General features: G+C 54.0%; 42 protein-coding genes, 4 tRNA genes and 9 pseudogenes (1 of these 55 running past the window's edge). 30 read left to right on the top strand and 25 right to left on the bottom strand.

What is annotated here, in order from left to right; all coding sequences use genetic code 11:
* A protein-coding gene (locus tag BCA33_RS13135) for a response regulator (protein ID WP_071266508.1) crosses the window boundary here: on the bottom strand, positions 1 to 36 show its start. The gene continues 936 nt to the left of window position 1, outside the view; the window shows 36 of its 972 coding nt (coding positions 1-36); it begins with the start codon at positions 34 to 36; its stop codon lies off the left edge, out of view.
* Between the two features lie 116 nt (positions 37 to 152).
* Here BCA33_RS13135 and BCA33_RS13130 point away from each other — a divergent pair, with 116 nt between their 5' ends.
* The 3 genes and pseudogenes from BCA33_RS13130 to BCA33_RS13120 all read left to right on the top strand — a co-directional run bounded on the left by BCA33_RS13130 (position 153) and on the right by BCA33_RS13120 (position 2,381).
* Entirely contained in the window at positions 153 to 635 is a 483-nt protein-coding gene (locus BCA33_RS13130) for a YajQ family cyclic di-GMP-binding protein (RefSeq protein WP_071266500.1), read from the top strand.
* 78 nt (positions 636 to 713) lie between these two features.
* Positions 714 to 2,059 (top strand): annotated as a pseudogene (locus tag BCA33_RS13125) (MFS transporter).
* Between the two features lie 5 nt (positions 2,060 to 2,064).
* Positions 2,065 to 2,381, top strand: a pseudogene (locus tag BCA33_RS13120) (MGMT family protein).
* Here the strand turns inward: BCA33_RS13120 and BCA33_RS13115 are convergent.
* From BCA33_RS13115 to BCA33_RS13105, 3 genes and pseudogenes are all read right to left on the bottom strand, one after another.
* The gene (locus BCA33_RS13115) at positions 2,356 to 3,522 is read right to left on the bottom strand and encodes a type II toxin-antitoxin system HipA family toxin (protein WP_071266498.1); all 1,167 of its coding nucleotides are present in this window, start codon (positions 3,520 to 3,522) and stop codon (positions 2,356 to 2,358) included. The pseudogene BCA33_RS13120 and the gene BCA33_RS13115 sit on opposite strands and share 26 nt — an antisense overlap.
* Positions 3,512 to 3,754, bottom strand: a complete 243-nt coding sequence (locus BCA33_RS13110; RefSeq protein WP_071266496.1) for a helix-turn-helix transcriptional regulator — start codon at positions 3,752 to 3,754, stop codon at positions 3,512 to 3,514. The genes BCA33_RS13115 and BCA33_RS13110 overlap by 11 nt, the downstream gene beginning before the upstream one ends.
* Positions 3,755 to 3,825: 71 nt before the next feature.
* Positions 3,826 to 4,586 (bottom strand): annotated as a pseudogene (locus BCA33_RS13105) (SDR family oxidoreductase).
* Between the two features lie 90 nt (positions 4,587 to 4,676).
* On the opposite strand from BCA33_RS13105, the gene BCA33_RS13100 reads away from it, so the two are divergent.
* The 6 genes from BCA33_RS13100 to gspD all read left to right on the top strand — a co-directional run bounded on the left by BCA33_RS13100 (position 4,677) and on the right by gspD (position 11,244).
* Positions 4,677 to 5,219 (top strand): FxsA family protein, encoded by a 543-nt coding sequence (locus BCA33_RS13100; RefSeq protein WP_071266494.1) that lies wholly within the window; start codon positions 4,677 to 4,679, stop codon positions 5,217 to 5,219.
* 192 nt (positions 5,220 to 5,411) lie between these two features.
* On the top strand, positions 5,412 to 5,699 hold the full coding sequence (groES, locus tag BCA33_RS13095; RefSeq protein ID WP_071266492.1) for a co-chaperone GroES: 288 nt from the start codon (positions 5,412 to 5,414) through the stop codon (positions 5,697 to 5,699).
* Positions 5,700 to 5,778: 79 nt separating this feature from the next.
* Positions 5,779 to 7,431, top strand: coding sequence for a chaperonin GroEL (gene groL, locus BCA33_RS13090; RefSeq protein WP_071266490.1), 1,653 nt, complete (start codon positions 5,779 to 5,781; stop codon positions 7,429 to 7,431).
* Between the two features lie 176 nt (positions 7,432 to 7,607).
* On the top strand, positions 7,608 to 8,399 hold the full coding sequence (gene gspN, locus BCA33_RS13085) for a type II secretion system protein N (protein ID WP_071266506.1): 792 nt from the start codon (positions 7,608 to 7,610) through the stop codon (positions 8,397 to 8,399).
* Positions 8,400 to 8,407: 8 nt separating this feature from the next.
* Complete coding sequence (locus BCA33_RS13080; protein ID WP_368087250.1) at positions 8,408 to 9,256, top strand: type II secretion system protein N; 849 nt, start codon at positions 8,408 to 8,410, stop codon at positions 9,254 to 9,256.
* Positions 9,257 to 9,288: 32 nt separating this feature from the next.
* On the top strand, positions 9,289 to 11,244 hold the full coding sequence (gene gspD / locus BCA33_RS13075) for a type II secretion system secretin GspD (protein ID WP_071266486.1): 1,956 nt from the start codon (positions 9,289 to 9,291) through the stop codon (positions 11,242 to 11,244).
* 18 nt (positions 11,245 to 11,262) lie between these two features.
* On the opposite strand, the gene BCA33_RS21930 is transcribed toward gspD, so the two are convergent.
* The 10 genes and pseudogenes from BCA33_RS21930 to purE all read right to left on the bottom strand — a co-directional run bounded on the left by BCA33_RS21930 (position 11,263) and on the right by purE (position 18,483).
* Positions 11,263 to 12,264, bottom strand: coding sequence for a hypothetical protein (locus BCA33_RS21930; protein WP_254774390.1), 1,002 nt, complete (start codon positions 12,262 to 12,264; stop codon positions 11,263 to 11,265).
* A complete protein-coding gene (locus BCA33_RS21925) occupies positions 12,252 to 12,563 on the bottom strand; it encodes a M48 family metalloprotease (protein WP_254774389.1) in 312 nt (103 codons plus the stop codon). Before BCA33_RS21925 ends, BCA33_RS21930 begins: the two co-directional genes overlap by 13 nt.
* On the bottom strand, positions 12,515 to 13,264 hold the full coding sequence (locus BCA33_RS21920; RefSeq protein ID WP_254774388.1) for a M48 family metalloprotease: 750 nt from the start codon (positions 13,262 to 13,264) through the stop codon (positions 12,515 to 12,517). The genes BCA33_RS21925 and BCA33_RS21920 overlap by 49 nt, the downstream gene beginning before the upstream one ends.
* Positions 13,265 to 13,275: 11 nt before the next feature.
* Positions 13,276 to 13,863 (bottom strand): LemA family protein, encoded by a 588-nt coding sequence (locus BCA33_RS13065; RefSeq protein ID WP_071266484.1) that lies wholly within the window; start codon positions 13,861 to 13,863, stop codon positions 13,276 to 13,278.
* Between the two features lie 23 nt (positions 13,864 to 13,886).
* Complete coding sequence (locus BCA33_RS21915; protein WP_368087251.1) at positions 13,887 to 14,219, bottom strand: EAL domain-containing protein; 333 nt, start codon at positions 14,217 to 14,219, stop codon at positions 13,887 to 13,889.
* Positions 14,220 to 14,236: 17 nt separating this feature from the next.
* A complete protein-coding gene (locus BCA33_RS21910) occupies positions 14,237 to 14,542 on the bottom strand; it encodes an EAL domain-containing protein (protein ID WP_254774387.1) in 306 nt (101 codons plus the stop codon).
* Positions 14,543 to 14,772: 230 nt separating this feature from the next.
* Positions 14,773 to 15,147, bottom strand: a pseudogene (locus BCA33_RS21905) (diguanylate cyclase); the annotation flags it as partial.
* 1,043 nt (positions 15,148 to 16,190) lie between these two features.
* Positions 16,191 to 16,769 carry a superoxide dismutase [Fe] gene (gene sodB / locus BCA33_RS13055; RefSeq protein ID WP_071266482.1) on the bottom strand — a complete coding sequence of 193 codons (579 nt, stop codon included), beginning with the start codon at positions 16,767 to 16,769 and terminating at the stop codon, positions 16,191 to 16,193.
* 90 nt (positions 16,770 to 16,859) lie between these two features.
* A pseudogene (locus tag BCA33_RS13050) lies at positions 16,860 to 17,983 on the bottom strand (5-(carboxyamino)imidazole ribonucleotide synthase).
* The gene (gene purE / locus BCA33_RS13045) at positions 17,980 to 18,483 is read right to left on the bottom strand and encodes a 5-(carboxyamino)imidazole ribonucleotide mutase (RefSeq protein ID WP_071266480.1); all 504 of its coding nucleotides are present in this window, start codon (positions 18,481 to 18,483) and stop codon (positions 17,980 to 17,982) included. Before purE ends, BCA33_RS13050 begins: the two are co-directional and overlap by 4 nt.
* Before the next feature lie 157 nt (positions 18,484 to 18,640).
* Here purE and BCA33_RS13040 point away from each other — a divergent pair, with 157 nt between their 5' ends.
* From BCA33_RS13040 to BCA33_RS13020, 5 genes are all read left to right on the top strand, one after another.
* On the top strand, positions 18,641 to 19,597 hold the full coding sequence (locus tag BCA33_RS13040) for a hypothetical protein (protein WP_071266478.1): 957 nt from the start codon (positions 18,641 to 18,643) through the stop codon (positions 19,595 to 19,597).
* Between the two features lie 151 nt (positions 19,598 to 19,748).
* Positions 19,749 to 20,450, top strand: coding sequence for a DUF2846 domain-containing protein (locus BCA33_RS13035; protein ID WP_083394747.1), 702 nt, complete (start codon positions 19,749 to 19,751; stop codon positions 20,448 to 20,450).
* Between the two features lie 130 nt (positions 20,451 to 20,580).
* A tRNA-Val gene (locus BCA33_RS13030) sits at positions 20,581 to 20,656 on the top strand.
* Positions 20,657 to 20,725: 69 nt separating this feature from the next.
* Positions 20,726 to 20,802, top strand: a tRNA-Asp gene (locus BCA33_RS13025).
* A gap of 8 nt (positions 20,803 to 20,810) precedes the next feature.
* Positions 20,811 to 20,886 (top strand) — tRNA-Val (locus BCA33_RS13020).
* Between the two features lie 41 nt (positions 20,887 to 20,927).
* Here BCA33_RS13020 and BCA33_RS22565 read toward each other — a convergent pair.
* Positions 20,928 to 22,333, bottom strand: a pseudogene (locus BCA33_RS22565) (3-oxoacyl-ACP reductase).
* Positions 22,334 to 22,514: 181 nt separating this feature from the next.
* Between BCA33_RS22565 and BCA33_RS13010 the strand changes: the two are divergent.
* From BCA33_RS13010 to BCA33_RS13000, 3 genes are all read left to right on the top strand, one after another.
* Positions 22,515 to 23,852: an acetyl-CoA C-acetyltransferase gene (locus BCA33_RS13010; RefSeq protein WP_083394746.1), complete on the top strand. Its 1,338-nt coding sequence runs from the start codon at positions 22,515 to 22,517 to the stop codon at positions 23,850 to 23,852.
* Positions 23,853 to 23,943: 91 nt separating this feature from the next.
* Positions 23,944 to 24,020, top strand: a tRNA-Met gene (locus BCA33_RS13005).
* Positions 24,021 to 24,240: 220 nt separating this feature from the next.
* Positions 24,241 to 26,310 carry a TonB-dependent siderophore receptor gene (locus tag BCA33_RS13000; RefSeq protein ID WP_071266477.1) on the top strand — a complete coding sequence of 690 codons (2,070 nt, stop codon included), beginning with the start codon at positions 24,241 to 24,243 and terminating at the stop codon, positions 26,308 to 26,310.
* 77 nt (positions 26,311 to 26,387) lie between these two features.
* On the opposite strand, the gene BCA33_RS12995 is transcribed toward BCA33_RS13000, so the two are convergent.
* Positions 26,388 to 28,049, bottom strand: coding sequence for a multidrug ABC transporter permease/ATP-binding protein (locus tag BCA33_RS12995; protein WP_071266475.1), 1,662 nt, complete (start codon positions 28,047 to 28,049; stop codon positions 26,388 to 26,390).
* Positions 28,050 to 28,377: 328 nt separating this feature from the next.
* On the opposite strand from BCA33_RS12995, the gene BCA33_RS12990 reads away from it, so the two are divergent.
* Positions 28,378 to 29,178, top strand: a complete 801-nt coding sequence (locus tag BCA33_RS12990) for an iron-siderophore ABC transporter substrate-binding protein (protein ID WP_217632668.1) — start codon at positions 28,378 to 28,380, stop codon at positions 29,176 to 29,178.
* A pseudogene (fhuB, locus tag BCA33_RS12985) lies at positions 29,175 to 31,174 on the top strand (Fe(3+)-hydroxamate ABC transporter permease FhuB). Before BCA33_RS12990 ends, fhuB begins: the two are co-directional and overlap by 4 nt.
* On the opposite strand, the gene BCA33_RS12980 reads toward fhuB, so the two are convergent.
* Positions 31,171 to 33,306: a TonB-dependent siderophore receptor gene (locus tag BCA33_RS12980; RefSeq protein ID WP_071266473.1), complete on the bottom strand. Its 2,136-nt coding sequence runs from the start codon at positions 33,304 to 33,306 to the stop codon at positions 31,171 to 31,173. The pseudogene fhuB and the gene BCA33_RS12980 overlap by 4 nt on opposite strands.
* A 93-nt stretch (positions 33,307 to 33,399) precedes the next feature.
* Positions 33,400 to 34,230, bottom strand: coding sequence for an AraC family transcriptional regulator (locus BCA33_RS12975; RefSeq protein ID WP_175469786.1), 831 nt, complete (start codon positions 34,228 to 34,230; stop codon positions 33,400 to 33,402).
* A gap of 599 nt (positions 34,231 to 34,829) precedes the next feature.
* Here BCA33_RS12975 and BCA33_RS12970 point away from each other — a divergent pair.
* The 4 genes from BCA33_RS12970 to BCA33_RS20835 are packed head-to-tail and all read left to right on the top strand — an operon-like array spanning position 34,830 to position 39,353.
* Positions 34,830 to 35,981, top strand: a complete 1,152-nt coding sequence (locus BCA33_RS12970) for an efflux RND transporter periplasmic adaptor subunit (RefSeq protein WP_071266469.1) — start codon at positions 34,830 to 34,832, stop codon at positions 35,979 to 35,981.
* A gap of 2 nt (positions 35,982 to 35,983) precedes the next feature.
* On the top strand, positions 35,984 to 37,918 hold the full coding sequence (locus BCA33_RS12965; protein ID WP_071266467.1) for a MacB family efflux pump subunit: 1,935 nt from the start codon (positions 35,984 to 35,986) through the stop codon (positions 37,916 to 37,918).
* Positions 37,919 to 37,929: 11 nt separating this feature from the next.
* Positions 37,930 to 38,889, top strand: coding sequence for a TolC family protein (locus BCA33_RS12960; protein ID WP_217632665.1), 960 nt, complete (start codon positions 37,930 to 37,932; stop codon positions 38,887 to 38,889).
* Positions 38,841 to 39,353 carry a TolC family protein gene (locus tag BCA33_RS20835; protein ID WP_368087249.1) on the top strand — a complete coding sequence of 171 codons (513 nt, stop codon included), beginning with the start codon at positions 38,841 to 38,843 and terminating at the stop codon, positions 39,351 to 39,353. The genes BCA33_RS12960 and BCA33_RS20835 overlap by 49 nt, the downstream gene beginning before the upstream one ends.
* A gap of 39 nt (positions 39,354 to 39,392) precedes the next feature.
* On the opposite strand, the gene BCA33_RS12955 is transcribed toward BCA33_RS20835, so the two are convergent.
* On the bottom strand, positions 39,393 to 40,595 hold the full coding sequence (locus BCA33_RS12955; RefSeq protein WP_071266465.1) for a Xaa-Pro peptidase family protein: 1,203 nt from the start codon (positions 40,593 to 40,595) through the stop codon (positions 39,393 to 39,395).
* Between the two features lie 142 nt (positions 40,596 to 40,737).
* Positions 40,738 to 41,973 (bottom strand): FAD/NAD(P)-binding oxidoreductase, encoded by a 1,236-nt coding sequence (locus BCA33_RS12950; protein ID WP_071266461.1) that lies wholly within the window; start codon positions 41,971 to 41,973, stop codon positions 40,738 to 40,740.
* A gap of 314 nt (positions 41,974 to 42,287) precedes the next feature.
* Between BCA33_RS12950 and BCA33_RS12945 the strand changes: the two genes are divergently transcribed.
* The 3 genes from BCA33_RS12945 to BCA33_RS12935 are packed head-to-tail and all read left to right on the top strand — an operon-like array spanning position 42,288 to position 46,030.
* Positions 42,288 to 44,090, top strand: a complete 1,803-nt coding sequence (locus tag BCA33_RS12945; RefSeq protein WP_071266459.1) for an assimilatory sulfite reductase (NADPH) flavoprotein subunit — start codon at positions 42,288 to 42,290, stop codon at positions 44,088 to 44,090.
* On the top strand, positions 44,090 to 45,787 hold the full coding sequence (locus tag BCA33_RS12940; protein WP_071266457.1) for an NADPH-dependent assimilatory sulfite reductase hemoprotein subunit: 1,698 nt from the start codon (positions 44,090 to 44,092) through the stop codon (positions 45,785 to 45,787). The genes BCA33_RS12945 and BCA33_RS12940 overlap by 1 nt, the downstream gene beginning before the upstream one ends.
* A 24-nt stretch (positions 45,788 to 45,811) precedes the next feature.
* Positions 45,812 to 46,030: a hypothetical protein gene (locus tag BCA33_RS12935; RefSeq protein WP_071266455.1), complete on the top strand. Its 219-nt coding sequence runs from the start codon at positions 45,812 to 45,814 to the stop codon at positions 46,028 to 46,030.
* Positions 46,031 to 46,111: 81 nt separating this feature from the next.
* Here BCA33_RS12935 and BCA33_RS12930 read toward each other — a convergent pair whose 3' ends face one another.
* Both BCA33_RS12930 and BCA33_RS12925 read right to left on the bottom strand, forming a co-directional pair.
* On the bottom strand, positions 46,112 to 47,578 hold the full coding sequence (locus BCA33_RS12930; protein ID WP_071266453.1) for an amidase: 1,467 nt from the start codon (positions 47,576 to 47,578) through the stop codon (positions 46,112 to 46,114).
* A 61-nt stretch (positions 47,579 to 47,639) separates the two neighbouring features.
* Positions 47,640 to 48,647, bottom strand: coding sequence for a hypothetical protein (locus BCA33_RS12925; RefSeq protein ID WP_071266451.1), 1,008 nt, complete (start codon positions 48,645 to 48,647; stop codon positions 47,640 to 47,642).
* 173 nt (positions 48,648 to 48,820) lie between these two features.
* Here BCA33_RS12925 and BCA33_RS12920 point away from each other — a divergent pair.
* The 3 genes and pseudogenes from BCA33_RS12920 to BCA33_RS21885 all read left to right on the top strand — a co-directional run bounded on the left by BCA33_RS12920 (position 48,821) and on the right by BCA33_RS21885 (position 54,355).
* Positions 48,821 to 50,574: pseudogene (locus BCA33_RS12920) on the top strand (autotransporter assembly complex family protein).
* A complete protein-coding gene (locus BCA33_RS21890) occupies positions 50,571 to 52,184 on the top strand; it encodes a hypothetical protein (protein ID WP_254774384.1) in 1,614 nt (537 codons plus the stop codon). The pseudogene BCA33_RS12920 and the gene BCA33_RS21890 overlap by 4 nt, the downstream one beginning before the upstream one ends.
* Positions 52,172 to 54,355 (top strand): translocation/assembly module TamB domain-containing protein, encoded by a 2,184-nt coding sequence (locus BCA33_RS21885; RefSeq protein ID WP_254774383.1) that lies wholly within the window; start codon positions 52,172 to 52,174, stop codon positions 54,353 to 54,355. Before BCA33_RS21890 ends, BCA33_RS21885 begins: the two co-directional genes overlap by 13 nt.
* A gap of 2 nt (positions 54,356 to 54,357) precedes the next feature.
* Here BCA33_RS21885 and BCA33_RS12910 read toward each other — a convergent pair whose 3' ends face one another.
* The 3 genes and pseudogenes from BCA33_RS12910 to BCA33_RS12900 all read right to left on the bottom strand — a co-directional run bounded on the left by BCA33_RS12910 (position 54,358) and on the right by BCA33_RS12900 (position 56,799).
* On the bottom strand, positions 54,358 to 55,044 hold the full coding sequence (locus tag BCA33_RS12910) for an SIMPL domain-containing protein (protein WP_071266449.1): 687 nt from the start codon (positions 55,042 to 55,044) through the stop codon (positions 54,358 to 54,360).
* Between the two features lie 30 nt (positions 55,045 to 55,074).
* Complete coding sequence (locus BCA33_RS12905; RefSeq protein ID WP_071266447.1) at positions 55,075 to 55,806, bottom strand: gamma-glutamyl-gamma-aminobutyrate hydrolase family protein; 732 nt, start codon at positions 55,804 to 55,806, stop codon at positions 55,075 to 55,077.
* Positions 55,799 to 56,799 (bottom strand): annotated as a pseudogene (locus BCA33_RS12900) (amidoligase family protein). The gene BCA33_RS12905 and the pseudogene BCA33_RS12900 overlap by 8 nt, the downstream one beginning before the upstream one ends.
* 229 nt (positions 56,800 to 57,028) lie before the next feature.
* Here BCA33_RS12900 and lexA point away from each other — a divergent pair.
* Complete coding sequence (gene lexA / locus BCA33_RS12890; protein WP_071266443.1) at positions 57,029 to 57,637, top strand: transcriptional repressor LexA; 609 nt, start codon at positions 57,029 to 57,031, stop codon at positions 57,635 to 57,637.
* The last annotated feature ends 34 nt before the right edge of the window (positions 57,638 to 57,671 follow it).

Below are 57,671 nucleotides of genomic sequence, written 5' to 3'. Positions count from 1 at the left end.
GTCTACTACAAGGATAGGGAGATCTAGGTTTGGCATTGTTACCTGCTTGTACCAGTCCATTGTCAGATGCGGGGAGTTCCTGGGCTTGGTATGCTTGGCCCTTATTTTGAACCACAGAGTATACTCGCTACAGCTCCTGGAGAATAACGACCATGCCGTCTTTTGACATAGTTTCTGAAATTGATATGCACGAAGTGACCAACGCGGTGGATCAAACCAAGCGGGATCTTGGCAACCGTTGGGATTTTAAAAACGTGGATGCGGACGTTGAACTGGATGAAAAGGGCATTACGATCAGTGCCCCTCAGGAATTCCAGCTTGAGCAGCTTATGGATATGCTGCGGATGACCTTCGCCAAGCGCAACATCGATAGCCGTGCCCTGGAAGAGGATGGCGACAGCAAAGCCGGCAAGCTGGTAAAGCAGCATTTGAAACTGAGGCAGGGCATTGAAACCGACATGGCCAAAAAGGTTGTGAAGCTGATCAAGGATGCCAAGCTGAAGGTACAGGCCAGCATTCAGGGCGACAAGGTTAGGGTAACCGGTAAGAAGCGGGACGATCTGCAGACCGCGATGGCATTGTTACGTGAGACCGAGCTGGAAATACCGCTGCAGTTTAATAATTTCCGCGACTGAACCGGAGGCTCCACCATTTCAACCGGCACCCGCCTGGACCTGATTCGGGATACGCTCTACACCTACACTCGTTGGCAGGTGGTTGCTTTGCTGTTTCTCGGTTTTTCCGCCGGGTTGCCGTTTCTGTTGGTCTTTTCCACGCTGAACGCCCGCTTGGCGGATGTGGGTGTGGAAACGGCCACCATCGGGTTTTTCAGTTGGCTAGGAATAACCTATTCCATCAAGGTGTTCTGGGCCCCGGTGGTGGATCGCCTGAAGCTGCCAGTGCTGGACAGGCTGCTGGGTAAGCGCCGGAGCTGGATACTGCTAGCACAGGTGGGTATTGCCACTGGTTTGTACCTGATGGCCCATGTGGACGCCATCGCCGTGCCCGAAACCATGGCGCTGTGCGGCCTATTGGTGGCGTTTTCTTCTGCCACTCAGGATGTGGCCATTGATGCCTATCGTATCGAGATTGCTGAAGAGCGGCTGCAAGCTGCGCTGGCCGCAACCTATATTTTTGGCTATCGGTTGGCGTTGCTGGTTGCGGGCGCGGGCGCTTTGTACCTGGCAGAGTTTTGGTCCTGGCAGGTGTCCTACGAAGTGATGGCGGCTCTGGTTGGTGTGGGTGCGTTAACCGTGCTGGTGGTGAAAGAGCCTGAGGTGAACCATTTTTCTGCTGCTCAGGATATCGCACATAAAATTGAGCAGGAAGCTGCGAAGCGCACTCATCTCGGCCTCGGGTAGCTCGCTTTGCCGGTTGGTTCTATGCCGCTATAGCTGGGCCGTTTCTGGACTTTTTTCGGCGCTATAAAGAGCTGGCGTTTGTTATTCTGGTGATGGTGGCGGTGTATCGCATTTCAGACATCGCGATGGGTGTGATGGCCAATCCTTTCTATCTCGATTTTATGGGTTTCAGTAAAACCCAGGTTGCGGATGTCACCAAGATTTTCGGATTTTTCATGACCATTGCAGGTTCTCTGGCGGGCGGTGTTCTGGTTGTGCGTTATGGCACGAGAAAGATCCTGCTGGCGGGCGCCATTATGACGGCAGCTACCAACCTTTTGTTTGTGTTTCTGGCCCAGTATCCGCCGAATCTCGCAACTCTGGCATTGGTGGTGAGCGCCGATAACCTAAGTGGTGGTATTGCCAACGTGGCCTTGATTGCGTGGCTTTCCAGCATGACCAGCGCCTCTTTTACGGCCACCCAATATGCACTGTTCAGCTCCCTTATGACCTTGCCCGGAAAGTTCCTGGGTGGGTTCTCGGGCATGGTTGTCGCAGGCTTTGGTTATGCGGAGTTCTTCCTTGTGGCTGGCCTGATGGGAATCCCCGCCATTCTTCTGGCCTGGTTCCTGATTCGCCAAGGCAAGCGCTTGGATGCGCTGGCGCCTGACCATACGGGGAGTGGTGGCTCAGACGTTGGCCAAACAACAAGTGGGTGAGCGTTATGGAGCAACCAACGGAACCGAGTAAAGACCAGAAAATCTGGCAGGTGGTCATCGCTATCCCACCCGGGAAGGTTGCAAGCTACGGCCAAGTGGCCGAAATGGCGGGTCTCGGCCGACAGGCGCGCTACATAGGTCGCGCCCTAGGCAAGCTTCCGAAGGGCCACTCTGTGCCTGGTACCGGGTTATCCGTAGCAATGGCCAAATCGCGTTTCCGGAAGGCTCCGAGATTTATCGGAAGCAGGTTAGCCTGCTGGAAGCCGAAGGTGTGGAAGTGGTTAATGGCCGAGTGGCTATGGGGCGGTTTCGTTGGCAATAAGCGTTTGTAGGCGTTCAAGTACCATCAACTGATCGCAGCCTGGGCTCTGAGCAAGTCGTGTTGCGATGTAAGACGATAACTTTTCCATGGCTTGTCGGCACTCGTCGTACAGTTCGCCGGCTCTGGATGCTGTCAGCTCGCAGGCTTGCATGCCGAAGCGCTCAAGCTGATTGCGAGAGATCCACCTCTTGCTGCCCGCAAGTGTTAGCGCCGGTATGTCCTGATGAATGTATGCTGTGGTGCAGACAATGTCATAAGCTGGTGCAAGCCAAATGGACGCAGTGCTCTCGTAGATTAGGCCAAAGTTTTTTAGGTGCGCATCGCCATTTTGCAGCGCGTTGCTAATTACGAGTATTTTAAAGAACTGCTCCAAAGAAGATTTTTTGTTTTCAGGGCTTACAAAGGTCTTTATGGTTTTTGCGATCCGTTCATAGCTTCCCGAGTATTTGTCTTCTCGTTGTTTCGCCTGAAGCACGCACATATCTTCAAAACCGAGCGCGCTACCATCCTCCTTTAGATCGAACCTTTTCATAATAAACAACGATTCGTCGTCCGAAAGATAGAATTCTGGTACCGGAATCCCCGCATACTTACTGGCTAACATGCAGCAGTATTCATTAAGTGCAAGGGCTGGGTAGTCTGGGCCCCAAGCTTTAACAATGAAGTCATCCAGCTGCAGAGTCACTTTGTTCTCAAGCTGTGCCAGTACCTTAGGCTGCACGCCACTCAATGCCGAGCGCAGCGCAAACCGTGAAACCAATTCTTCGAACAGGCTCGGGTTATCGGAGTGCAGAAGTGTGTCCAAGTGCAGTGGTGACTTATCGAGCTGTTTATCACGGGCATATTCAACGCGCCCACGAATATTGGGGGCAAGCAATTTCAAAAGCCCAAAGTCGTCGGTGTCAGTAATTTTCGTAAACTGCTTCTTTATGATCGAAAGCAGGTAGCCTTCGGGCAGATGCATCTCGAATATGGGGTGCAGGCGAGGATGGTTATAATCCTTCTTGCGAACAGGCATGGTCAGCGAAACAAACTGATCGGGGAGGGCTGTCTCGTAATAACGGAATACGAATTCTTTGGTTTCCTGAAATACCTTACCTGCATTACGCGTGCCGACGTGTACGCCTAATTCATCGCTCATCCCTAAGCTCCTCAAGGGTCGGGAAAGGTGATTTGTCCCGAATGGCTAATTCCTTGCCCAGGTAGTCCAGTACTTTCATGACTTTCTTAATGCCAATATCACCCGAGCGGCCATTTTCAAGCGCATTGATGGTCGCGCGGGATATACCGAGGTGTTCAGCCATTCTTTGCTGAGACACCCCGTGTTGCTGGCGCAAGGTTGATATTGATTGCCCTAGGGCTTGGTAGTCCATATTACAAACGACTTGGCTAATTTACTTTACATATTAGTTTTATTTTTAGTTTTGTAAAGTATTTTGGTCAACTACAGACGCAAAGCCCCATCTACCTCAATCATCCGGCCGGATAAGTAGTCGTTTTCAAAGATGAAAGCGGCGGTTGAGGCGATTTCTTCTGGTTTGCCCATGCGTTTGAGGGGAATGCCTGCGGCCATTTTCTCCAAAGCCTCTGGCTTCATGGAGGCGGTCATTTCGGTTTCTATAAATCCGGGTGCTATGCCCATGCAGCGAATGCCATAACGGGCGAGCTCTTTTGCCCATACAGGCACCAGGGCAGATACTCCGGCTTTGGCAGCGGAGTAGTTGCTTTGGCCCATGTTGCCGGCTCGGGAAATAGAGGCGACGTTGATGATAACGCCTTTATTTTCATGTTTGATCATATGGGTGGCGGCTTCGCGGCCACACAGGAATACGCCCGTCAGGTTAACGTCGATAACGGCCTGCCACTGGGACAGTTCCATGCGTTTTTCTACTTGGCCTTCTTTCACTTTTACCATGAGGCCGTCGCGCAATATTCCAGCATTGTTCACCAGACCGTTCAGCTGGCCGAGGTCCTTCATAATGGCTGCAAAGGTTTTCTCTACATCGTCTTCTTTGGCGACATTACACACGTAGGTTTTCGCTTCGCTGCCCGCCGCTATGCAGGCTTGAGCTGCTTCTTCAAGTTTCTCTGGCATTAGGTCGATCAGGCCAGTCGGGCGCCTTTGGCAGCCAGGTACTCGGCCATAGCTCGGCCCAGACCTTGGCCGCCGCCGGTAATTGCAATTACGGAATCTTGAAGTTTCATGTTTTGCCCTAAGTTAGTTAGAAGGTGTTATCTGAAAGGCTGCGAGTGTACCAGACCTTGAAATGCCCAAACCCCAAATGTGAGAGCCTGATGTCCATATTATTTTTTGTTTTCATTATCATGCCGATCGCTGAAATGGCGGTACTTATTCAGGTTGGCGGCATGATTGGTGTGTTTAATACCATTGGCTTTGTTCTGCTAACGGCGGTACTTGGCGCCTGGCTGTTGCGCCAGCAAGGTATGGCAACCTTACTTAAGGCCAATCAGCGTTTGAACAGCGGCGAGCTGCCTGCAAAGGAGGTTGCTGAGGGGCTGATTCTGGCGGTTGGCGGTGTGCTTTTGATCACTCCAGGGTTTATTACCGATACCATCGGATTTCTTTGTCTCATTCCTTTTACTCGGTATTGGCTGTCTGCATTGGCGCTGAAGCGAATGGTGGCTTCTAGCAAGAGCGGTGGCTTTTATTTTCGTGCCGGTGGTGGCCAAAGCCCGTTTGGGCAAGACCCTTTTGGTGATCGAAGTAATCCCTTTGGCGATCAGCGCCCGTTCGACCGGGGTGGCAACGGCGATATTATCGAAGGGGAGTATCGGGATGAAACAAAAACCGACCACGAACGTCTTGATAAAAAGTGAAAAATTTATCGGGGCGGGTGTTGAAAACCCCTGCGCCAGCCCCACATAGGATTCACAAGTTCGCTGCGGGCTGATATCTACTGGAAAACAGTAGGTTACAAGCCGGGCAATTTTGTCAGATTGAAACAACAATCTGGCCATCAACAGCAAATGTCATTGCCACATTTATCTGACTATTGGAGACGCCGAGCAATGAAGATTCGTCCGTTACACGATCGTGTTGTAGTACGCCGTAAGGAAGAAGAAGAGAAAACTGCGGGTGGCATCGTGCTGCCGGGCAACGCTAAAGAGAAGCCGTCACAGGGTGAGGTTGTTGCCGTTGGTAACGGTCGCGTTCTGGACAACGGTGAAACTCGTGCGTTGGCAGTTAAAGCGGGTGATACCGTGGTATTTGGCCAGTATGCCGGCAACACTGTAAAGGTTGACGGTGAAGAGCTGCTTATCATGAGCGAAAGCGATATTTACGGCGTGCTTGAGTGATCGCTGAAGCAATTCGCACGAACAGTCATTAACTCGATTGATTCCACGAATTCGGTTTTAACGAACAGGAATAGAAGACATGTCAGCAAAAGAAGTCAAATTCGGTGATAGCGCCCGTAAACGTATGGTTGCAGGCGTCAACATTCTAGCGGACGCCGTTAGAGTAACGCTTGGCCCCAAAGGTCGTAACGTGGTTTTGGAGAAGTCTTTCGGCTCTCCATCGATCACTAAAGACGGTGTGTCGGTTGCCAAAGAAATCGAACTGAAAGACAAGTTCGAGAATATGGGCGCCCAGATGGTGAAGGAAGTTGCTTCCCAGGCCAACGATACAGCGGGTGACGGCACAACAACTGCGACCGTTCTTGCTCAGTCCATCGTTAACGAGGGCGTAAAGGCAGTCACTGCCGGCATGAACCCGATGGATCTGAAGCGCGGCATCGACAAGGCAACTGCAGAAGCAGTCAAAGCCATTCGCGAAATGGCCAAGCCTTGCGACGATAACCGCAACATCGCTCAGGTTGGCACCATCTCCGCCAACGGCGACGAGACCATCGGCAAGCTGATTGCAGATGCGATGGAAAAAGTTGGTAAAGAAGGCGTAATCACGGTTGAAGAAGGCCGTGGCCTGGAAGACGAGCTAGACGTTGTGGAAGGCATGCAGTTTGATCGCGGCTTCTTGTCTCCGTACTTCATCAACAATCAAGACAACATGTCTGTTGAACTTGATGACCCGTACATACTTCTGGTTGACAAGAAAATTTCCAACATCCGTGAACTGCTTCCGGTGCTGGAAGCTGTTGCCAAAGCTGGCAAGCCGCTGATGATCATCGCCGAAGATATCGAAGGCGAAGCTCTGGCGACTCTGGTTGTGAACAACATGCGTGGCATTGTGAAAGCTGCCGCCGTTAAGGCGCCTGGTTTTGGTGATCGCCGCAAAGAAATGCTGCAGGACATCGCCATTTTGACTGGCGGTACTGTGATTTCTGAAGAAGTAGGTCTGAGCCTTGAGAACACCACTCTGGACGACCTGGGTACGGCTAAGCGTGTGAACCTGACCAAGGAAAACACCACCATCATTGATGGCGCCGGCGCACAGGCCGACATCGAAGCCCGCGTTGAGCAGGTTCGTAAGCAGATTGAAGACAGCACTTCAGATTACGACAAAGAGAAGCTTCAAGAGCGTGTGGCCAAGCTGGCTGGCGGCGTTGCCGTCATCAAGGTAGGCGCTGGCTCTGAAGTGGAAATGAAAGAGAAGAAGGCCCGCGTTGAAGACGCGCTTCACTCTACCCGTGCTGCGGTTGAAGAAGGCATTGTGCCTGGTGGCGGTGTAACCCTGATCCGTGCTATTGCTGCGCTGGACAACGTTGATGCTATCAACGAAGAGCAAAAAGCGGGCGTGAACATTCTACGCCGCGCTATGGAAGCGCCTCTGCGCCAGATCGTTGCCAACGCAGGTGGTGAGTCGTCTGTGGTTGTTGCCAAGGTTCGGGAAGGCAAAGGCTCCTTCGGTTATAACGCTGCTACCGAAGAGTACGGCGATATGCTGGAGATGGGCATCCTCGATCCGGCCAAGGTAACTCGCTCTGCGCTGCAGGCTGCGGCTTCTGTGGCCTCTTTGATCATCACCACTGAGGCGATGATTGCGGATGAGCCAGACGATGGCGCATCGGGTGGCGGCATGCCAGATATGGGCGGAATGGGTGGAATGGGAGGCATGGGCGGCATGATGTAATGCTGGCCATAGCTTGCTGATCCCGACCACGTCTCAAAATACCGGGCGTGGCCTGATCTGCTTTTAAAAACCCCGTGCTGGTTCACACTGGCGCGGGGTTTTTTGTTTTTTTGTCATGAACTTGGCCGGAGCGTTTGCTAGACTCGGCAACCGGTCAACTGTCTGTGTGCAACCGAATGAGTGACACTGAATCAAAACCTTTTCTTCGCCCCGGCAAGTTGTTTTTGCTTGTGTTGCTTGGGCTGTTTGTTTATCTGGGTGCACTCATTGTTTTTGTTCCTGCTGGCTGGGTTTGGCATCACGCCTCTCCCCATGTTGCCTTGCCGCCTCAAGTGCAGGTGCAGCAGGTGTCTGGCAGGGTTTGGAATGGCGCAGCAGGTGTGGTTGTTGCCGGCTTTCCGGTGCGGGTTGAGTGGCAGTTAGGTTGGCCATCTGTTACTGCACTGGAGCAGCCTGTGCGAATTTCTGTGGAATCCCTGCAGTCGTCGGTTTCGGGTGATTTAGCTTTTGGTTGGCCAGCGAACGCGCGAGTGAATGCTCGCGGCCATGTTGCCGTTTCAGAGTTTGAAGAGATAATCCGCCGCAGTGGTGGTGCCATGATTGAAGGCGACGTGAGCATAGATCGCTTGGCGCTGGAGTGGGCAGACGACCGTGTTGTGCGCGCGGACGGCCTTGGCCGGTGGGCCGGTGGCAATGTGAGCTGGCCCATGGGTAACCAGACTGGGCAGGCAGAGTTCCCACCCATGCAGGCTAACCTAGATACCACAGACGGTGGCGTGGTGCTGGTGGTTGCCGAGCAGGCCGGTACCGGTCCTGCTGCAGATGCCAATATCCTTTGGAACGGTATGATGGAGTTGCGGATTTATAAGCGCATGATCGATCTCGCCGGCCAGCCTTGGCCAGATTCTGCAAGCCCCGATGACGTTGTGTTTCGTGTAAGGCAGCCATTGTTGCCGGGGGCGCGTTGATGGTTTCCATGCCAGCACCAGAAACCCAGCACAGGATTGCAAAAGCGATCGCCAATGTACTGCTCGTGTGGTTGGTGCTCTATTTGAGCGTGGCCCTTGCGAACATTACTTGGCTTTTCGCCTGGCAGGATAAGCCGGTTGCGGTTGCTCCTGCCGTCGGCTCGTTCGGAGCTCGAGCGTTGGAAAACTCCGGCAGTTATCCCATGGCTAACTACGAGTTTTTTGGCCGGGCGGAAGTCTCGGGTGAGGTAGCCGCAGCTGTTAAGCGCTCTGCTCCTGAAACCGGTTTAAGGCTCAGGCTTGAAGGCGTTTCGGTGGCGCAGCGCCCGGAAGACTCAGGTGCTATAGTGGCCGGCAGCAACGGTGAAACCGAGTGGTATCGTGTGGGTGATTTGCTGCCAGGCAATGCCGAGTTGGCAGAGGTAGAGGTCGGGCGCATACTGATTCGCCGTGGTGGTCGTTACGAATCCTTGACGTTTGAAGAGGATGGGGAGACCACAATGGTTGCAGAAGTGACCCAAGAGTCGGCAGAATCATCACCGGAAGCGTTTCTGGATAATGCCCGACAACAACTGGATAGCGAAGGTGCAGCTGCTCTGACGCCTTATGGCCTTAGCCCAGTGGACGACAGTGGTGGTTCAGGTTATGTGTACAACGGCTCTAATGCCATGTTAAACGCTGTAAATCTCAAAGCCGGAGACGTAATTACCGCCATCAACGGGCAGCGCCTGGGTGATGTGCAGCAGGATAGGTCGCTGCTGGAAAGCTGGCGCGGCCAAGCCAGTCTGGATATAGAAATCGAACGTGACGGATCTTTCCTCACAATAAGTTATGCCATACCTGAGCAGTGGCGCTGACAGGGTTCATCGATACAGGACGAAATCGCCAGATGTATAACCACAAAACAAATTTTCTGCGGGCCCTCGCTCTGCTTATTCTTCTTCCTTTGATGTCTGTAGCCCACGGCCAGGATGAAACCTGGCGATTGAACCTTAAAGATGCAGACATACGCGCCTTCGTAACTCAGGTGGCGGACATTACCGGTTACAGTTTTGTGGTGGACCCTCGGGTAAAAGGGAAGGTTACAGTGCTTTCCAGTGCCCCGATGAACAAACACGAGATTTACGACTTGTTCCTTGCGGTGCTCAACGTGCATGGTTTTACCGCCATTCCCGGCGAGGAAGTCATTAAGGTGGTGCAGCAGGTGGATGCGAAGCAGTCCGCCGAAGTCTTAGGCCGGTTCCCCAGCATTCCTTCCGAGCAGCTTATAACCCGGGTGATTCAGGTTAATAACGCCAATGCGCTGGAGTTGGTGCCTATTCTTCGGCCCTTGGTGGCAAAGTACGGTCACCTTGCGGGTGTCGCTGCAGCCAATGCCCTGATTATTAGTGACCACGCCTCAAATATAAAGCGCATGGAGCAGATTGTTCGGGAGCTGGATAGCCCCTCCAAGTATGAAGTGGAAGTGATCAAGCTTAAGGAGGCATGGGTCGGCGATATGGTAACCCTGTTACAAGAGCTTGCGCCGGATGAGCTAGGCCGTGGGGGTAACGATAACTCTGTCAGAAAATACAGCGTCACCGCGGATGAGCGTAGCAATCGCCTTATCCTTCGGGGCGATGAAACCTTCCGTGGCAAGATACGCGGCCTGATCTCTCAACTGGATCAGCCTTCTGCCAGTGGCGGTGCAACCAAGGTTATCCGTCTTAAGCATGCCGATGCGAAGAACCTCACTGAGATCCTGAATGGTGTCATGGGCGAGCGAACTAAGGAGGGTTCCGGTGGTGCTGCAAGTGGTGGCGCCAGCACGAGGCCCCAAGGTAGGTTTACGGTGTTTGCTGATGAGGGCCTGAACGCACTGGTAGTTCGCGGCGAGCCTTCGCTGATGCAGGAAGCCGAGGAAATTGTGGCTGCGCTGGATGTGCGTCGTGCTCAGGTAATGATTGAGGCAGCCATTGTAGAAATTAGCGATGAGTTGGGTCAGGATCTTGGCGTTCAAGTAGCCCTGGGTGATGAGTCGGGCTCCTCGACGCCTGTGATGGGAACAAACTTTGGCAATGTAGGTAAGAGCTTAGGTGATGTGCTTAGCGCAATACTGACGGAATCTGCCATAGCACCAGCGGTTGGGGGCATCACGGTAGGAGCCGGCCAGAGAAACGAAAATGGCATAAGCTGGGGCATTCTTCTGCAGGCGCTTTCTACCTCTGCTGCCGCTAATCTGCTTTCGACGCCTAGCCTCATCACTCTGGACAACCAAGAATCGGAAATTATTGTCGGCCAGAATGTTCCGTTCCGTACGGGGCAGTCCACCGTAACGGGTGATGGCACCACCAACCCGTTTACCACTATTGAGCGCCGGGATATTGGTCTTACCCTGAAGGTGACCCCAACAATCAGTGCAGATGGCTTGGTGAGGCTGGTGGTGGAGCAAACCACCGAGAGTGTGGCCGACAGTATTGAAGATGCTTCTGATATTGTGACCAATAAGCGGGAGATAAAAACAACCGTGTTGGCGGATGATGGTGAAACCATTGTGCTGGGCGGTCTCACCCGCGATGACTACATGGTCAACAAGAGCAAGGTTCCCCTGCTGGGCGATATTCCCTATCTCGGCCGCCTGTTTTCATCTGAATCTGAGCGCCGTGTAAAACGCAACTTGCTGGTTTTTTTGCGGCCGAAGATCATGCTGGGTAAGGCAGATGCAGTTGCTGCCACGTCGGAGAAGTTTAATAAACTCTGGAAGGTGAACCTGGATGTTCGCGATAAGCTTGGCTTGCCGGAAAGAAGAAGTAATCCGAACGTTGATGTACTGTTTAGCCCGGGGGAGGGTGCGCTGGCTCAGTAAGCCAGCTACCACCCTTATTCACACCACCATCGGCGGCATTGGGCAGTCCATCTGATCCGCCACTAATCTCATGAGTTCGTATTCGCGCGGCTCGATCACACCATCATAGGTGATGCAGTGCCCACAGGCGTCGATGACGGCGGGCTTTAGCAGTGGTGATAGCCCGTTTAGCGTCTTCAGGGCTTCCTGTAGCTGCCGCATCGTAACTTTTGTCAGCATTGAGTTATCGGCATGGCCCTTGCTGGCAAAGCCTGCGATGGCTTCATGGTAAAGGCTCTTTGCGTCTGCCTCTTCACCCGAGCCGGCTCGTGCCAGCAGGCTCAACAGCCTCTGTAGTGCCGGCATCACCGTTTTGTAACTACGGTGGCGAACAGGTATTGCTCTTTCTGAATCTGCGCCTAAATGGCGTGAGAGAAAGCTGGTAAGCGCCAACTCAAACAGCGTAACCCGGTTATCTGCACTCACCAGTTTTCTTACGTTTCGAATCAGTTCAGCGCGTTCATCCGGGTCTAGCTTGCGCAGTGCAGGCATGGCGAGCTCCAGCGCAGGGAAGCGCACAGCCTCGCCAAGGCTCTGAAGGGCCGGGGTCAGTTTTGCCAGCAGGTCGGACTGTGCGCCAAGCAACGAATGGTCGGGAAGCAGTTTGAGGCGCTCAGACTTCTGGTGCTCGCTCAGATCGCTAATGAGCAGGGCGTAACAGAGCTGAATAGCGCCAGCCCGGGTATACAGTAAACCGCGAAACGTTGATGGCAGGTGTTGCAGCAGTTTTATAGCAAAGTCTTCACCTTCTGGGCTGATCGTACCGACTCTTTCTGAAAGCTTTTGTGCAATCTCCGGGGCTGCCACAGATGTGGCGATGGCCGAGCCGGAATGTGATGTGCGCCGGCCTGAGATGGAACCAAACCGGTCTGTGGCTGCTCCTGCGAAGCCGGAAGCCTCTGCTGGGCTTTGCCCGGAGGTTGCCGCGCGCAGATCGTCGCCAGTCTCTGTATCCCGAAGGCGGCTTTTCAGACGCGCCATAAGCCCGGCTGGATCGCGTTGATACGTTGTTCAATAGGGGGGTGGGAGGCAAGCAGCGACGAGAACTTCATGCGGGCGCTTTCGCCGAAGCACATGTGGTTCATGTCACTGGCGTGGCCGGTGGTATCCAGATAGCTGCCTCGAAGCCCGATTTTGAAAAGGGCACCGCCAATACCGTCGGGGTTTCGGGTAAATTGCACCGACGAGGCATCGGCCAGCGTTTCCCTCTGGCGCGATACAGCAGCCTGAATCAAGCGTCCGAAAAATACACCCACGTAGCCGATAACAAACAGAGCCACGCCAAGAATTCCCATGGCTGCCTGGCGCGACCATCACGATTGCGTGCCGATGATCGCCCGCCGCTGTAGAACGACGCATGAAGCAGAAAGCTTCCTATCTGACCGATCATTAATATGCCCGAAAGCAGGGCGATAAGGCGCACGTTAAGGCGCATGTCACCGTTAAATATGTGGCTGAACTCGTGACCCACAACGCCCTGTAGTTCATCCCGGTTTAGCTGCGTGATGGAACCATGGGTGACCACCATAACGGCGGAGCCGGGCGTATACCCGGCAACGAAAGCGTTGATCCCCGTTTCGTTGTCCATGATGTAGAGTTCCGGCACGGCCACGCCGCTGGCAATGGCCATTTCCTCTACAATATTGCGCAGTTTGCGCTCATCGCTGTCACGGGTATCCGGATCAATAGGCCGCGCGCCCACCATTTTCGCAACGCGACTGCCTCCACCGGCAAGATCTACCCAGCGTATGAGTGAGCCCATGCATATGAGCAGCACCACAGCTGAGGCGGTAATCAACCCGTGGCTGGTGAGTAGCCAGTAATGGAAGGGTAAGCCCGAGGTTTCGCTGCGGGTTACCAAGTAACCCACGAGGCATACGGCCAGGGTGATCAGCGCCACGGCGGTGAGGAACAGAAATACGAGAAGGCTGGTGTTGCGCCGGGCACTGGCCTGGCGCTGGAAAAAACCGGGATGAGCCATGGGTCAGGGCCTCAGAAGGCCACTTTGGGTGCCTGGCGGGCCTCGGGAGACTCAAGTTCCAGTTGGGAGGTTTCCTTGAATGCAAGCATGCCGGCGATCACGTTGTTGGGGAATTGCTCGCGGAAGATGTTATAGCTCATTACGCCATCGTTGTAGGCTTGGCGCGCAAAGGAGACCCGGTTTTCCGTGCTTGAAAGTTCTTCCATCAGTTGCTGGATGGTTTCGTTGGCTTTCAGATCCGGGTAGTTTTCGGCTACGGCATAGAAGTTGGCGAGGGCTTTGGTGAGCAGGTTCTCGGCGCCACCCAGGCGTTGAATTTTGGTGCCGTCTCCAGGATCTTTGGCGGCATCTTTCTGGGCGCTTACGGCGCTGTTTCGGGCTTCCATAACCTGGGTCAGCGTTGATTTCTCGTGCACAAGGTAGGCCTTGGCGGCTTCGACCAGGTTGGGAATAAGATCGTGCCTGCGCTGGAGCTGGACATCAATTTGGGCAAAGCCATTTTTGAACTGGTTGCGCAGAGAAACCAAGCGGTTGTAGATAAATACCAGATAGATTACAGCAACAGCGATAACGATCAGGCCAATAATGGTAGTGCCCATGGCAACTCCTCACAGGTAATGAATCAGGCGTTATTTTCTACAAGTTTCTGGTGAAATCCTTGAACGAATTTCTCAAAATCGGCGGGGCGCAGGGGTTTGCTAAAGAAGTACCCCTGCGCCAGCTTACAACCCCGCTGGCTAAGGTAATATTCCTGTTCTGCGGTTTCTACACCTTCTGCAACGACCGTCAGGTTAAGGCTTTTGCCTAGATCGATGATGGTGTTGGCGATGCGGGTGTCTTCCTCGTTAACCAGCAAGTCTCGAATGAACTGCTTGTCGATCTTCAGGTGTTTTACCGGCATTTTCTTAAGATAAGTCAGGGACGAATAGCCGGTACCGAAGTCGTCTACCGCTATGCTGATGCCTGCACGATTCAGGCATGTAGTTTGGCCACGGCATCGGAGAGGTTGGTCATAAAGCTTGTTTCTGTTACTTCCAGTTCCAGCCGGCCGGCGGGGATATTGTGACGCTTCAGCGTATCCAGGATGTCATCCACAATGCGGTCCTGGCGCAGCTGTACCGCAGACAGGTTGACGGCAATGCGCAGAGGAAGCCCTTTTTCGGCCCACAACCTGGCTTGCAGGCAGGCCCGTTCCAAAACCCACTGGCCAATCTCAACAATGGAGCCATTATTCTCGGCAAAGGGGATGAAATAATCCGGTGGTACCAACCCGCGCACAGGGTGCTCCCAGCGCAGCAGGCTTCTGCGCCAATGACCCTTTTGGTCTGGAGATCGACTTGGGGCTGGTAAACCAAGTGCAGCTGATCTAGTGACAAAGCCTCGGAAAGATCCTTCTCGAGCTGTTTGCGATCGCGGATTTCCTGATCAATGCTTGCCACGTAAAACTGGAAGTGATCCCGGCCTTTTTGCTTGGCCAGCATCATGGTCTGTTCCGCACTTTGTAGAAGTCGATCTGGCTGGATGGCGTCGGAGGGGTATAGTGCGATGCCCAAGGTTGCTGTCATCGAAATGTTTTGGCCTTCCACTCCTATGGTTTCACTGATGCCGGCCAGAATGGCTTCTGCGGTATCGGCTGCCTGAAAACCGTCTTTAAGCCCTTTCTCGACAACCACAAACTGATCGCCGCCAAGGCGAGCAATGATAAAGCGCGAGCCGCTCAAGCATTCAAGGAGTCGATCCGCCACGGCTTGCAAAGTGAGGTCCCCGGTTCGAAAGCCGCATTGATCATTGATGGATTTAAAGTCATCAATGCCACAGACGATCACAGATAACAGGGTGTGGTTGCGTTTGGATTCTTCTATGTCGGCCTGCAACAGTTCCATAAAACTGTCCCGGCTCAGCAGCCCGGTAAGCTGGTCATAGCGGGCGAGCCTGCTTACCCTGTCTTCAGCTTCGCGATGGCGTTTCTGGCTTTTGCCAATGGCCATAAGCAGAGTGTTAGTGGTGTTCACCCAGTGTCCAAGCTCATCTTTTTCATGGCCGGCTGGAGTCGCAATCAGGCGATCGTCTGGATTTTCAGGGTCCACCTGTTTTACTGAGTGCACAATTCGCAGCAGTGGACGGGTAAGCAGCATGTAAAAAACGAAGTACAACACCATGCCCAAAATTACGGCGGTAGCCACGACGGAGGTGAGGGTAATCATGGCGCGGCCCAGCCACATATGGCCAGTCGGCGAGGTATCATAGTGAACTATAAAGTACCCGTATACGGTATCTAAATCGCCGTTACGCTTAAGTTCTGTGCGAAACTGGCGCTCGGCGCCAAAAATCCAATTAATCAGCGGTCTGAATGCGCTGTCTATTAAGGGGCGCTCGCGGGTACTTAGGGGGTCGCCGTTAGCGTGAAGAATCTGGGCCAGGTGCACGGCTTCATGGGCAAACAGGCCGTCGACTACTTGGTTTGCCAGGTCGGCGTCTATGCTGAACACAGCTTGGGTCGTGGCATCTTTAACCATGGCAATGGTCTGACTGGCCTGGTTGTCCAGATCAGTCGAAACGCGCCGTGCATCGATTACCACCTGAATGGCGCTAACGATCACGCCACTGATCAGCGCAACCGCGAGTATCCATCTCAGGATGCGGTAGTCAAGGCGGTTTTCAACCTCAAAAAAGTTCTGCATTCAGACCTGTCTTTAGCCTGCTGGTCAGGCGTATATGTACTTGTAAAACACATGGCGGACAACTCAGGCCACGGTTCAGGCGTAAACTATACTGTATAGAGTATCGGTGATTTCCCCGAAGACTTCAGGGCGCTAACGTTATTATTTGTAAGTTTAATAAAAGATTACACAAAAACGCCCGCGTAGAAGCGGGCGTTTTGTATTCAGCCGTTTGCTGGCTGTATCTGGAAAGCCTGTTTACCTAATTAGGCCAGGTTTTCGTTCACAAAATCCCAGTTAACCAGGTTCCAGAACGCTTCCAGGTAGTTCGGGCGGGAGTTGCGATAATCAATGTAGTACGCGTGCTCCCACACATCAACGGTTAGTACTGGCTTGTCAGTACCGGTCAACGGTGTTTCTGCATTGCTGGTGTTGGCAATAGCAACACTGCCGTCTGCTTTCTTGACCAGCCAAGTCCAGCCAGAACCGAAGTTGTTGGCGGCCTTGTCGTTGAACTCTTTTTTGAAGTCATCGAACGAGCCAAAGGCTTTTTCGATAGCTTCTTTGGCCGCACCGGTAGGCTCGCCGCCGCCGTTCGGGCTCAGGCAGTTCCAGTAGAAAGTGTGATTCCATACCTGGGCTGCGTTGTTGAACAGCGGGCCGCTGGCGCTTTTGATGATGTCTTCGAGCGACTTGCTTGCGTTTTCGGTACCTTCAACCAGACCATTCAGCTTGGTGACGTAAGTGTTGTGGTGCTTACCGTAATGGTACTCGAGGGTTTCAGCAGAAATATGTGGTTCCAGAGCATTCTTTTCGTAAGGTAGTGCCGGAAGTTCAAAAGCCATGAGGTCGTCTCCCTGTTTCTCTCAGTTATATTTGAATGTCACCGCTCTAATATAAGGTCGATCTGAGCAATATCAACCCTGCAATGCGATTCAGCCCTTGCTGATAGAGTCTAGCGAACTGCTGAACTCTGGGCTGCCGGGCAAAAACTGAACACAGTTCCTTACCCGCCACACCAGTTCGGCGTAGTTGTCCGCCAGAACGTTTACATGGCCAAGCTTGCGGCCAGGCCGCTCGCCTTTATTGTAAAGGTGTACATGAGCGTAAGGGAGTTCCAGCAGGCGTTCAACATCCCCGTGTTCCGCGATGATGTTAATCATGCAGCTCAGACCGCGCGGTTCAACGCTACCCAAAGGGTGCCCGCTCACAGCCCGGATATGGTTCTCAAACTGGCTGGTCATCGCGCCTTCGATGGTCCAGTGCCTGAGTTGTGAACCCGCGGTGCCATCTCATTTGCCACCAGGCCATTAGCTGTTTCAAACAGCTCCAGAGTAAGTACACCTACGTACTCCAGTTCGTTAAGCAGAGCTTTGATGTAGTGCTCTGCATCTTCCTGAACGTGCTTTTCCAGCTTCGGCGCTGGGGCAATTGAATAGCGCAGAATGCCTTCGTGGTGGGTGTTTTCTGATATGGGATAAAAGGCCAGTTGGCCATCCTCAGCACGTACGGCAATGATGGAAACTTCACGGCTGAATTCCACAAACTTTTCGACCATCAGCCGTGGGTGCCCGATGGATTCCCAGGCTTCTTCTGCATCTTCCGGGCTTTTAAGTACCGCTTGGCCTTTTCCGTCGTAGCCCTCGGTGTTGGATTTCGCCACCACCGGGCAGCCCAGGCTTTCGGCTGCCGCTTTCAGTGATTCGGCGCTGTCTGCAATTTTCCACTGGGGTGTGGGGATGCCAAGTTCGCCGAACAGTGTTTTCTCAGCTTCGCGGTTCTGGCAAATCTGCAGTGCGCGGGGGGAGGGGTGAACGGGCTTTTGTTTCGCCAGCTTTTCGGCCACCTCTACCGGGAGGTGTTCAAATTCGTAGGTAACGCGATCCACCCGGGACAGAAAATCGTCCAGGTATTGGCCTTCGCGATCAATGATCACTTCACCCAGCCCGGCACTGGGGCTGCCTGACATGTCGTAGAAAACAAAGGTTTTGGCCAGCGGGTACCCAGCAAGGGCGAGCATTCTTCCCAGTTGGCCGGCGCCTAATACACCAATTCTCATTTGTGTTCTCCAGCCACTGTTGGGTCGGGGTTGTCGAGAATTGTTCGAGTCTGTGTGGCTCGGAATTCATCCACAGCTATTCGTACACCTTCATCAAAGGTGCCAATAATCTGCGCGGCCAGCAAACCGGCGTTGGTGGCGCCCGCGTTGCCAATCGCCAGGGTGCCTACGGCAATGCCGCCGGGCATTTGTACGATGGAGAGTAACGAATCAAGGCCGCTGAGTGCTTTGGATTGCACTGGCACGCCCAGTACTGGCAGAGATGTCTGTGATGCCACCATACCAGGTAGGTGGGCAGCGCCGCCGGCGCCTGCGATAATGACTTTCAGGCCGCGGTCGGAGGCGCTTTTTGCGTAATCGAAAAGCAGATCCGGCGTGCGGTGGGCTGAGACGACTTTTGTTTCATAGGCGACGCCGAGTTTTTCGAGCATGCTGGCGGCATGTTCCATGGTGGGCCAGTCGGATTTGGAACCCATGATAAGTCCTACAAGCGGCTGCATACGCAACAGTCCTGTCATAATTGGAAAGCCGGCCATTGTATGTTTTGGCTATCTACCATGCAAGGAAGGTGTCTGTATGCTTCGTCATTTCAACCTATCAACAACTGCATGTATTATCAGTGCCAGTTAATTAAACCGTCCATATTCAGGAGCTGTAATGGAACCCATCCGTCCAGATGACGATGAACTCAGAGCCGAGCGGCCTGTTGGTGCACCGGAGCATAAAGCGCCGGCCCAGAAGAAGCCGAAGTCGTCAGGCGAAGATGCAGGTGGCACGTCCAAGCCGCCGAAATCGGCCAAGGGAGGCGATAATGGCGGCAGTGGCCGTTCGAGTTTGGCTGTTTTGTGGTTGCTGGTTGTTGCTGTGGCGGTAGCTTCGGTAGCGGGATGGTACTCACAGAGTCAGAGGATTCAGTTACTTGAAGCGCAGCTGGAAGAGGCAGATTACGGCGCCCGGCAGAGTAAGCTGGCGTTGGCGAGGTTTGAAGGGGATCTGTCGGAAACGGGGGAGAGCCTGCAGGAGCGTGGTGCGTCACTGACGGAGCAGATGGAATCCCAGAAGAAGCTTCTGGATGAAGCGGGTAGCGAGATTCGTAAGCTCTGGGTGATCGCAAACGAGCGCAATAAGAAACGGCTGAATGACCACCAGGAGCGGATTGCCGCCGCAGAGTCAGATCTTGCGGAAGGTAAGAAAACGTTGGCGGATGTGGGCTCCACGGTTGAGAAGGTTCGGACTTCCTTGAGTGCGGATGTGGCCGCATTAACAAAGCAGACGGAAACCTCAGTTTCGGCTCTGGAAGATGCAAACCGGCAGGCGGCTGAGAAGCTAACTGCTTTGAGTAAGCAATTTGCGGATGTCGATCAGCTGGTTGAGCGGCGTGTACGCCGCTTTGAGCAAGAACAGAAGCTGGGGGTCAGTGGGATAGAGGGGCGTTTGTCGGCTTTGGAGAAGAGGGTGTCTGGCAGCGGTGGTGATAAAGACCTCGGAAATGAGTTGTCGGCTTTGAAGCGAAATGTTCAGGCCATCGACTCGTCGCGCGCTCAGCTTACGTCGCGCCTTGTGCGTTTGTCGGAGGAGGTTAATCAGCTTCGTGGTCAGGTATCTCGTCAGTAGCCGATCGTAAATTTCCACTGGCGTTGTCGCACGGAAGCGGGCGCCGGGTTTTGTAACGGTTTGTTATTCATCCCTTGCGGTAGCTCTCATTTATACGGTTTGGCAGTTGCTATGATCAAGCAACTCACCAAAGGATGAAGAGTTAACAAAAATGAAAACCCCAGTGTCTTTTTTTGAGCCTTCCAAACTGCGCTCGTTTTGTTTTCGTGTTTTGATCGTCGTGTCGCTGGTGTCCGCATCTGGGTGCACGATTTATCAGTCTATTGGTAAAAGCACCGGGTCGTTCCTGCACCCAGTTTCGGGCCATGACTTTGTGCACATTGATAACGATAGCTGGGATCGCAAGTATGCGGTTCTGTATTTCTATCGAACTGACTCTGAATGGGCTGGCGATGAAATCGAAGCGCCCAGCGTTTATGTTGATGATTCCCACTATTTCAATATTCGCAATGACAGCTTCACGTGGCTTGTTGTAAAGCCCGGAGAGCGCCATATCGCCATGCGCAGACCGTTGCTTGGTCTTGAGGGCATGAACTCGTTCAGTTTAAGCCTGATTGCAGATGCCACCCTTCATGTTGAGCCGGGCGGGATTTATTATCTTCGGTACAACGAGTTGTCTGAACCAACCCAGATCCACCCCGAGCTAGACCCTGAACACCCTCTTGCCCAGGGGGATTTGCAGTTAGTTACGCGCGAGTACGCCATGCAAAGGCAGGAGATTGTTTCAACCCGTTTCCTGAACAGCGATTTACTGGCACCGAACCATGCCGCGGTGTCTATTGTGGAGGCCAATGAAGAAGCTGATCGTGAGCGCCGTGAGGCGGCAGAATCGGACGGGTGGTGGTTTTTTTAGGGTTTCCGGAAAAAGATTTGACACCGCCGGACAAATGCTTAAAATGCGCCTCTCACTTGGTTGAGCAATGAAGTCTGTTTACAGGCAACATCAGCGTTTTCAAGTGAGTGCCTTTGAAAGGTACCAGTGTGGGTGGTTAGCTCAGCTGGGAGAGCATCGCCCTTACAAGGCGAGGGTCACTGGTTCGAGCCCAGTACCACCCACCACTTTCTTTCAAGGTACGCATCGAGCTCTTGAGTTTGGTGCACGGTTCAGGCTTAATGCCGAATCGATGCGGAGCGGTAGTTCAGTTGGTTAGAATACCGGCCTGTCACGCCGGGGGTCGCGGGTTCGAGTCCCGTCCGCTCCGCCACTCTTTCTGGGTGGTTAGCTCAGCTGGGAGAGCATCGCCCTTACAAGGCGAGGGTCACTGGTTCGATCCCAGTACCACCCACCAGATTTTGAAAAGGGCAAGTCCATTGGACTTGCCYTTTTTTTTTACTTTCCGATCAGTGATTGCCCGCATACTCGTACAACGTTTCCGTTCACGCCACCAGATGCCGGGCTGCAATACCAAGCTATGGTTTCTGCCACATCTACAGGCTGGCCGCCCTGAGACAAGCTGTTCATACGACGACCGGCTTCACGCAAGGTTATGGGCATGGCGGCTGTCATCTGGGTTTCAATAAAGCCTGGCGCTACAGCGTTAACGGTAACGCCGTTCTTCACCTGTTTAGCCATGGCTTCCACATAACCAATCACGCCAGATTTTGCTGCAGAGTAGTTGGTTTGCCCAAAGTTGCCAGCAATGCCGCTGATGGACGAGATACAAACAATGCGGCCGTTTTCTTTAAGCAAACCCCGGCTCATGAGTTCGTCGTTAATGTGCTCTTCAGCAGTCAGGTTAACGGCGATGGTCATATCCCAGAAATGCTCGGGCATATTGCCTAGTGTTTTGTCGCGGGTAATACCTGCGTTGTGAATAACAATATCCAGCCCGCCAAAATGCTTTTCAGCAAAGTCTGCAATCTTCTTGGGAGCGTCTGCCGCCGTAATGTCACACGCCAGGCTTTGCCTTTGATGGCGCTGGTGACTTTTTCGAGTTCTTCCATGGCAGGTTCGATATCCAGCCCGATCACGGTGGCGCCGTCTCTGGAAAGAGTTTCCGCAATGGACGCGCCAATACCGCGTGAGGCTCCGGTTACCAGGGCAACCTTTCCGGTAAGAGGAGCAACCGGATTTGTGGTCGGCGCACTGGTGGCTTTTCCGATACGAACAACCTGGCCGGAAACATAGGCGGACCGGGCAGAAAGGAAGAAGCGAAGGCTGGATTCCAGCTGCGTTTCGGAGTTGGGGGCCATCCAAAGCAGGTTGGCCGTTGCGCCTTTCTTGCCAACTTCTTTACCTACGCTGCGGGTGAAGCCTTCCAAGGCTTGTTGTGCTGCAGCCTGGGGTGCTTTGCGGCAAGTTGCCGGATCCTGGCCCACGATCACAACACGGGCGTTCGCGCCGAGTTTTTTGATGGTAGGGTGGAAGAAATCGTAAAGGGCGCGAAGATCTTCAGGGCCTTTCAGGCCGGTGGCGTCGAATACCAACGCTGCAAACTTTGTTTCTTTGCCGGAAGCTACATCCAATGCCTGCGCTTTGTTACCGGCTTTTGATGAGTCTTCCAGTGTGGTTTTACCGCTGGCATGGTGCAGTGTGGCGGCGCTGGCACCGAGAACGCGGCCAATGGTCGAGATGGCCTTGCCGCCGTTGCCCGCGCCGACTAGCACATCACCCTCAATAAAAGGTTGATCTGCACGCTTGAGGCGTTTAAGAGGTACGGGTGAGGGTAACCCAAGGGATTGAGCTGCGGTTTTACCCATAGGTGTATTTACAAGTTTGAGATAAATGTCAGACATGGCTTCGTCCTTGTGTTGCTAAGATGTGTGGAGCATGTTGGTTACACAGAGTAAAGAATCCGTAAGCTATGTGATTGACTCAATGCCTGTAAGGCTTTGTCAGGCATGCCAATGAGACAATGGCGGTTGGCGCTAGACTGCCCCCCCATCCCCCGAGAACTTGCACAGAAAGGATATCATCATGGCACAGGCTCAGAAGTCCAACCAGAAGAAACCGGTAGCTCCGAAAGCTGCAGATAAGGGCGCCAGTGGCGTTCGCCGCGTAGCTATTCTTGGTGGCAACCGTATTCCCTTTGCACGCTCCAATACGGCCTACAGCAAGATTAATAACCAGGAACTACTGACATCGGCCTTGCGTGGGCTGGTAGATCGCTTTGATCTTCAGGGTAAGCGTCTTGGTGAAGTTGTTGCCGGGGCTGTGATAAAGCACTCCCGTGACTTTAACCTTACCCGGGAAGCCGCTCTTAGCTGTGGGCTTGCACCGGAGACCCCGGCTTACGATATTCAGCAGGCCTGTGGTACGGGTCTGGAAGCAGCTATTCTGGTGGCTAACAAGATCGCTCTGGGCCAGATCGAGTGCGGTATTGCAGGTGGTGCGGACACAACGTCGGACGCGCCCATTGGCGTAAGTGAAGGCCTGCGGGAGATTCTACTGGATCTGAACCGGGCCAAGACCACGGGTGACCGGCTTAAAATTATTAGCCGTTTTCGCCCAGGCTACCTAAAGCCCGAAGTGCCACAGAATGGCGAGCCCCGCACAGGCATGTCCATGGGTGAGCACGCCCAGGTAACCGCCAAGGAGTGGGCGATACCCCGTGACGAGCAGGATTTGCTGGCATGGGAGAGTCACCAGAAGTTGATGAAAGCCTACGAAGAAGGTTTTTTTAACGATTTGATGACGCCGCTTGCCGGTCTTGAAAAAGACAACATACTGCGCCCGGACACTACGCTCGAAAAGCTGGCAACTCTGAAGCCGGTTTTCGATCGCGAAAATGGCACCATGACGGCTGCCAATAGCACCGCATTGACCGATGGCGCCGCTTGCGTGCTTCTGGCCAGTGAAGAATGGGCAAAGGCCAATAACTTCGAGGTAAAAGCTTGGCTGACTTTCTCGGAAGTAGCCGCAGTTGATTTTGTAGATAAAAAAGAAGGGCTGTTGATGGCTCCGGCTTATGCGGTACCGCGTCTCCTGGAGAAAGCCGGCCTTACGCTACAGGATTTTGATTTCTATGAAATCCACGAAGCGTTTGCTTCTCAGGTTCTTTCAACGCTCAAAGCCTGGGAAGATCCTGCGTTCTGCAAAGACAAGCTGGGCTTGGAAAAGCCGCTGGGTAGCATTGATCGCGCTAAACTGAACGTGAAAGGCAGCAGCCTTGCCACAGGCCATCCATTTGCCGCTACCGGCGGGCGTATTGTGGCTACGCTAGCCAAGCTTCTGGAAGAAAAGGGCAGTGGCAGAGGCCTGATTTCGATCTGTGCTGCCGGTGGCCAAGGTATAACGGCTATTCTGGAGCGATAAATTGCCGGAAAGTGTGAATAGTCTTTGACAGGCTTGGTTTTGCGCCGTAGTATGCGCGCCACGGTGATCGAGAGACCACCAACAAGTTTGATGCGGGGTGGAGCAGTCTGGTAGCTCGTCGGGCTCATAACCCGAAGGTCGTAGGTTCGAATCCTGCCCCCGCTACCATATAAAAGAAAGGCAGATCAGTAATTTACTGGTCTGCCTTTTTTCGTTTCTATCCCTCGGATTTCCTCAGTGCCCTCTTCCTTCGTGCCTTTACTGGTTTGAGACATCTACTCGAGAATTACTTTTAAATAGAAATATTTACTATTATCATTAACAATAAGATTAGCATTAACGCAGACCTGTCGCCGTAAGGTGCCCACACTCTATTCGAGGCCACGCAATGTCTCCCAGCGCTTTTTCACTTCGCCCACTCCTCAAGGCCATACGTTACACCGCGCCGTTAGCGTGGCTGGGCGTTGTGCCTATGGCTATGGCGCAAACCTTCGACAGCGACACCGAAGTACTCACTCCGCTTGTTGTAACCGGAACCGCGCTGAAAGTGGAAGCTCCTATTATTGAAACGCCTCGTCCGGCGTCTGTGGTCACCCGCGATGAGCTGGAAGAGCGCAATGTACAGTCCCTTGATGAAAGCTTCCGTTATCGTGCGGGTGTTGTAACCGGGCAATACGGCAGCGATAACGATACCGACTGGTTTAAGGTGCGCGGCTATGATCAGTCGACGTATCAGGATGGTTTGCGTATATATCGTGCAGGTTACTACCAGTGGTTACCGGAGCCTTATGGACTTGAGAGGGTAGAACTGTTGAAGGGCCCGGCCTCGGTTCTGTATGGCGAAGCGCCTCCTGGTGGCGTTATAAACGCGATTAGCAAGCGCCCCACGAAAGATCCCCGAGGGGAGGTTGTTATTGAAGGTGGTACAAATGGCCATCAGCAGGTCGGATTTGATAGCTCCGGACCGGTCAATAGCAGTGACCATGTACGCTATCGTTTGGTCGGTCTTTATCAAAATGCCGAGGGTGATATCGACGAGACTGAAAACAAGCGCTACTACGTGGCTCCAAGCCTTGAGTGGGACATTGGCGACCAGACCACGCTGACTCTTCTGGGCAGCTTTCAGAAAGATGACGCAGTGCCCTACAACGGTTTCAAATTACCCTATGGCACCATTGAGAGCACGCCCTTTGGCAAAGTCGACCCTGCGGTGAATTACGGTGAGCCCGACTACGATGTAAATGAACGCGAACAGTCCTCTTTGGGTTACCAGCTCTCGCATCAACTTAATGACACCTGGCGTATTGAGCAAGATCTACGCTATAGCAAGCTCGATATGTTATTGCGCAGCACTTACATTTTCTTCCAGAGCGGGCCAAGAGAGGGCACCCGGGGCCTGGTGTATCGCGATGGTGATATCACCTCCTGGACGATTGATAACCGAGTGGTTGGCAAGTGGTTCACGGATCGCACCGAAAATACGCTACTGATAGGTGTGGATTACCAGGATCTGGAAAACTCGGGCAAAGAAGCGGATCCGTTCCCTTTCGGAACCGTGGATCTGTTCGAGCCTCAGTATGGAAATTACACGCCGGTGGCGGAAAGCGATCTGACTCAGCGAACGGTCAAAAAGCAGCAAACGGGTATCTATCTTCAGAACCAACTCCGGCTGGATGATCAATGGATCTTTCTCGCGGGTGCACGCTATGACAAAGCTGAAACCGATAACGCCGCAAACGGCACCAAAGAGCGTGCCGACGATAACGCAGTGTCGTTATCCGGCGGCATTATGTACCTGCTGAATAACGGCATTTCCCCCTACATCAGTTATACCGAGTCATTCCAGCCCACGGTTGGCACCGACGCTAATGGCGACTTGTATAAGCCACGGGAAGGCAAGCAACTGGAAGCAGGCATTAAGTATGCGCCTGAAAGCATTGATGGCTATTTGAACGCCTCGGTGTACCAGATTGAAGAGAAAAACTCGCTGGTGACCAATGGTGCTTTCCAGGTACAAGAAGGCGAACGCAATACTGACGGCTTTGAGCTGGAAGGGGTTGCCTACCTAACTGGCGACCTGCAGATGACAGCGGCTTACACCTACAGCGACTCCACCACGCAAAACCGGGCGATTGGCGCAGATGAGGTTCGAGCTACGTTGATCCCGCGCCATATGGCCTCGGCCTGGCTGGACTATGCGTTTTCACAAGCCGTTCCGGGGTTGAAGGTGGGCGGGGGAGTGCGCTTTGTTGGTGAAACCAAGGACGAGGTCTATGGCTATGAGGTCCCCTCGTACAGTGTGGTTGATGCCATGGCCAGTTATGATTTTGCAAAGAATTGGCGTGTTCAGCTCAACATTAACAACTTGGTCGACAAAGAATATATCGCAAGCTGCGATTACTGGTGTTACTACGGTGAGGCCAGACGCGTCACTGCCAGCTTGAACTACCACTGGTAAGTCAATTACGGGAAATGAGCAACCCACCTGCAAGGTATACGGGTTGCTCTATTCCCTACTTGTTGGTACTCGAGAAATTAAGCCTCACTGACCCTGGATACTGCATCCTGGGTTGCAAGGTCACGCTGCTTACCAGTCAGTTCATGCATGAGCCCCGCTTTCATTTCCAGTAAGCGGTCAGCATGCTCAAAATAATGGTCATCGTGGCTGATGGCGAATATCGTAACGCCCATATCATGCAAGTGGCCCAGCAGCTCCCGGTAAAAGTAACGTCGGAATTGCGGATCCTGATCCGCAGCCCACTCGTCCAGAAGCATAAAACCCCGCTGCTCGGCGATGGCCAACAACAAAGCAAGTCGCTTTCGTTGGCCTTGTGATAGCTGGGGGTTCGTTACTCGATCTGCATCAATCTCCAATTTTTTGCTCATTTGCAGTCTTTTGAGCCATTCATTCAGCAGCTCAGGCTCAGGGCTTTGGCCATTTGGCCCTAAAAGGCGGTCAAACTGGTGGAAGTCTGTAAATACGGAAGAGAATCGCTGGCGAAAATGCTGCCAGTCTTGAGCGGTCGTCAACGGTTTTCCGTCAACCAGAATTTCTCCACTTTGGGGCCGATACAATCCGGTTAGAAGACGAGCCAGAGTAGATTTGCCACTTCCATTCCCGCCAATCAGGAAGACCAGCTCACCGCGCCGCAGAGTGACATCAATCGGCCCCACAACAAAACCCCGGCCTTCCTGGTTAGGGTATTGGTAAGTAACCCCTCGCAGCTCAATCGTGCTCCAGTCTAGCGCGGGGGACGCCACATTAAATTCAGGCGCATAAGCGGCTAAATCCAAACTCTCGAGTTTTCTGAATGCAACTTGTGCATTAAGTAGCATGGGTAGCGCGCCAATCGCCTGAATCAAGGGCGTGCGAAGAAATAATAGTGTCAGCGAAAAAGTCGCTGCGATATTGGTGTTAGCCCAGCCCAGGCCGTTGGCCAGAAAAAATACCACACCGATCGCGCCAACCATCATGATGTTTGACCAGTTTACTGCGGAAAGATGAAATGTATCTGAGCGGATTATGTGCCAGCGATAGCTGCTGGCGTGGCGCTCGTAGTCGATCTCATAAAGCTGACGGGCTCTACTGCGGTTAAGTGCAAGCTCCTTTCGCCCGTTAATAAAAGACTCATAATCACAGTAGAGTGCATCTTCGGTTTCCCGAACTTGCGCCAGGTGGCGATATACCCTTTGAACAAGGAGCCAGCCAACGAGCATTGTTACACCGACCCATAAAGTGGTGACGATAAGCATGCCGGGGGATAGCCAGGCAAGATATGCCGCTGCGCCCACCGTAACAACAACACCTTGGACTAATTCCGGTAAACGAACAAAAGCAAAGGTGATGTTTCGGATGTCAACAGAAAGGCTTGCCAGTAACCCCGCACTGCCGGTGCGCTCAAGCGTTTCGATATCGGTATCCAGGATCTGCTTGATCAGCCGGCCGCGTAAATCGTAAACGAAGTGATGCCCCAGCATCGTGAGTGCAAGTTGCGCCGCCAGAGTAACCACCAGCAAGAGTAAAACCAGCCCGAAAAAGGTTGGCAACACGTGCCAGGGTGCCCCCGCTGATTCAATCAGCTGTTGGTTAATGAACGCTATTACGCCAATACCAACGCCTGCGCTGATTAGGCTAAGAAGCATAATGATAACAAAGGGGAGGCGGTACTGGCGGAAAACGATGGCGAGTAACTCCATCAAAACTCCCGGGTAGTGGCTGGAATTGTCAGCGCAATGTATAATAATAATCAGTTGCGTTTATGTTCTCTTAAAATTACTTCGTATGCAAACCGGCAGCGCGGGTACGTGGCTCGTAAGGGTTTGTGCGGTGAAGTGCCAGAGGTTCTGTTTCCCAGCCATGTTATTTTTTTTGGATAATCTGTTGCTATCCTTCCGTTGTTTGGGTCATGCACCGACTCGTGTTCGGGGTCTTCTACTATTACAGCTTTTCTTTCTGACGTTAGTGTCGCTGAATGTCGAAGCTGCGGTATCCAGCTTGTCACAATCGCAGAATGCATCCCTTCGAGTGGCAGCCATTGATTGGACGCTGGTCGAAACCCTTATGTCGTTAGGGGTAGTGCCGGTTGCGACGGCTCAGATTAAGGACTATCAGGCATGGGTCGTGGAACCGTCACTTCCTGAACAGGTTGTGGATATAGGCCTGCGTGCTCAGCCCAACCGAGAGTTGGCTGCTTCACTGAATCTTGATCTTATCCTGATATCCCCTTTGTATAGTGCAATTGAGCCCACTCTTTCACAGATAGCACCGGTTCAAACACTGACCACATACAATCCAGAGAAAGATTTTTGGCAAAACCTCGTAGATACCACTCGACGGGTTGGCGAACTGACCAACCACTCGGCAGAAGCTGAGGTTGTTATAGAGCACCACCGCTCGCGAATTGACCAGATGAAAGAAAAAATTGCCATGGACACCCCTCCGCTTTTGGTCGTTCAGTTTATTGATGACCGTCATGTACGTGCTTATGGCAAAGGTAGCTTATACGACATGGTGATCAAACAACTCGGGCTGCAAAACGCCTGGAAGGGCGAAACAAATATGTGGGGCTATACCACGGTTGGCATAGAAGAACTGGTTACTCAGGGATACCTGGTTATCGTCGATCCGGTTCCCATGAGTGCGGAAGGGGTTTTTGACGATAACAGGCTCTGGCAAGCGCTGCCGGCCGTTCGCCATGATCGGGTTCTATCGTTGCCAGCGGTGTGGAGCTTTGGAGCACTGCCTTCAGCCGTTCGCTTTGCTGATGAACTGTATCAGGCACTGACTGAACAGCACGCCACTGAGCCAGGCTTGCGCAACTTATGATCTCTATACATCAGCGGGCCTCTCCCGCGTATATTTGTTTGCCACTGGTTATCATCTGCGTTGTTATCACTTTTAACCTGTTGAGCCACACACTGCCAGGCCTGAGCCACGGCAGTTTCGATTTTTTTGTTGGGCTTTCCGCGCCCGAAGCCAAAGTGATGTCTACAGCGGTGGTTCAGTTCAGCGTGCTGCCTCGCATGACCATCGCCCTATTGGTTGGTGCGGCGCTCGGCTTGGCGGGTGTTCTGATGCAACAGGTTTTGCGTAATCCTATCGCCTCGCCAACGACACTGGGTGTTGCCAGTGGAGCACAGCTTGGTCTTTTGTTGGCCACGCTTTTTGCGCCCGGTCTCTTGGCTTTCGGCAGTGAGTGGGTGGCACTGGCAGGGGGTGCAATCTCATTACTGATTGTGCTTTCGTTATCCTGGCATCGTGGCTGGCGCCCGTTGCTGTGGTTTTGGCCGGCTTAGTCGTTAATCTTTATATCGGTGCGCTGAGCACGGTATTGATTCTTTTTCATCAGGAAGAATTTCGCGGCCTGATGATCTGGGCTGCTGGCTCTCTTGCTCAAAATAGCTGGAGCGACACGCTGCATTTGTTGCCCCGCCTGGTAGTCGCGGCGATCATAGCCGGATTAATGGTGCGGCCACTGGGCTTGCTGGAATTGGATGAATCCGGTGCCCGTAGTCTCGGCATATCCGTACGCAAGCTCCGATTGCTGAGCTTGGGGTTGTCTGTTTTTATTACTGCATCGGCCGTTAGCCTTGTGGGTATCGTTGGCTTCGTGGGATTGGCTGCACCGGTGATCGTCAAGCTGGTGGGCGCACGCACTCTGGCACAACGACTGCTATGGGCACCTGTGTTCGGAGGACTGCTGCTATTAACTACCGATCTTTTTTTGCTGCAGTATTCGGCGCAGTTGCCTTCAATGGTTCCAACCGGTGCTATGACCGGACTCCTGGGGGCACCGTTATTGCTCTGGCTTATTCCGCGATTATCCCTCAAAGGCACTGCGCCAAACACATCTAAAGCGACTCTACAGCTAACCAGTAAGCCCACCTCACGAATGTTTCTTTGGCTTCTGGTTTTACTGCTGGTTTCATCCATTGTGGCTTTGTTCGTGACTCAATCCACCGGAGGCTGGATATTCAATGGCACGGGACAATGGGCCTCCATTGTAAACTGGCGGCTTCCGCGCGTTCTGGCGGCTGCGGGGGCGGGCGTTCTGCTGGCTCTAGCTGGTACGACCATTCAACGAATGACGGGCAACCCGATGGCCAGTCCAGAGGTGCTGGGGATCAGCTCTGGCACAGCCATTGGATTGATTGTCACTATCTACTTTTCCTCGGATGTTACCGTGCCGCTGCTTGTTTTGGCTGGATCAATGAGTGCTGTCATCACGTTAGCCGTTTTGATTTTGTTGAATCGCCGCACCGGGTTTCAGTCCGAGCGCCTGCTTCTTACTGGAATAGCCATAACGGCTTTATTCGACCCGTTAAGAAGTATCTTTCTTGCCAATGGTGACCCTCGTATCCAACAGGTAATCGCATGGATGTCAGGCTCAACTTACTACGTTGATTTTTCAACGGGCCTGAGCGCGCTCCTGCTTGCTGTCATGGTGGTGGCACTAACCCCACTGGTCGCTCGCTGGTTGGATTTGTTACCCCTCGGTCGCAACGTTGCTTTGGGTTTGGGGCTGAGTGTGGATAAGGTTCGGCTTATACTGCTGGCACTGGTGGCCATACTGACCGCATTTGCAACGTTGATTGTCGGGCCCTTGAGTTTTGCAGGCTTGCTGGCGCCTCATGTTGCCCGGATGCTGGGCTTCTCCAGGGCGCTACCTCATCTTGTAGGTTCGGCGATGGTTGGCGCTTTACTGATGATAAGCGCGGATTGGTTGGGGCGTCAGGTGCTGTTCCCTCAGGAAATCCCAGCCGGCCTGGTGGCCGCATTGCTGGGAGGCGCCTATTTCATCTGGGGGTTAAGAAGGTACTAGAACGAGTAAGACACTGATGCCTCCAGCGTTCTTTCCTCACCAAACCAGCAATTAGCACTGTCGAAGCAGCTATAATAGCGCTCGTTGGTGAGGTTGTTCACGGATACCCCGATCTCAGTGCCGTTCAACGTGTGTGCCAGCTGGCCCACGTCATAGCGAAGAGCGATGTCCAGAAGGGTGACGTCGGGAACTTTGCCCGAGTTGGTGGTCGCGTCGTATTCGGCCTCGCCGATATAGCGCGCTCCAATGCCGGCAATCAGACCGTTTAAAGGCCCTTGGTCAAAGCTGTAGTCGGCCCAGCCCGACAGTAAATGTTCCGGAACCCACACCGGCGTTTTACCTTTCAGTCCAGAATTATCTTTTGTTATCTCTACGTCCTGGAACGTGTAGCTCAGGGTTAGCAGCAGGTTGTCCAGAGGCTGAGCCAGAGCTTCCAACTCTACGCCCTGCGAGCGCACGGCACCCGCCTGGATTTTGTCATACGGGCCGCCTGCTGGGTCACGGGTTGGTACGTTCTCTTTGGTAATCTGGTAAAACGCGAGGTTGGCGGTGGTGCGTTGGTCCGGTGACTGATACTTAACGCCCAATTCCCACTGATCGCCGACGGAGGCGTCAAATTCATTGCCATTTCGATCCCTCCCGGTTTGTGGTTCGAAGCTTTCAGCGTAGTTGAGGTAAGGCGAGAGGCCGTTTGCGGCCTGGTACATGATTCCGGTACGCGCTGAAACATTATCCTGGTCGAGCTTTGCGTCTACAGCGGTGCCGTACTGTGTTCCGTTTTCCGTGCCTGTGAAATCGTCCCAACGTACACCGCCAATCATCACAAACCGGTCAATTCTGACCTGGTCTTGCACATAAACGCCCAGCTGCTTTTTCTCAATGTTGAAATCAGATGAATACGGCGTGTCTGTGATGTCGATCGTCGAGCGTGAAATTTGCTGATGATTTGGATTGAAGAGGTCAATGGAGGGCGCGCCGCTTCCACCCGCCGTATCCTCATAGATGACGTCTGATTTCAGGCTCAGATAATCAAAACCCACCAGTAAGTTGTGCTCGGCTGCGCCGGTTTGAAAGCGCCCGGAAACCTGGTTGTCGATCGTGAACCCGGTGGTCGCTTCATCGGTCAGATAGGCTTCTCGTGACAGGGTTCGTCCGTCAGCGGCCAAGCCAGTGCCATAGGTGTTGGTTTGAAATGCTTCTGCATCGGTGTAGCGAAAGTTCTGCAGAAAATTCCAGTTGTTATTGATGTTGTGGTTGATTTTATAGCCTGCCAGAAGAACCTCTTTTTCAAACTGGTTCCAGTTGGAGTCGCCAGAGAACGCATCGGTATCCAGTTCGCCATTTGGGTTCGGCAGAAAAAGACCGGAGGCCGGCAAGGATGTGTAAATGCCCATCTCCGGATCTTTCTGATAGTACAGATTAAAATTCACCAGGGTGTCATCGCTGATCTGCCAGTCCAGGGAGGGCGCAACCATGTAACGTTCTTCTTCCGCGGTTTCTGCCTGGCCATCTCGGGTGCGGGCCAGCCCAACCAGGCTGTAGGATAGATCCGAATCTCCCAATTGGCCGCTACTTTCAACAGAGGCTTCATTCAAATTGCGCGAGCCGGTAGCCAACTCAATCTTATTGGATGAACCCGCGGTTGGTTTTTTACTGATCAGGTTGACCATGCCTCCCGGCGGCATGGAACCATACAGAGTTGACGTAGGGCCACGAAATACTTCGACCTGCTCAACCGCTAACAAGTCTATTTGCGGCTGAAGATTCCAGTCGTTGTATAGCAGCTGCATGCCATCGTAGTAGTTTTGGTAGTTGATAAAACCACGAATGCTGAACAGATCCAGACGACCCACGGCTCCTCCGCGCAACTCTGTGTTGACGCCAGGGGAGTATCGAAGCGCCGCAGCGACTGAATCTGCATCGCGCATTTGCAGAGCCTGCTGGTCCAGTACCGATATGCTCTGGGGCGTGTCTTCCGGCTGCAGTGATGTTTTGGTCGCTGTGCTGCGGTAGGTGTCACCGTAAACTGCCAGCTCGTCCAGCTCCATTACCTCGTTCGCAAGAGCGATTTGGCTACTACCTGCGCCCACCGCTATAGCCAGTATCGAGGGTTTGAGAAAAGATCCTTTCATGGTAAAGCCCCGTAGAGTTCAGAGACAGACAAGATAGTCTGTTACATTTATAATGCGAATCATTATCATTATATTTGGTTGTCGGGGCGATACTTAACAGTTTGGTGCATTCCACGAAATCATTGGCCGGCAAAGCTTGACCGGTATCCAATATTCCATAGACACCTGTGGTGCAGAAGGGGTCAATCCGGGTGGGTAAATTTCCAGATCGTAGGCGTGGAGTGCTTCGCAGCCGGAGTTGGGTAGCCAGGCCTGGAAAAACCATTTGAGAACATCTGGCAGGGAAACCAGTGGGCCATGAAACGCGATCACAACGTAGTTTCGGCCTGGCACTGTGATGCTACTTAGCGTATCTGTCGCTGGTGGTTCTTGAACTTCTGTTCCAGCAAGGTAGGTGAAAGATGCGTTGGACCCTCCTGCAAGGTCTAACACACCAATTCTGGGGTGGTCAGCGTCTGCGCTGTTGATGCTACTGAAATCCCGCCACAGGCGCGGGAGCTTGTCATTAAAATCAGGGCAGGCCGAAAACAGGCCGTTCACTTGGCCGGCCACACCAGCCACGGTGAACGTTGGCTGGAAATCCAGCCGGATCCCCGGCACTCGCGAACGCAATGACTCTGGGGGCAGCAGGTCCGGGTGACAAGACATCGGAGTTTTCAGAAGACATGGCAGGCCACGCTGGCGGTATTTTACCGGCGCGCAACCAAAGTGTTGTTTGAAGCTACGGCTGAAACTGATGTCACAGCTGAAACCGCAGGCCAAAGCAATATCGATCATGCGTTGTTTGGTAAAAAGCAGCATCTCAGCTGCCTGGCTCAAGCGCAGTTCCCGCACGTAGCGTCCTAGTGAAAGGCCGGTTTGATGGGCAAAAATACGGTTGAACTGCCAGCGCGACAGGCCGCAGCGTTTGGCCAGTGCAGTCACCGCTAATGGCTTATCCAAGTTATGATGAACATGATCTAGCACCTGTTGAATTCTATGCAGCTGTAACCGCCGATTACTCTCCATCTAACCTCGTTTATTGCTGTGCGAAACCTTCCAGAAACCGAAAGCTCTCGGTGTAGTGATCCTCCTGCCATTATTAGCAGAGATAAATCTCAAAACTATTTAATGATAATCATTTGCAATAAGAATTTGTAGTGCTAAATTCTGCTCTGAACACGTTCTTAATTCGGGGAGAAAATTATGAGTGGATCAGTGGTTCAGTTGGCGGGCTCATCAAAAAGTATATTCTCTGCATGGCAGACACTTCGAAAATCCGCTAAGAAAGACAATGCCCGAAAAAACCAGGAAAGTGAGTGGCGCATGGGCGCTAGTGCTGGTCCGGGTGTAAATTCAAGGGTGAGCTACTGAACCCTTGCAAACTTGACGAGCTTTAGCACCACACGAATCATCACCGCGTAAATGTTACGTAAAGCCACAGCCCAAGCATACTATGCGCACGCATTATTGCTCACAATCCAGCTCCAGCCTTTTTTATCCATTAAATGGGCTTGTTGAATGGAATTTGCTGCGAGGTGTGCATGGTTTCCCCCAGAAAGTTTGTCTGGCCTGTGTTGTTGGTTCTAGCGGCTGTCATTGCTGCGGGTTGGTGGTTTCAGCGGGACAGACAGCCACAGCAGAATGTGCTGACGGTGACAGTAGAGCGAGGAGGGCTGGAAGACCTGGTGACGGCTACCGGTGTGTTGCAGCCCCGGGACTACGTGGATGTAGGCGCGCAGGTGTCGGGGCAGCTTAAGCTGCTTCATGTCGAGGTTGGAAGCCAAGTGAAAGAGGGCGATCTACTGGCAGAAATTGATGCCACGCTATACCTCGCCCGGGTAGATGCGATCCGCGCACAGCTTCGTAATCAGAAGGCACAGCTGATGGAGCGTGAAGCACAGCTCACCCTTGCGGAAATTCAGTATCGGCGGCAGCAGAATCTGTTACGGGAAGAAGCCACCAGTCGTGAAACGGCCCAAATCGCCGAAGCAACTCTTAGGTCAGCGAAAGCACAAGTCGAGGCCATCAGTGCCCAAATAGAACAGACTGACTCAACCCTGCGGGCGGAAGAAACCAACCTGGAGTATGCCCGCATCTATGCGCCTATGAACGGCACTATTGTTTCCATCGAGGCCCGGCAGGGTCAGACCCTCAACGTCAACCAGCAGGCACCGGTGCTGATGCGCATTGCCGACTTGTCGGCGATGACTGTTGAGGCTCAGGTGTCAGAGGCAGATATTAGCAAGCTGACCCCCGGCCAGCCGGTGTATTTCACCACGCTAGGTAACCAGCAGCGACGTTGGGAAAGCCATCTGGATCGGGTGGAGCCCACCCCGGTAGTCGAAAATAACGTCGTGCTCTACAACGCTGTCTTTGATGTGCCCAACCCGGAAGGTCGGTTGATGACCCAAATGACGGCTCAGGTTTTTTTTGTTAATGCCAAAACCGAGGATGCGTTGCTGATACCCGTAACGGCGCTGAACCGTCGTGGACTGACCACCACGGTTCAGGTGTTGGGCAGTGATGGTGAGATCGAACAAAGAAATGTGACGGTTGGCGTGTCGAACCGGGTGCAGGTTGAAATCCTGGATGGCCTGGAAGAGGGCGACCAGGTAGTGAGCAGTTCACGCGGTGACGGCGGCGCCAAAAGTTCATCCGGTAGCTCACGCCGGATGGTTGGCATGAGGCTGTAGTCATGACGCAACCGCTGATCGAATTGCGGGATATTACCCGCACCTACCATAACGGTGAACTGGCTGTGCAGGTACTGCGCGGTATCAACCTGACCATTCAGCGGGGAGAATTTGTAGCCATTATGGGGGCTTCCGGATCTGGTAAGTCCACCCTGATGAATATTCTTGGCTGCCTCGACCGGCCATCTAGTGGCCATTACTGGTTTGATGGGCACGATGTGTCGAAGCTGGATCGCGATGGCTTGGCGCGTTTGCGCCGTGAATCATTTGGCTTTGTATTTCAGAGCTACAACTTGTTGCCAGGAATGTCGGCTAGTGCAAACGTTGAAATGCCTGCCAGCTACGCCAGCCTGCGTGCGGGTGAACGCCAGAAGAGGGCGGCCGACCTGCTGCGACGGCTGGGCCTGGATGAACGCCTGGAACACCGGCCGGGCCAGCTTTCCGGCGGGCAGCAACAGCGGGTATCCATTGCCCGGGCGCTGATGAATGGCGGTGAGATTATCCTTGCAGATGAGCCTACTGGCGCCCTCGACAGCCACAGTGGCCGCGAGGTCATGAAGCTGCTGAAAGAGCTGTCGGAAGAAGGCTATACCATTATCCTGATTACCCACGACAGCAATGTGGCTGACCATGCGCATCGCAAGATCGAGATCGCCGACGGTCAGATAGTGAGTGATCCTGGCCCGCCAGATGTCATTGCCGACGCGCCGCTCCAACGACAGTCTCTAAAGCATAACCCCTCTATTGTCAGGGAGCTTTATCAGGGAGCTCGCACAGCCATTAGCTCCATGACGGGCAACCTGTTTCGTACCGCGCTGACATTGCTGGGTATCGTCATAGGTGTGGCTTCCGTGATAACGATGCTGGCAATCGGCGACGGTGCCCGTGAGGCGGTGGTGGACCGCATCAGTGCCATGGGCAGTAATCTACTGCTGGTGCGCCCCGGTGCTCCGGGGCAAAGGCGGGGCGGGTGGAACATTGCCACGTTGGTGCCGGAAGATGTTGATGCCATTAATACCTTACCGAACATCATCGCTGCGGTGCCTGAACTTACGGGCAGCCAGACCCTGCGTTACGATAATGCCGACCATCAGGCAGAGGTGAACGCGACCTCCTGGCAGTTTCCGGCTGTTCGTCAGTGGTCGGTCAGGCAGGGCAGCTTCTTTAACCAGGCAGACGAAGGCGAGTATGCGCCAGTGGCCGTTCTGGGTAATACCTCAGCCAAAGCTTTGTTCGGGCCAGAGGATCCGGTGGGGCGCTATATCCTGATGAGTAACGTGTTGTTTCAGGTGGTCGGAGTGATGAGCGAGCGCGGGGCGTCGCCCATGGGGCAGGACCAGGATGACGTGGTCCTGGTGCCCTATACCACCGGCAGTATGCGGATTTTTGGTCAGCGGCATTTGCGCAACGTAACCATCGCCGTGGACGACACCTCGCTGATGGATGAGGTTCAGGCCCAGGTACACCAATTATTACTTCAGCGCCACGGCGTTGAGGATTTTCAGATTTACAACATGGCCTCACTGATTGATACCGTTTCGGAGACTCAAGACACCTTCACTTGGCTGCTAGGTTCTGTGGCAGCGATCTCATTGTTGGTGGGAGGTATCGGTGTTATGAACATCATGCTTGTAAGTGTGACAGAGCGTACCCGGGAGATCGGTATACGTATGGCGACGGGTGCTCGCGCCCGCCATATCCTGCAGCAATTTTTGCTGGAAGCGCTGGCCGTTTCGGCGTTGGGTGGTGTGATTGGTGTAGGTCTTGGGCTTGGGGCCGCGGCCTTGGTGGCGCATTTTGGCACCCCGGTAAGCTATTCTCTGCTGCCGGTATTGTTGGCCTTCGGGTGTGCATTCGGTACTGGCCTTTTGTTCGGCTTCCTGCCCGCACGAAAAGCCGCGGGATTAGACCCGGTTACGGCATTGGCAGCGGAGTAAAGGGTAATGAAATGCTTATAAACAAACGAACTGGTGGGTTGCGGATCCTGTTATTAACGATTGCCGCAGCAACACTCACTGGCTGCGCCGCCACACTCCCTATTGAGCGACCCACGCTTGAAAGCGCGCAAACCTGGAATATTCCGAAGGACATCGGGGAAGACAGCGTGGCGCCGGATAGGCTCTGGTGGCAGGGTTTTGGTTCAGATGAACTGAATCAGCTTATCCGTCGGGCCTTTGAACAAAGCCCTGACCTGGCGGCCATGGCAGAGCGCGTATTCCAGGCAGAGCAGCAAGCGCGGATCGCAGGCAGCAGCCTGTTGCCATCATTGGGTCTGACTGGAAGCACAAGTTCACGGGTTAGTGATGGGCGTGGTCCTTCCGAACGCAGCGAGTCAACCTCTGCCACCCTGACGGCCAGTTACGAGTTGGATGTGTGGGGTAATCTTGCGGCCAGTCGTAATGCGGCCGAAGCCTCTTTCCGGGCGACCGCTTTTGATTACGACACGGTGCGCCTGACCCTTGCCAGCAGTGTGGCCACCACTTGGTTCCAGTTACTTGGGCTGGAACAACAGCTGCGGGTGGCACGGGAAAACTTGCGAATCTCCGAGCGGGTTGAACGGATCGTGGAGGTGCGCTATCGCAATGGTGCGGCCAATCGTGCCGAGTTGCTACGCCAGCAAACGGAGGTGTTAAATCAGCGGGCCAGCCTGGTACCCCTACAGCTGCAATACCGGCAAACCCGATCAGCGCTGGCGGTGTTGGTGGGAGCTTCGCCACTGGGATTTGAGGTGAAAGCCGCCGACGATACTCTGTTGACTATGGCACTGCCGTCGGTCGACGCTGGCTGCCGCCAGAACTGCTTACCCGGCGTCCGGATCTGGCACGAGAAGAGGCCCGGCTTCAGGCCGCTGATGCAAGTGTGGAGCAAGCGCGCACTGCCTTGCTGCCGTCTTTTTCGCTTGACTTGAATGCCGGTGTCAACAACACCAATTTGCTTAGCCTGACTGATCCGGTGAAAACCGCCGGTTGGAGCCTCTTGCTGGCTCAGACCCTGTTTGACGGTGGGCGCCTTGATGCTCAGCAGGCGATCAGTGAATCCCGACGGCAGGAGTTGGTTGAAACATATCGCAGCACCATTCTGACCGCGTTGCAGGAAACCGATGACGCTCTTGATCGCGTGCAGACCAGCCAATATCGGGAAGAGTTACAGCAAACCGTAAACGAGCGCGCAGCCCGAACTCTTGAGTTGACAGAATTGCGCTACAAAGAGGGCAGTGACCAACTGCTGACTCTGTTAGAGGCTCAGCGAACCCTGTTCCAAACCCGGGATCAACTGGTGCAGTTGCGACTGTCGCGACTGGTAGCCGCGGTTGATCTTTATAAGGCGTTGGGAGGCGGTTGGGGGAGGGCAGCAGGAAAGGCAGTCCAGTAGCTTGCTGGTCTGCCTTTCCTGCTTTCAGCTTTCCTGTTGCTACAAAGAAATTTCTTTGAGAGCCAGCGTATTGGTGGTTATCCGTTCGGCACCCGTTGCTGTAATACGCACTGTTTCACTGAAGCCGACACCAAATTCTCCTGGCTTGCGTAAACAGATCGGCAGATGAAACACCATGTTTTCTTTCAGAATTTCTTCGTTGTCGGTGGTTATGAACATCGAGCCCGCGACCCAGGATGGCGGAAACGTTGCGCCAACCGGATAGCCATATACACCGGAGAAAAAGGCACGATCGATGATCGGCGCAAGTGCGGCTTCGCCAGCGCGGGCTGCGGAGGCGAAACTTGAACCTGCTCGTGCGGCTGACATTACCGCTTCGAGGACTTCAAGGCAGATCCTATGGAACTCAAGAATTTCGGCTGAGGCCTGGCCCACTACAGCAGTTCGCATCATTGGTGCCGTGTAGCGACGGCGAACCGCGCCGAATTCGGTGAACACCACATCACCAGGTGCAACCTTGTGACCCCCATGATTGGTGTGAATGATGCCGCTGCGCACGCCCGTCGTCACGATCGGTTGCATGCTCATGAATTCGCTGCCAGCGCCTAGCATAGAGCTGGCTCCGGCCCGGGCAATTTCATGGTCGATCACACCCACTCGTGTCACCGCAGCCGCCGCGTCCAGTCCCGCACCGGAGATAGCTGCACTTTCGGCAAGATAAACCAGCTCGGCGGGGGATTTAACCAGGCGAACACGATCAATCAATCCACCAAAATCGATAAACGTGGCTGCGCTCAATTTGCTTTGGAGTGCCGAAAGCAGTCCCGGCCGAAACGAGCCAGTCCACGGATTGAAGCCGATCTGTGGCGCAGAAACGCCTGCTGTGTTGCGTATTTGAGTAGCTAAGTCGCCTGCTACCGCCTCGGGAGCTTGCCATGGGTAGCCAATAACCTCGTCTACCCGGCTCAGGTATACAGCGGGTCCCATTTCGATGGCAGGTACGAACAAGACGGTTCGATCGGCTGCGACCAGAAGCACGCACTGAACTGAGACCTCGAACGTCGTATAACCAGTGAGGTAACACAGCTCACCGGCCTCGGTTAGAAGTAGCAGGTCAAGCCCGGCTTCAGTCATTTCCTGACGAACCGATGCCAATCGTGCCTCGTATTCATCCGGCTCGAACGCCAGTATGGGTTCAGGAAACTTACTCTGCAGTTTTTCGCGGTAGGTACGATAATCCATGGGTAGAGTGCTCGCTGTTCCGGAAACCTGTGGTCATTAGTGGTTCATTCATTCCCGATTTGCAAGAAAAAGGATTCCAGGATTAGCGTGCCTGTTGGATCGTCATTCAACTGTTTCGAGTTGTTATCCCCACGCCGGGCTTCTAGCGCACTTTGTGGGCGATATCGCCCTCACGGCCTTTGAGCATGTAATCAAAGTAGAAGGGAGGCAGGGCGCGTTTCTTAACCTGCCAGTAAAATGCAGATTCTTTAAACGGGCTTAGCGGCAGTGTGGGCGTTACCTTACCGCCATACACAAACTCCGCAAGCATCACTTTGCCATAGCCTGTCACGATGGGGCAGGAGGTGTAGCCGTCGTAACTTGCCTTCAGCTGCCCATTAGCGAGTTGAGCCAGAATGTTGGCCGCCGCCACAGGAGATTGTTTGCGAACCGCTGCAGCGGTTTTTGAGGTAGGCAGGGAGCTGCTGTCACCCAGACTGAACACGTTGGGAAAGCGCACGTGTTGCAGTGTGTGCTGATCAACATCTACCCAGCCATCGGCATTGGCCAGAGGGCTATTCTTCACAAAATCAGGTGCACACTGCGGTGGCGTTACGTGCAATAAGTCAAAGGATTCGGTTATTTCCTGGATTTCGCCATCACTGTCTGTGAAACGGAACGTGGCTTCTTTTTTGTCGCCGTTAACCGCAACCAGGTTGTGGTTCATAAGCAGGCCAATATTGTACCCACGAGCAACTTTCTCCAGGTAGGGAACAAAATCCGGAACACTGAACAGCGCGCCACCGGCGGCGTAAAACCTGAGTTCACACTGGCTGGATATCTGTTTCTTGCGGAAATAATCTGCCGCCAGATAGGCTATTTTCTGGGGCGCGCCGGCGCACTTGATGGGCGCGGGGGGTTGCGTGAAAAAGGCTTTCCCGCCCTGGAACTTTCTAATGCACTGCCACGTGTATTCCGCTAATGATGGGTCGTAGTTGCTGCAAACACCGTTACGGCCCAGAGTCTCCCGTAAGCCTTCTATTTTATCCCAGTTCAGTTTCAGGCCCGGCGTGACCACCAGGGTGTCGTAGCCAATCTCTCGCCCGTCTTCCAGCACAATCCGGTTTTGTTCCGGCAGAAGCTCCTGCGTGGCCGCTCGAATCCAGCGCGCACCCTCAGGCAGAGTGTGGGCTTGGGGGCGTGCCGTTTTTGCCAGGGAATAAGCGCCGCCACCTACCAGCGTGAACGCCGGCTGATAATAATGAATATCGCTGGGTTCAACGATGGCTATATCCAGGCCGGGCCGCTGGCGGAGCAGGGACGCTGCAACACTGGTGCCTGCGGCGCCAGCGCCGATAACGACCACCTGATGGGTGTGAGTAGAGGTGCTTTGGGGCATTACGGTACTCCTTGTGAAAGCATGTCCAGCGGAAGCATGTTCGAGGGCTCCCTGGGTGTGGAATATTAGTGCTGCTAGCTTAAAATAATCCGGTTATTCCCTGAAATGATTAAGGTCATTTCATTTAGAGTTATTTGGAATATGTTTAATATTCATTAAAATCAGTTACCTGGAATATATATCGAGTATATCGATTTATTTGTCCTGTCTATTTCATTTTATCGTTCATCTTGTGGTTTTTAGAGTGCGAACAGGCTTCGTTTAGCTGTACTTGAAGCCAGCCATTTATTTACAGTTCACACGGATCATCCAAAATGACGACAGATCTGAACTCGTCTCCTCTTTCCGGGGATCAGCAAGCGCGTTTGTCAGACCTTCTTACGGGTATGGACGAAGGACAGCTTTTCTGGCTTGCAGGTTTTCTTGCCGGCAAATGCTCAGGTGGCTCTGCAAGCGCAACCACTCACACAGCTATTGCCGCTAATGTGCCTGCTTCTTCAGCCCCTGAGCTGACTGTTTTATTCGGCTCACAAACCGGTAACGCTGAAGAGCTGGCGCAGCAGCTAGCTGCTCGTGCTGCCGATAAAGGCGTGTCTGCCAAGGTGGTGGATATGGCGGACTACAAGCCCAAACAGTTGAAGAAAGAGCAGTACCTTGCGGTGTTGGCGTCTACTCACGGGGAGGGCGACCCACCGGACAATGCGCTGGATTTCCATGAATTCCTGTATGGCAAAAAAGCCCCCAAGCTCGACGGGCTGCGCTACAGCGTGTTGTCGTTGGGTGATTCCAGTTATGAGCAGTTCTGCAAGACCGGTCAGGATTTTGACAGCAAGCTTGCCTCGTTAGGGGCAACGGCATTGGCTGAACGGGTAGATTGCGATGTGGATTACGAAGACCTGGCCGAAGAATGGATTAACCGGGTGTTGGAGACGATTGCCAGCGAAGCCGGCGCCAGCCAGCCAGCGGCTGCCAACTCGGTAGCGGCAGAGCAAGCACCAACGTCGGTCTTTAGCCGAAAAAACCCGTATGCGGCGGTTATCCTTACCAATCAAGTGCTTAGCGGGCGGGGCTCTGACAAAGAGGTGCGGCACATCGAGCTGTCACTTGAAGACTCGGGGCTGGTTTATAAGCCCGGGGATGCGGTGGGCGTGTACCCGGAAAACAGTTCGGCTTTGGTTGGCGAATTGCTGGCTGCGCTGGAATTTGACGGCGAGCAGGTTGTCTCTGTAGACGAGCGCGATATTTCATTGCGGGAGGCCTTGGCCTTCTACCGTGAAATTACACTGCTTACACCGCCGCTGATGAAGCATTGGGCGGAGTTGGTTGATGATGATGCTTTTAAAGCTTTGGTGGCAGACAGCACGGAGCTCAGAGCCTGGACTGAAGGGCGTGATCTTCTGGACCTGATTCAGGCCTGGCCGATTGCAACACTGGCACCGCAGGAACTGGTGAACCTGCTGCGTAAACTGCCCCCAAGGCTTTACTCAATCAGTTCCAGCCAGGCAGCGGTGGACGACGAAGTGCATATAACCGTGGCCGCAGTGCGTTATGCCAGCCATGGCCGGGATCGAGGGGGGGTCGCATCCGCCTGGTTGTCTGATCGGATGAGTGAAGGCGATCAGGTGCGGGTTTACATAGATCCGAACAAGAAGTTTGCTCTACCGAATGACAACGAGCCGGTGATCATGATTGGCCCGGGCACCGGTGTTGCGCCATTCCGTGCCTTTTTGCAGGAGCGGGAAGAGCGGGAGGCCGAAGGGGAAAACTGGCTGTTCTTTGGTGACCGGCGCTTCCGTAGTGATTTCCTTTATCAGTCGGAGTGGCTTAAATGGCGCCGTGAAGGTTTGCTGACTCGGCTGGATGTGGCGTTCTCCCGGGATCAGGCAGACAAACGCTATGTGCAGCACTGCCTGAAGGAGAGCAGCGTCGAGGTATGGGCTTGGCTGCAACGGGGCGCCAGCCTGTATGTATGTGGCGATGCCGACAAAATGGCACCGGATGTGCACCAGGCGTTACTGGAAATTGCCAGCGAGCAGGGTGGGCTGAATCCGGAGCAGGCCGAGGATTACCTGCGCCAGCTAAACCGGGATAAACGTTACCAGCGGGATGTGTACTGATGAGTGAAAAATTGCCTGAAGCCGAAGTAATCAAGCGTGAGAGCAACTACCTTCGCGGAACCATTCTGGAAGGGCTGGCGGACCGCACCACTGGCGCCTTGCCAGAGGACGACACCAAACTGACCAAGTTCCACGGCTCCTATCAACAGGATGACCGGGAAGTGCGGGATGAGCGCCGGCGCCAAAAGCTTGAGCCTTTGTATCAGTTTATGGTGCGCCTGCGTTTGCCGGGCGGGGTGCTGACCACAGACCAGTGGTTGGGGTTAGATAAGATTGCCGATGAGTGTGCCGATTCCACCCTGCGCCTGACCACCCGCCAGACATTCCAGTTCCATGGCGTATTCAAGGAACAGATGCAGCCGTTTATGCAAAAAATACATGCGCTGGGCCTGGACAGCCGCGGTGCCTGTGGTGATGTGAACCGTAACGTGATCAGCAACGTGAATCCGCACCAATCACAGTTGCATGGCGAGATTCATGAGTTGTCCCTGGCGATCAGCGAGCGTTTGCGCTGGCGGTCGGCGGCCTATGCGGAGATTTGGCTGGGGGAGGAATGCGTCGAAAAACTGGGTGAGGAAGAAGAGCCTTTTTATGGGCACAAGTACCTGCCGCGCAAGTTCAAGATTGCTCTGGCGGTTCCTCCGGAAAACGATTGCGACGTGTTTGCTAACGATATTGGCCTGATTGCCATTGTCGAAGAGGGCGAGATTCTAGGATTTAACGTGGTGGTTGGCGGCGGAATGGGGCTGACCTACGGTGATCCGGCTACCTATCCACGCCTGGCCACCATGGCGGGTTATGTACCGAAAGGGCAGATCGTAGATGCCTGCGAAGCTATTTGTGCCATTCAGCGGGATTTTGGCGATCGCACCAATCGCGCCCATGCCCGCTTCAAGTACACCATTGATGACCATGGCATGGACTGGTTCCAGGAGCGCTTTGCGGAATATCACGGACAAGCCTTTGAGCGACCGCGCTCTTTCAGCTTGAGCCGCAATGGCGACAGGTTTGGCTGGGTTGAAGGTGAGGATGGCAACCAGCACCTTACGCTGCTCATTCCCACCGGCCGGGTAGCAGATACCGAAAACGGGTTGCTGAGAACGGCGCTGCGTAAAATCGCGGAAATACACGCCGGCAGTTTTCGCATTACCTGCAATCAAAACCTGGTTATCGCAAACGTATTGCCTGAGAAGAAAGCGGCGGTGGATGCCATCGTAGAGGAATACAAACTGGATGCTGGAAACCGCAGTTCACCGCTGCGCCAGAACTCCATGGCCTGTGTTGCGTTTCCAACCTGTGGCCTGGCCATGGCAGAAGCTGAGCGTTTTTTGCCCGAGTTTGTGACCCGCGTAGAACAGACTATGGCGGAAGAGGGGCTGGAGCCAGATGCGATTAACTTGCGTATTACCGGTTGCCCCAATGGCTGCGCCCGCCCGTATTTGGGCGAGATTGCGCTGACCGGCAAGGCGCCTGGCAAGTACAATCTTTACTTGGGTGCCGATTTCTCCGGCCAGCGCATGAACAGGCTGTACCGGGAGAATATAGATACGGACACAATTTTGAGTGAGCTGCAGCCCCTGTTCCGCGCATACCAGCAGGAACGAAAAGCCCAGGAGCGATTTGGTGATTTTCTGGTGAGAGTTGGTATCGTGGAACAAGAGCGCACGCCGGCTATGTTGCACCAATCGTTGAAATGAACCGGGCTGCGCTCAAGGAGCATTATGAGAGACGCAGAAACCAGAGAGTGGGAACGCCTCGCTTTTGTAGCCGGGAGGGACGGCGTGCCCGCTGCTTTAGCGTTTGCACAGCAGGGGTTCGGGCAATACACCGCTGCTATTCGCGAGGCGGAATCGGGCGGTAATCAGTACGGCGCAGCCTATCGAGACAGTCTGAACGCTTCGCTTGTGGTTTATCAGTCTTACATTTCAAAAAATGAGTAAGGCGTCAGAGGGGTACTTCTGACGGCTTAGTCCGGTTCGTGGCTGTACCAGTTGAGTTTCAGGATGGATATGGCCAGGGTTTCAGAATCCGTTTGGAATCTGAAACCCTGCCAAACCAGCATCTTCAAGCAATCGGGCAAAGCCAATGGTGGTCAGATCCATCCCAGGTGCGCCGATAACCTGTACGTTAAACGGAAGCCCTTCCTTGGTACGCCCGATGGGAACGGAGGTGGCCGGTAAACCGAGCAGGGTGGCAAAAGCAATCCAGCAGAACTGATCCATGTAGGCGCGGGATTGCCCATCTACTGTGATGCGCCGTTTGAACACAGGCTGCGAATGGTCGTGCCGGATCGCAGCTGTGGGGGTGATCGGGGTTAGCAGTACGTCCACATCCTGAAACAGGGTCTCGATCTCTGCCCGCATCTTTTCCCGCATCTCGCTCATGGCCATCCACTGGTAGGCCGGCTGATTGGCGCCGCGGCCATACTCGCCAATGAATGGCGTCATGGGGCCAAAGAAGGTAAGCCATTTTTCCAGCCGTGCGATCCATTTCAACTGGCGACGCTGGGCAGGCTTGAGGGATGTGCTCAGCAGGCTGCCCAGTAGATTGAAATAGGCAGGTAATATGTGTTTAAGGCCCAAAAGCGGGTGCTTGGCTTCAGATACGAGCGCCCCTTGGTCCTCGAGTTGCTTGCCCAGCTTGCGGTAGCCGTCGGTCAGTTCTTGTTCCACCGGGCACAGGGGGTCCTCCAGCCACAGCCCCACCCGTGCCTGCTTCAGGGTTTCCAGCCTTGAGGGCGCCATAGTCAGTTGCCAGCACCGGCTGTCAACCGGTTTTGGCCCGGCAACAACCTTCAGTAATAGCTCCAGATCTCGAGCGTTCCGGGCCAGGGGGCCGCCTTCCGCTAAATCTGGTTGCGATTGTGTACCTGGAGGCCCGGGAATGTGCCCGCGAAAAGACACCAGGGTTCGTGAGGGTTTATGCCCGAAAACCCCGCAAAAATGTGCAGGAATACGCACCGAGCCTGCCAGATCACTGCCCATCTCCAGCGGCGTCATGCCCGCTGCTAAAGCTGCAGCTGCGCCACCGGAAGATCCTCCCGGGGTATGGTCGGCACTATAGGGGTTGTTGGTTACGCCAAACAGTTTGTTATAGCTTTGCAGGTCGGTGGCGTACACAGGAACATTGGTTTTGCCGAGAATAATGGCACCGGCGTCTTCCAGCCGTTGCACCACATCTGCATGACGTTCAGGTTTGTGGTCTCGCAAGGCTCGGGCACCGGCGGTGCACGTGATTCCGGCCACTTCCCAGGTGTCTTTCACGGTGAGGGGCAGGCCGTGCAAGGGGCCAGTTACTGCGCCGGAAGCACGCTTCTGGTCGGCTTCCCGTGCTTGCTCGAGTGCGCGGGCTTCATCGAGGGTAACAATGGCGTTTACTGCTGGGTTGTGTTCGCGGATTCTTGCGAGTAAAGCCGTCACCAGCGCTTCACTGCTCAGCGTGCCAGCTTCAAGCTGTGTTAGAAGCTCGTGGGCTGACTGGTAGTGCAAAGGTCCATGTTACGTCTCTTAGGTATCGTTCTTGTTGTTTGCGGTGTTCAAGCCAGGGGGGCTATGGAAGTTGCTCTCGCCAGCGCTTGACCCTTACTTGGCCCTTAATGGCATCAATGATTTCGATGATCAGTGCGATCAGGGCTTCGTTTCTCACTTCGCTGTTATCTGATTCGCCTGGCTTGTGTATAAACGCGTTTACAATATCTTCAATAAACCCATGGTTCGAAGAGGACGCCAGATCTTCCAAAATCTGCTGGATAACGTTGGCAACAATATCACCCACTGCATCTTCAAGAGTTTCCTTGATAGTCGACCCCACAACGGGCAGATATTTTAGCCGCGAAAGCTCGACGTTCTGTTCAAGTGCACGATCTACTCTGTTTTCAAGGTAGCTTCTCAACGCCCCGCGGTTGGGTATGTAACCTTCCTGTGCTGCTTGCGCAACCCGGTGTGAAATCCACCCGGAAAGCATCTCGCGCCGTGGGTAGAGAATGTCATTCTGGATCTTCTCGAACAACGGCGAGCCGAGCTTTATCTCGTGCTGAACGCCGCTCAATACCTTGGCCACGATGCGATCAGAAAGCTCTTCCATGAAGGCTTCGTAGTAGAAGTTTACGAACCGGTAAATACCAGTACTGGATACATCGATTATCTTGTACTGGTGCAGGCGGTACACAATTGAAATAACCCGCAGGACCCGCAGGAATCGCAAACTTCCTACAGGTATGCAGCCCACCAGGTCATACCAGTGGATAAAGGGGTAAAAGTACCAGCGATCATACACTTTGGCCTTGACCGAATAGCCCCAGCGCAAAAAAAACTCGGCCAGGAAGACGCCAACAAACATCACATCGTAGAAGATGAAGTTTTCATGGATTGGGTGGTATAGGGCCTGGATTGCTGGCAGGTATTCTTTCAGTACATTCTGGATCGCGATGAAATTGTAAATGGAGTCCCAGATAATGAACGCGAGGTTGATAATGAGCAGGCCCAGCATCAGGAAATCGATAATAAGCCATGTGAGCTGGTGGCTGGACTTCAAGTTCTCGCGGTTGATTTTCAGCATTCGCGGGTGTCCGTCCTCTGTGATTTAGCTGCATTCTCAGGTGTTTCTACAGGTTAGCGCATTTGGGCCGGGCCGACGACTGGTCTGGGCGCAGATTAACTTGACCGCCTGATGTTAAACTCTCACGCTTGAGCTATAACTTCTTTTATCACGACCAACACTGAAACAGTCGGATGCTATCACTTGATCATATTTTGAAATCGGATCGAATCCGGCTGCTCGGCCTGCTGCTTTTTCTATGGTCTTCCTCGGGCCTTGCCGAGCAGGTTGAGGTGAGTGTAAAGGGCGACTACCCCGGGCTCCAGGAAAACGCTGAAGCGTTCATTGGCGAAGTGGAAGGACGAAATGCCAGTAACCTTCGTCGCTATGCGACAACAGCAGTCAGCCAAGCAAGTAAAGCGCTGCGTGCACTGGGTTATTACAGCCCAATTGTGGACTGGCAGGTGGAGGAGGGTGACGCAGAAAACACTGCCCGGCTGATTCTGATTATTACCCCCGGCGACCCAGTGCGAATCAAGTCCCGAACCGTTGAAATTCTAGGGGCCGCTGCTTCCGACTCACGTTTTACCGATGACCTGCCAGTTCATCCCGCTGAAGGCGATGTCCTGAACCATGGCGACTATTCCAGTCTTCGAAATACGCTGCAGACCCGGGCCCGGCGCAGGGGCTACTTTGATGGGCGGCTTGTTACCCGAACCCTTGAGGTTGATCCCGAAGCTCTGGAGGCAAACATTACCCTGGTGTTTGAGAGTGGCGATCGGTACCGGTTGGGGGCTGTCACGTTTGAAGAGGGGCACTGGTTCGAAACTCGCCTTCTTCAGGAGTTTGTGACCTTTGAGCCGGGCACTCCCTACCACGCAGATGAAATCGCCAGGCTTAACAGCGATCTTCTTGGCAGCGGTTATTTCTCAGGCGTGGATATTGACGCCGTCCCATCCAGCGCTGAAGGTGGCGTTATTCCCGTACGCATTGGCCTGACCCGGCGAGACCGCCGCTCCATCGCCACTGGTCTCGGTTTTTCTACGGATGTCGGGCCGCGTTTCCGGGGCACCTGGCGGGAGCACTGGATTAACCCCATGGGGCACACGCGCGGTGCAGAAACAGAGCTCTCCGGGCCCAGGCAGAACCTGAGTACCTGGTATGAACTGCCGCTGGATCCACCCATGACAGATCTGATCCGGCTTACGGCGGGCTATCAACGTGAAGATATTGAGAACGTTGAGTCTGAGCTCCTGACGTTTGGGCAGCAGTGGCAACACCAGCTGGATAATGAGTGGTTGCAAGTGCTGTCTGTGCGTTGGGAGGGGGAACGTTTCAATATTGGTGACGATGAGAAAGGAACGAGTTCGTTGCTGCTCCCGGGGATTGGCTATTCCAAGTTGCACGCCGATTCGCCATTGGATCCGTCCCAAGGGTACCGCTTGCAGATTAATGTAACCGGCTCCCACAGGGCCGCTCTGTCCAGCGTGGATATATTGCATGTGAACGCGATTGCCAAGGGTTTGTTTACGCTCGGCGGTAAGCATCGCTTTTTGTCACGGGTCCAGCTTGGGGGCGTGGGAACTAACCGGTTTGAAGATGTGCCGCCCTCGTTGCGCTTCTTCGCGGGTGGTGACCAGAGTGTGCGCGGCTATGGTTACCAGACGCTGTCACCGGAAAACGAAAACGGCGTTCCTGTGGGTGGCCGTTACACATTGGTGGGTAGCGCAGAATACCAGTATCAGTTTGCTGAAAAGTGGCGTACAGCCCTGTTTGTCGATCATGGGAACGCGGTGAATGATTTGCTAGATCCTCTGGCAACTGGGGCAGGTGTGGGAATTCGTTGGATCAGCCGCTGGGGCCACTGCGCCTGGACGTTGCCAAGGGCTTGAACCCTGAATTTGGTGGCGAGTGGCGGGTGCACTTCTCGATGGGGCCAGAGTTGTGACAGACGTACGCAAAGACAACGACAATACCGATAAGGCAAAGCAATCTCAGCGTAAACGGACACACCGATTCCGCTTCTGGGTGCTGCTGCTTCTCGGGCTCCTGGTCCTTCTTCCGGTGGTTGTGGTTTCAGCGATTCTACTGGCGCTGCGCTCTGAAGCCGGCACGGCTTGGGTGATGGACCAGATACCTGGGCTTGAGGCGGTTAACGATCGCGGCTCGCTGTTTGGAACCTGGCAGGCCGATAGCCTTGAGTGGCAAGGTTACGGAGTGAACGTGGCGGTGGATGCTCCGCTTGTGGATTGGTCGCCCTCCTGCCTTTTTGATCTGCAGCTTTGCCTCGAAACCCTGCACGTGAAGCAGCTCGACGTTAGCGTGCAGCCTTCTGAAGAAGAGCAAAGTTCGTCTGGGGATATCAGTCTGCCGGGGTTTGAGCTACCGCTGGGGTTAAGAGTCAGCGATGTAAGGCTTGGCACATTTACGCTCAATGGCAGCAAGGTGTGGGACAAGTTTGAGCTTGATGCAGGCGGCTCAGGTGCCGACTGGAAACTGGAACGGGTTTACTACCAGCTTGATGACTATACCGTGGTCGCCTCTGGCCGTGTGGAAACGCGGCGGGACTGGCCGGTTAACCTTGAGGTAAACGCTACTCTGCCGCCGCCCTATGGCGAGACCTGGGCGATAGATCTGGCGCTTTCCGGCAGTGTGCGGGATCTTGCTCTCTCAGGGCAGAGTCGGGGCTATCTCAATGCTGCACTGGAAGGCAAAGTAGAACCTTTGGCATCAAACCTGCCCGCGCGCTTAAAAATAACCTCAGAAACGTTCCGGGCGGCCGAAGCCTTACCGGAAACCTTGGTGCTGAAAAACTGGTTTATTGAAGCTGCAGGTAACCTGCAGAACGGGTTTAAAACAACAGGCCAGGCCACTTTGCCGGGCACTGAAGGGCCGGTTGAGTTAGCGTTGGCGGGCTTGGTAACAACTGCCGAAGCCAGGGACATAAGGCTGGAGCTTTCTGCAGGAAGTGAAGGAAAGAAGGGTCAGGGAGATACTTCACCCAGAAACCTTGTAGTGACCGGCAAAACCCAATGGCAGGACGGCCTCAGTGCGGAAGCACACATACGGCTACGGCAATTTCCTTGGTATTCGTTGCTTGAAGGCATGGAAGAGCCGCCGGTTGAGCTACGCAAACTGGATGGCGATGCTTCGTGGCGCAACGGGCGATATCAGGCCAATCTGACCGCTGAAGTTGACGGCGCCCAAGGCAAGGCAGAACTGGCTACAGCCATTGATGGCGATGCCAGCCAAGTGCGGCTAACTGAGCTCTCTGCAGTCACCGGTGCGGGTTCTCTCTCGGGCAATGGCTCTGTGAATTTCTCCGGCCCCTTGAGTTGGCAGGCAGCGTTAGAATTAAAGGACTTTAACCCGGGATACTGGGTACCGGTTTTGGAAGCAAGCCTTAGTGGCGAGGTCACCACAGAAGGACAGCTTACTGAAGGGCCGGTTCCGGCTATGGAGCCACCTGGGATCTGGAGGGCCAGTGGCGCTCCAGCCCTACGGTCGCCGCCGGCCGACTGGATACCGCCACCGGCGACTGGGTTGTGCCAGAGCTGAAGCTGGTTATTGGTGATAACCGGGTTGAGGGCAGCGGCCAATGGGGGCAGCAGCTAAGAGCCAACCTTGATCTCAAACTGCCGGCGCCGGAGAAAATCATGCCGGGCCTTGCAGGGCAGGCTGATCTGCAGCTCACGCTTGCCGGCACCCCCGACGAGCCTCTTGGGGAGCTGACTGCCAGTGCGACAGAGTTGCGCTGGCAGGATCTTTTGGTCGTTGAAAGCCTGAGCCTGGATGCGCAGCTGGAATCTGGTTTGCGTCTTACCAGTGAACTACAGAGCAAGGGTATTACAGCCGCGGGACAGACGATTGAGTCGTTAATCGTCAAGGCGCAGGGTTCTCAAGGCGACCACAAGGTTGCGATTGACGCACAGCACGAAGACGCAAGGCTGCAATTCGATTTTCAAGGCGCGGCAGGTGATGCCTGGACAAGCTGGCAGGGCGAGCTTGTGCGAGGTGTTGTTGATGTGCCCGGGCAAGAACAAAGCTGGGTGCTGGCGTCGCCCACCGCACTCGCCTACGGGAAAAACGGTGAACTCAACGTTGCAGGCCATTGCTGGCGTTGGCAGCAAAGCTCTATTTGTGCCGACGACCAAACTCTGCTGCCAGTGCCCAGCATTGCCTACCGCATTGACAGTTTTCCTGCTTCGGCTCTGGCACCGATACTTCCAGAGACCTTGCGTTGGCAATCCAGCATTAATGGCGAAATCAACTTCACCTCCACCGATACGGGCCCCGACGGCCGGATAGCACTGGATGCCGGCGAAGGTCGTTTCGAGTTGCTGCTGGATGGCGAATGGGAAACCTTGAGTTACGAAACACTGACCACAGAGCTGGAGCTCAAGCCTGAGCAAGCAGATCTCGCCGTGAAGCTCTCTGGCCCCGAGCTTGGCACGTTGTCCGTGGATATGAGCCTGGACCCGATGGACGAAGACAGGTCGGTTAAAGGTCAGTTCAAACTGGAAGGTCTTGATATTGCTCTGGCGGGCCTGTTTACGGGGCTTGAAGAGGTCGCCGGTGAGGTGAACGGAGAGGGGACTATATCCGGCCCTTTGATGCGGCCCGCAGTGGAAGGCCAAATAGCGTTGATCAACGGGCGGGTGGTAGATCCGCGTTTACCTCTGCCCTTGGAAGAAGTAGTTGTCAGCGTAGACCTCAAGGGATACTCCGCGGATATTCGCGGCAGGATCAGCAGCAGCGACCGTAGTGAGGCAACGATCCAGGGCGAGGTCGACTGGCAAGGAGTGCCTGGTGGAGAGATTCGCATTACCGGCGATAGATTACCCTTTAGCATAGAGCCCTACGCTCATTTGGAGGTGGCGCCAGATCTGACCATCGCATTCCGCGAAGGTTCGCTGAGCGTGGCTGGCAGGGTTGAAGTGCCTCGGGGCGATATTGAAATAGAAGGACTGCCTGAGCAGGCCGTGTCGGTCTCTGAAGATGAGGTTATCATTGGCGTTGAGCCGAAAGAGCCTCTGGTCCAGTCTTTGGATATGGATGTTACTGTTGTGGTCGGCGAAGACCGGGTGAGCTTTATCGCGTTCGGGGTGACTGGCGATTTAGAGGGCACCCTGCGGATTGGTAACGACATGGACACCCGGGGCACTTTGCAACTGGTTGATGGCCAATACGAGGCGTATGGCCAGGAGTTGGAGTTGCGTCGCGCACGGCTGCTATTTGTTGGCAATTTGGTGCAGCCGTATCTGGATATCGAAGCCGTAAGACAGGTTGATACGGTTGTTGCTGGGATTCGCCTGAGTGGGCCGGTTCAGTCGCCCACGACCGAAGTATTCTCCAGCCCAAGTATGCCCCAGGCAGATGCCTTGTCATATGTGATTCTTGGCCGTGCCCCTGGGGGCCAAAGTGATGATGGGCAGATGAGCCGTGCTGCTATTTCGTTAGGGCTGACCCAGGTAAACAAAGTGACGGGACAAATCGGGGAAGGGTTTGGTATTCGCGAGTTAACTCTGGAAGCGGAGGGTAGCGGAGATCAGGCATCGGTTGTGGCCAGTGGCTATCTCACCGATGAACTTAGTATTCGCTATGGGGTGGGAATCTTTGAGCCTATTAGCACCGTAGCGCTGCGTTACGATTTGGGAAAGTACTTCTTTCTTGAAGCTGCCAGTGGCCTGGCAGCTTCTCTGGATATTTTCTATACCCGGGATTTCTGAATTCAGTCCAGTTCGAACGTCGCGTTCACTGAGGCGTTGATTTCCCGCTCTCCCACGCTGGATATGGCATCGGACCCTCTTGCTTCAGCCGACATCATCATCGGCATGGGGCGGTGGCCGCCGTTAATATTCAGTGAAACCACGTCCCCACAGCTCTGATCTATCTGCTTGGCCACAAACTCGCATCGGGATTTCGCATCGGCAAGAGCCAGCGCCAAGGCCTCCCTCTCCATACTTGTTTCCTCGGAATGGAAAAACTGACGGGGGCCAAGGTTGTAATTGAGGCCGAGTGCCTGGGCCTGTTGCAGAATGGGGTTCAGCAGAGTTAAGTCTGCAATACTGAAGCTTACTGTCTGTGAGGCAACCGCTATTTTTTGTGGCTCCGTTTCCCGTGCCTCGGAGGGTAAGGTGCGGCTATACAAGTTGACGGAAGCGTCGGTATATTCCTGCAGTTGGGGCCGGTATTCGCTAATGCCCTGGCGCCACTGCTCCATCATGGAAGACACCTGTTCCGTGGCTTTACGAGGTAACTCATCTTCCGCGCTGGCGGTAAATTGCAGGCGTGCGCTGTCCGGCTCATAGCGAACCGTGCCCTCGCCAGTCAAGGTCACTTCGCCCGCCATGGCCAAGCTTGGCAAAAGTAAGGGCAACGTATACAGAATACGAGTTTTCAGGTTATTTCTAGCCATACGGTGTTCCTCCCGAACATGGGTATAAAGTCAGGCCCTGCTGGAATCAGGTTCCAGTCGGGCCAGTTTGAATGCGAGCGCGGCCTGAAGAAATTGGCCAAAGATACGTCGATGCCCACTAAGGTAAAGCAGGTATTCCGGGTGCCATTGAAGCCCCATAAGCCATTGGCCGCGGGTACTTTCGATGGCCTGAACAAACAGGTCGTTATCCACCGCCGTCACCTTCAGGTTTTTGCCCAGATGTTTGATTGCCTGGCTGTGTATCCGGTTAGCGCCAATTACTGGTGCCCCCATCAACTGCCCCAGCCGGCTTGTGGCTACCAGGCGAACGGTTTGCATGGGAAACAACAAAGGGCGGTGTTTGGTGTTGACCCTGAGGGGGGTGACGTTCTGGCAGAGGGAGCCGCCGTGGAATATGTTGATGAACTGCGCGCCCCTGCAAATGCCCAACACGGGAATTCCTATTGTCTCTGCTTGTTCCAGAAGTAACTGGTCGGTGGTGTCTCGCGCTCGGTCATAGCGGGCGCTCACCTGTGGTTGCTGGCCATAACGCTCTGGGTGCACGTGGGTGCCTCCGGAAAGCACCAGGCCATCCAGCAGCGACACATCCACCCGGGCTCCTGGGCGAATGTAGTAGGTATGTGCACCTTTGAGCCGAAGCGCCAGGCCAATCAAGCGCTGGGCGATACGCTTTCTCGCCGGGCCGCTGATGCCTATGGTCAGGCCTGGAAGGCTGTCTTCAGGGTTGCGCTGTTTAGACATAGCCTTTGCTTTTTAGCCAGTTTTCTGAGGTTTCTTGCCAGTTCTTGGTTAGATTGCGCAAGCTGATCTTTCGACTATCCCGGAAAAGGGCTCGCAGTTCTGCCAAATCTTCGGCATGGTTTGCGAGCTGTTCTACCACTACCCAGTCATTCCAGACACTGGAAAAATGCCATTCGGGATTGTCGATGTCGCAGTCTGGAAGTCGGTAATGCAGCGTTGGCCGGCTTTTTATACGAGGGTCTTTCACGTATTGGTCGAGTAGAGGCTTGTCCAGGTGTGCAAAGAGCGGCAACAAATCCAGAGCACGGTTACGGGTGGGATTGGATTCAAGGTAATCCACCATCATTTGTTGCTGGTCTGGTGAGTAGTCGTCAGCAATCAGCAGGTCGGTATAACGACTGCTCCATGGCTCGATGTAAGGCGTAAATTTTCTGCTGATATCCAGCTGATGACGCGCCTTTAGCCAGTCGTAAAGCACTGCAAACGCCTGATAGTAGCGGACAAGCGTTGTTGGCTTGAGGTCTGGTAGCTCAGGGTTAAGCTGTAGACCGAATGCAAAATAAATAGCCTCTCTGCTGCCCAGCGCACCAGCTTTCCGGAGTTTTTCGACCAGAGTTTCAATGTGGCTCAGATCAGAAAAAAACATGGGGGGGCTGACAATTTCCAACGGGACAATTCGCTCAGCCGCGGCGTCGATAACCTCCATAGCCTGCCCACCCAGTTCACGCATGGACACGGGCAAGCGCTCATCTGCCAGGTCCAGATCTTTGATGGGGTCTGAATCCAGCTCGATAATAAAACTCCCCAAGGGCGTCTCAAGCTTGCTCACGTAGCGGGACTCAGGTGTCGCATCGCCACCGAGTAACTCTGCCGCCAGGTCTACGAGCTGCTGATACCCAAGCCGGATAATTCGATCTCTACGCCCACCCGGCGCTCGTTTCCGTCCGCAGTATTGATTATATCTGGCATGTTCAGGGCGGTAGCTTGGTTCATAAGGCTCACTAATGCTGAATGTAAGAGTTTTTAAACTTTATCACACTACCGAAGCGCCGGCAGTTAAGGGTCTGCAAGAAAATAGGCCGCTTGGCTTTACACTGGATAAAACACTGTATATAGTCAAATCACTGTATAAAAAACAGGATGGTTGGTTCACTGTATACGCCATCAGATATCAGGCCCAGCATGTATAAGCCCTGCATGCAGCAAGTGGAGCAGCGAAACAATGAAGCTGACAGCAAGACAGACCCAGGTACTGGAAATTATTCGACGATCTGTCGATGAAACCGGTTATCCACCCACCCGCGCCGAAATTGCAACGGAACTGGGTTTCCGCTCGGCCAACGCCGCCGAAGAGCACCTGCGGGCGCTAGCACGCAAGGGCGCAATTGAAATGGTTCCCGGGGCCAGCCGAGGTATCCGTCTGCCAGAAGTAGCCGAAGATCCCGGGCTGCCGATTATTGGTCAAGTAGCTGCAGGTAGCCCAATTCTGGCTCAGGAGCATGTTGAAGATCATTGCGCGCTGAAACCAGAGTTCTTTTCGCCGTCCGCCGATTACCTGCTTCGTGTCAGGGGTATGAGCATGAAGGACATCGGCATTCTCGATGGCGACCTGCTGGCCGTGCACAGCACACAGGACGTTCATAATGGCCAGGTGGTTGTGGCCAGGGTGGGGGATGAGGTCACAGTGAAGCGTTTCAAAAAGGAAGGCTCAAAGGTTTATCTGATCGCCGAAAATGAAGAGTTCGCGCCGATCGAGGTCGACTTGAAAGAGCAAGAATTATTCATTGAAGGACTGGGTGTGGGTGTTATCCGACGTTCCGATCTGCACTGATCGGGCTGGTATAACCACAGACGCATTGAAAACG

It is taken from the genome of Marinobacter sp. AC-23, assembly GCF_001858325.1.
Lineage (GTDB): Bacteria > Pseudomonadota > Gammaproteobacteria > Pseudomonadales > Oleiphilaceae > Marinobacter.
The sequence above is the reverse complement of the archived record's forward strand: the minus strand, read 5'-3'. Positions and strand labels throughout refer to the sequence as shown.

What these genes read in the sequence shown, in the direction of transcription:
- BCA33_RS12970 (WP_071266469.1), top strand. Translation starts at nt 34,830, where the DNA reads ATGGTTTCCCCCAGAAAGTTTGTCTGGCCTGTGTTGTTGGTTCTAGCG.
- gspD (WP_071266486.1), top strand. Translation starts at nt 9,289, where the DNA reads ATGTATAACCACAAAACAAATTTTCTGCGGGCCCTCGCTCTGCTTATT.
- purE (WP_071266480.1), bottom strand. Translation starts at nt 18,483, where the DNA reads ATGCAGCCGCTTGTAGGACTTATCATGGGTTCCAAATCCGACTGGCCC.
- BCA33_RS12980 (WP_071266473.1), bottom strand. Translation starts at nt 33,306, where the DNA reads ATGAAAGGATCTTTTCTCAAACCCTCGATACTGGCTATAGCGGTGGGC.
- BCA33_RS12910 (WP_071266449.1), bottom strand. Translation starts at nt 55,044, where the DNA reads ATGGCTAGAAATAACCTGAAAACTCGTATTCTGTATACGTTGCCCTTA.
- BCA33_RS13115 (WP_071266498.1), bottom strand. Translation starts at nt 3,522, where the DNA reads ATGAGCGATGAATTAGGCGTACACGTCGGCACGCGTAATGCAGGTAAG.
- BCA33_RS13110 (WP_071266496.1), bottom strand. Translation starts at nt 3,754, where the DNA reads ATGGACTACCAAGCCCTAGGGCAATCAATATCAACCTTGCGCCAGCAA.
- BCA33_RS12960 (WP_217632665.1), top strand. Translation starts at nt 37,930, where the DNA reads ATGCTTATAAACAAACGAACTGGTGGGTTGCGGATCCTGTTATTAACG.
- BCA33_RS21930 (WP_254774390.1), bottom strand. Translation starts at nt 12,264, where the DNA reads ATGGCGCGTCTGAAAAGCCGCCTTCGGGATACAGAGACTGGCGACGAT.
- groES (WP_071266492.1), top strand. Translation starts at nt 5,412, where the DNA reads ATGAAGATTCGTCCGTTACACGATCGTGTTGTAGTACGCCGTAAGGAA.
- BCA33_RS12905 (WP_071266447.1), bottom strand. Translation starts at nt 55,806, where the DNA reads ATGTCTAAACAGCGCAACCCTGAAGACAGCCTTCCAGGCCTGACCATA.
- gspN (WP_071266506.1), top strand. Translation starts at nt 7,608, where the DNA reads ATGAGTGACACTGAATCAAAACCTTTTCTTCGCCCCGGCAAGTTGTTT.
- BCA33_RS13000 (WP_071266477.1), top strand. Translation starts at nt 24,241, where the DNA reads ATGTCTCCCAGCGCTTTTTCACTTCGCCCACTCCTCAAGGCCATACGT.
- BCA33_RS13065 (WP_071266484.1), bottom strand. Translation starts at nt 13,863, where the DNA reads ATGGGCACTACCATTATTGGCCTGATCGTTATCGCTGTTGCTGTAATC.
- lexA (WP_071266443.1), top strand. Translation starts at nt 57,029, where the DNA reads ATGAAGCTGACAGCAAGACAGACCCAGGTACTGGAAATTATTCGACGA.
- BCA33_RS12945 (WP_071266459.1), top strand. Translation starts at nt 42,288, where the DNA reads ATGACGACAGATCTGAACTCGTCTCCTCTTTCCGGGGATCAGCAAGCG.
- BCA33_RS12950 (WP_071266461.1), bottom strand. Translation starts at nt 41,973, where the DNA reads ATGCCCCAAAGCACCTCTACTCACACCCATCAGGTGGTCGTTATCGGC.
- BCA33_RS12935 (WP_071266455.1), top strand. Translation starts at nt 45,812, where the DNA reads ATGAGAGACGCAGAAACCAGAGAGTGGGAACGCCTCGCTTTTGTAGCC.
- BCA33_RS12940 (WP_071266457.1), top strand. Translation starts at nt 44,090, where the DNA reads ATGAGTGAAAAATTGCCTGAAGCCGAAGTAATCAAGCGTGAGAGCAAC.
- BCA33_RS12925 (WP_071266451.1), bottom strand. Translation starts at nt 48,647, where the DNA reads ATGCTGAAAATCAACCGCGAGAACTTGAAGTCCAGCCACCAGCTCACA.
- BCA33_RS12955 (WP_071266465.1), bottom strand. Translation starts at nt 40,595, where the DNA reads ATGGATTATCGTACCTACCGCGAAAAACTGCAGAGTAAGTTTCCTGAA.
- BCA33_RS13100 (WP_071266494.1), top strand. Translation starts at nt 4,677, where the DNA reads ATGTCCATATTATTTTTTGTTTTCATTATCATGCCGATCGCTGAAATG.
- BCA33_RS13035 (WP_083394747.1), top strand. Translation starts at nt 19,749, where the DNA reads ATGAAAACCCCAGTGTCTTTTTTTGAGCCTTCCAAACTGCGCTCGTTT.
- BCA33_RS13130 (WP_071266500.1), top strand. Translation starts at nt 153, where the DNA reads ATGCCGTCTTTTGACATAGTTTCTGAAATTGATATGCACGAAGTGACC.
- BCA33_RS13010 (WP_083394746.1), top strand. Translation starts at nt 22,515, where the DNA reads ATGGCACAGGCTCAGAAGTCCAACCAGAAGAAACCGGTAGCTCCGAAA.
- BCA33_RS12965 (WP_071266467.1), top strand. Translation starts at nt 35,984, where the DNA reads ATGACGCAACCGCTGATCGAATTGCGGGATATTACCCGCACCTACCAT.
- sodB (WP_071266482.1), bottom strand. Translation starts at nt 16,769, where the DNA reads ATGGCTTTTGAACTTCCGGCACTACCTTACGAAAAGAATGCTCTGGAA.
- groL (WP_071266490.1), top strand. Translation starts at nt 5,779, where the DNA reads ATGTCAGCAAAAGAAGTCAAATTCGGTGATAGCGCCCGTAAACGTATG.
- BCA33_RS13040 (WP_071266478.1), top strand. Translation starts at nt 18,641, where the DNA reads ATGGAACCCATCCGTCCAGATGACGATGAACTCAGAGCCGAGCGGCCT.
- BCA33_RS21920 (WP_254774388.1), bottom strand. Translation starts at nt 13,264, where the DNA reads ATGGCTCATCCCGGTTTTTTCCAGCGCCAGGCCAGTGCCCGGCGCAAC.
- BCA33_RS12995 (WP_071266475.1), bottom strand. Translation starts at nt 28,049, where the DNA reads ATGGAGTTACTCGCCATCGTTTTCCGCCAGTACCGCCTCCCCTTTGTT.
- BCA33_RS13080 (WP_368087250.1), top strand. Translation starts at nt 8,408, where the DNA reads ATGCCAGCACCAGAAACCCAGCACAGGATTGCAAAAGCGATCGCCAAT.